At 61.9% G+C, this 44,928-nt stretch carries 43 protein-coding genes (1 of these 43 cut by a window edge); 18 read left to right on the top strand and 25 right to left on the bottom strand.

Annotated elements, in window-relative coordinates; translation table 11 throughout:
* Positions 1–249 precede the first annotated feature (249 nt).
* On the bottom strand, positions 250–375 hold the full coding sequence (locus ACT3UA_RS12550) for a hypothetical protein (protein WP_444616745.1): 126 nt from the start codon (positions 373–375) through the stop codon (positions 250–252).
* A 767-nt stretch (positions 376–1,142) separates the two neighbouring features.
* Here ACT3UA_RS12550 and ACT3UA_RS12545 point away from each other — a divergent pair.
* Positions 1,143–2,897: an NlpC/P60 family protein gene (locus ACT3UA_RS12545; protein WP_444616743.1), complete on the top strand. Its 1,755-nt coding sequence runs from the start codon at positions 1,143–1,145 to the stop codon at positions 2,895–2,897.
* Positions 2,898–3,052: 155 nt separating this feature from the next.
* Here ACT3UA_RS12545 and ACT3UA_RS12540 read toward each other — a convergent pair whose 3' ends face one another.
* Positions 3,053–4,021, bottom strand: a complete 969-nt coding sequence (locus ACT3UA_RS12540) for a universal stress protein (protein ID WP_444616741.1) — start codon at positions 4,019–4,021, stop codon at positions 3,053–3,055.
* 170 nt (positions 4,022–4,191) lie between these two features.
* Here ACT3UA_RS12540 and ACT3UA_RS12535 point away from each other — a divergent pair, with 170 nt between their 5' ends.
* Positions 4,192–5,640 carry an NCS2 family permease gene (locus tag ACT3UA_RS12535; RefSeq protein WP_096285825.1) on the top strand — a complete coding sequence of 483 codons (1,449 nt, stop codon included), beginning with the start codon at positions 4,192–4,194 and terminating at the stop codon, positions 5,638–5,640.
* 178 nt (positions 5,641–5,818) lie between these two features.
* On the opposite strand, the gene ACT3UA_RS12530 is transcribed toward ACT3UA_RS12535, so the two are convergent.
* On the bottom strand, positions 5,819–6,025 hold the full coding sequence (locus ACT3UA_RS12530) for a hypothetical protein (protein WP_255248415.1): 207 nt from the start codon (positions 6,023–6,025) through the stop codon (positions 5,819–5,821).
* A gap of 467 nt (positions 6,026–6,492) precedes the next feature.
* Here ACT3UA_RS12530 and ACT3UA_RS12525 point away from each other — a divergent pair, with 467 nt between their 5' ends.
* Positions 6,493–6,933: a DUF2087 domain-containing protein gene (locus tag ACT3UA_RS12525; protein WP_444616738.1), complete on the top strand. Its 441-nt coding sequence runs from the start codon at positions 6,493–6,495 to the stop codon at positions 6,931–6,933.
* On the opposite strand, the gene ACT3UA_RS12520 is transcribed toward ACT3UA_RS12525, so the two are convergent.
* Both ACT3UA_RS12520 and ACT3UA_RS12515 read right to left on the bottom strand, forming a co-directional pair.
* A complete protein-coding gene (locus ACT3UA_RS12520; protein WP_255248417.1) occupies positions 6,926–7,750 on the bottom strand; it encodes a spermidine synthase in 825 nt (274 codons plus the stop codon). The genes ACT3UA_RS12525 and ACT3UA_RS12520 overlap by 8 nt on opposite strands.
* Positions 7,743–8,192, bottom strand: a complete 450-nt coding sequence (locus tag ACT3UA_RS12515) for a GNAT family N-acetyltransferase (RefSeq protein WP_444616736.1) — start codon at positions 8,190–8,192, stop codon at positions 7,743–7,745. Before ACT3UA_RS12515 ends, ACT3UA_RS12520 begins: the two co-directional genes overlap by 8 nt.
* 207 nt (positions 8,193–8,399) lie before the next feature.
* Here ACT3UA_RS12515 and ACT3UA_RS12510 point away from each other — a divergent pair, with 207 nt between their 5' ends.
* Complete coding sequence (locus ACT3UA_RS12510; protein WP_444616734.1) at positions 8,400–8,777, top strand: hypothetical protein; 378 nt, start codon at positions 8,400–8,402, stop codon at positions 8,775–8,777.
* Here the strand turns inward: ACT3UA_RS12510 and ACT3UA_RS12505 are convergent.
* Together ACT3UA_RS12505 and ACT3UA_RS12500 are read right to left on the bottom strand one after the other, a co-directional pair.
* The gene (locus ACT3UA_RS12505) at positions 8,774–9,463 is read right to left on the bottom strand and encodes an O-methyltransferase (protein WP_444616732.1); all 690 of its coding nucleotides are present in this window, start codon (positions 9,461–9,463) and stop codon (positions 8,774–8,776) included. The genes ACT3UA_RS12510 and ACT3UA_RS12505 overlap by 4 nt on opposite strands.
* Positions 9,464–9,467: 4 nt before the next feature.
* Positions 9,468–9,776, bottom strand: coding sequence for a thiamine-binding protein (locus ACT3UA_RS12500; protein WP_096285835.1), 309 nt, complete (start codon positions 9,774–9,776; stop codon positions 9,468–9,470).
* A gap of 90 nt (positions 9,777–9,866) precedes the next feature.
* Between ACT3UA_RS12500 and ACT3UA_RS12495 the strand changes: the two genes are divergently transcribed.
* Positions 9,867–10,316, top strand: coding sequence for a MepB family protein (locus ACT3UA_RS12495; protein WP_096285837.1), 450 nt, complete (start codon positions 9,867–9,869; stop codon positions 10,314–10,316).
* Between the two features lie 48 nt (positions 10,317–10,364).
* Here the strand turns inward: ACT3UA_RS12495 and ACT3UA_RS12490 are convergent, their stop codons facing one another.
* From ACT3UA_RS12490 to ACT3UA_RS12475, 4 genes are read right to left on the bottom strand one after another with little or no spacing between them, the layout of a single operon-like run.
* Positions 10,365–10,682, bottom strand: a complete 318-nt coding sequence (locus ACT3UA_RS12490) for an AzlD domain-containing protein (protein WP_096285839.1) — start codon at positions 10,680–10,682, stop codon at positions 10,365–10,367.
* Positions 10,679–11,410: an AzlC family ABC transporter permease gene (locus ACT3UA_RS12485; protein WP_255248418.1), complete on the bottom strand. Its 732-nt coding sequence runs from the start codon at positions 11,408–11,410 to the stop codon at positions 10,679–10,681. Before ACT3UA_RS12485 ends, ACT3UA_RS12490 begins: the two co-directional genes overlap by 4 nt.
* Entirely contained in the window at positions 11,391–12,080 is a 690-nt protein-coding gene (locus ACT3UA_RS12480; RefSeq protein WP_444616729.1) for a hypothetical protein, read from the bottom strand. Before ACT3UA_RS12480 ends, ACT3UA_RS12485 begins: the two co-directional genes overlap by 20 nt.
* Positions 12,077–12,946 carry a glycerophosphodiester phosphodiesterase gene (locus ACT3UA_RS12475; protein WP_444616727.1) on the bottom strand — a complete coding sequence of 290 codons (870 nt, stop codon included), beginning with the start codon at positions 12,944–12,946 and terminating at the stop codon, positions 12,077–12,079. The genes ACT3UA_RS12480 and ACT3UA_RS12475 overlap by 4 nt, the downstream gene beginning before the upstream one ends.
* 75 nt (positions 12,947–13,021) lie before the next feature.
* On the opposite strand from ACT3UA_RS12475, the gene ACT3UA_RS12470 reads away from it, so the two are divergent.
* The 6 genes from ACT3UA_RS12470 (at position 13,022) to ACT3UA_RS12445 (ending at position 18,127) form a co-directional block, all read left to right on the top strand.
* On the top strand, positions 13,022–14,278 hold the full coding sequence (locus tag ACT3UA_RS12470; RefSeq protein WP_176484159.1) for a DUF445 domain-containing protein: 1,257 nt from the start codon (positions 13,022–13,024) through the stop codon (positions 14,276–14,278).
* Between the two features lie 181 nt (positions 14,279–14,459).
* Entirely contained in the window at positions 14,460–15,353 is an 894-nt protein-coding gene (locus ACT3UA_RS12465; RefSeq protein ID WP_096285850.1) for a LysR substrate-binding domain-containing protein, read from the top strand.
* Positions 15,350–16,450, top strand: coding sequence for an enolase C-terminal domain-like protein (locus ACT3UA_RS12460; RefSeq protein ID WP_096285852.1), 1,101 nt, complete (start codon positions 15,350–15,352; stop codon positions 16,448–16,450). The genes ACT3UA_RS12465 and ACT3UA_RS12460 overlap by 4 nt, the downstream gene beginning before the upstream one ends.
* A 30-nt stretch (positions 16,451–16,480) precedes the next feature.
* Complete coding sequence (locus ACT3UA_RS12455) at positions 16,481–16,759, top strand: muconolactone Delta-isomerase family protein (protein WP_096285854.1); 279 nt, start codon at positions 16,481–16,483, stop codon at positions 16,757–16,759.
* 194 nt (positions 16,760–16,953) lie between these two features.
* The gene (catA, locus tag ACT3UA_RS12450) at positions 16,954–17,811 is read left to right on the top strand and encodes a catechol 1,2-dioxygenase (protein ID WP_096285856.1); all 858 of its coding nucleotides are present in this window, start codon (positions 16,954–16,956) and stop codon (positions 17,809–17,811) included.
* A gap of 163 nt (positions 17,812–17,974) precedes the next feature.
* Positions 17,975–18,127: a hypothetical protein gene (locus ACT3UA_RS12445; RefSeq protein ID WP_176484160.1), complete on the top strand. Its 153-nt coding sequence runs from the start codon at positions 17,975–17,977 to the stop codon at positions 18,125–18,127.
* 115 nt (positions 18,128–18,242) lie between these two features.
* Here the strand turns inward: ACT3UA_RS12445 and ACT3UA_RS12440 are convergent, their stop codons facing one another.
* From ACT3UA_RS12440 to benA, 7 genes are all read right to left on the bottom strand, one after another.
* Positions 18,243–18,854 (bottom strand): GrpB family protein, encoded by a 612-nt coding sequence (locus tag ACT3UA_RS12440; protein ID WP_096286043.1) that lies wholly within the window; start codon positions 18,852–18,854, stop codon positions 18,243–18,245.
* Positions 18,855–18,898: 44 nt separating this feature from the next.
* Positions 18,899–21,580, bottom strand: a complete 2,682-nt coding sequence (locus tag ACT3UA_RS12435; protein ID WP_444616723.1) for a LuxR C-terminal-related transcriptional regulator — start codon at positions 21,578–21,580, stop codon at positions 18,899–18,901.
* 51 nt (positions 21,581–21,631) lie between these two features.
* On the bottom strand, positions 21,632–22,999 hold the full coding sequence (locus ACT3UA_RS12430; protein WP_255248419.1) for an MFS transporter: 1,368 nt from the start codon (positions 22,997–22,999) through the stop codon (positions 21,632–21,634).
* A 190-nt stretch (positions 23,000–23,189) separates the two neighbouring features.
* Complete coding sequence (locus ACT3UA_RS12425) at positions 23,190–24,029, bottom strand: 1,6-dihydroxycyclohexa-2,4-diene-1-carboxylate dehydrogenase (protein WP_255248420.1); 840 nt, start codon at positions 24,027–24,029, stop codon at positions 23,190–23,192.
* On the bottom strand, positions 24,029–25,576 hold the full coding sequence (benC, locus tag ACT3UA_RS12420) for a benzoate 1,2-dioxygenase electron transfer component BenC (protein WP_255248421.1): 1,548 nt from the start codon (positions 25,574–25,576) through the stop codon (positions 24,029–24,031). The genes ACT3UA_RS12425 and benC overlap by 1 nt, the downstream gene beginning before the upstream one ends.
* A gap of 98 nt (positions 25,577–25,674) precedes the next feature.
* Entirely contained in the window at positions 25,675–26,205 is a 531-nt protein-coding gene (gene benB, locus ACT3UA_RS12415; RefSeq protein WP_096285865.1) for a benzoate 1,2-dioxygenase small subunit, read from the bottom strand.
* An 18-nt stretch (positions 26,206–26,223) separates the two neighbouring features.
* Positions 26,224–27,582, bottom strand: a complete 1,359-nt coding sequence (gene benA / locus ACT3UA_RS12410) for a benzoate 1,2-dioxygenase large subunit (RefSeq protein WP_444616720.1) — start codon at positions 27,580–27,582, stop codon at positions 26,224–26,226.
* 241 nt (positions 27,583–27,823) lie between these two features.
* On the opposite strand from benA, the gene ACT3UA_RS12405 reads away from it, so the two are divergent.
* Positions 27,824–29,074, top strand: a complete 1,251-nt coding sequence (locus tag ACT3UA_RS12405; protein WP_096285869.1) for a benzoate/H(+) symporter BenE family transporter — start codon at positions 27,824–27,826, stop codon at positions 29,072–29,074.
* Here the strand turns inward: ACT3UA_RS12405 and xylB are convergent.
* The gene (gene xylB, locus ACT3UA_RS12400) at positions 29,071–30,459 is read right to left on the bottom strand and encodes a xylulokinase (RefSeq protein ID WP_096285871.1); all 1,389 of its coding nucleotides are present in this window, start codon (positions 30,457–30,459) and stop codon (positions 29,071–29,073) included. The genes ACT3UA_RS12405 and xylB overlap by 4 nt on opposite strands.
* 2 nt (positions 30,460–30,461) lie before the next feature.
* Positions 30,462–31,253, bottom strand: a complete 792-nt coding sequence (locus ACT3UA_RS12395; RefSeq protein ID WP_096285873.1) for a DeoR/GlpR family DNA-binding transcription regulator — start codon at positions 31,251–31,253, stop codon at positions 30,462–30,464.
* A gap of 182 nt (positions 31,254–31,435) precedes the next feature.
* Between ACT3UA_RS12395 and ACT3UA_RS12390 the strand changes: the two genes are divergently transcribed.
* The 4 genes from ACT3UA_RS12390 to ACT3UA_RS12375 all read left to right on the top strand — a co-directional run bounded on the left by ACT3UA_RS12390 (position 31,436) and on the right by ACT3UA_RS12375 (position 36,327).
* Positions 31,436–32,773, top strand: coding sequence for an MFS transporter (locus ACT3UA_RS12390; protein WP_096285875.1), 1,338 nt, complete (start codon positions 31,436–31,438; stop codon positions 32,771–32,773).
* Positions 32,774–32,823: 50 nt separating this feature from the next.
* Positions 32,824–34,308: a mannitol dehydrogenase family protein gene (locus ACT3UA_RS12385; protein ID WP_096285877.1), complete on the top strand. Its 1,485-nt coding sequence runs from the start codon at positions 32,824–32,826 to the stop codon at positions 34,306–34,308.
* Positions 34,309–34,439: 131 nt separating this feature from the next.
* Entirely contained in the window at positions 34,440–35,036 is a 597-nt protein-coding gene (locus tag ACT3UA_RS12380; RefSeq protein ID WP_096285879.1) for a TetR/AcrR family transcriptional regulator, read from the top strand.
* Positions 35,037–35,082: 46 nt separating this feature from the next.
* Positions 35,083–36,327, top strand: a complete 1,245-nt coding sequence (locus ACT3UA_RS12375) for an MFS transporter (protein WP_444616716.1) — start codon at positions 35,083–35,085, stop codon at positions 36,325–36,327.
* Between the two features lie 30 nt (positions 36,328–36,357).
* Here ACT3UA_RS12375 and ACT3UA_RS12370 read toward each other — a convergent pair whose 3' ends face one another.
* Entirely contained in the window at positions 36,358–37,137 is a 780-nt protein-coding gene (locus tag ACT3UA_RS12370) for a hypothetical protein (RefSeq protein WP_096285883.1), read from the bottom strand.
* Positions 37,138–37,374: 237 nt separating this feature from the next.
* On the opposite strand from ACT3UA_RS12370, the gene ACT3UA_RS12365 reads away from it, so the two are divergent.
* Positions 37,375–37,620, top strand: a complete 246-nt coding sequence (locus ACT3UA_RS12365) for a D-arabinono-1,4-lactone oxidase (RefSeq protein WP_096285885.1) — start codon at positions 37,375–37,377, stop codon at positions 37,618–37,620.
* Here ACT3UA_RS12365 and ACT3UA_RS12360 read toward each other — a convergent pair.
* From ACT3UA_RS12360 to ACT3UA_RS12350, 3 genes are all read right to left on the bottom strand, one after another.
* A complete protein-coding gene (locus ACT3UA_RS12360) occupies positions 37,617–38,651 on the bottom strand; it encodes a hypothetical protein (protein ID WP_141393525.1) in 1,035 nt (344 codons plus the stop codon). The genes ACT3UA_RS12365 and ACT3UA_RS12360 overlap by 4 nt on opposite strands.
* 92 nt (positions 38,652–38,743) lie before the next feature.
* A complete protein-coding gene (locus tag ACT3UA_RS12355) occupies positions 38,744–40,396 on the bottom strand; it encodes a thiamine pyrophosphate-binding protein (protein ID WP_096285889.1) in 1,653 nt (550 codons plus the stop codon).
* Positions 40,397–40,558: 162 nt separating this feature from the next.
* On the bottom strand, positions 40,559–41,572 hold the full coding sequence (locus ACT3UA_RS12350) for an ECF transporter S component (RefSeq protein WP_096285891.1): 1,014 nt from the start codon (positions 41,570–41,572) through the stop codon (positions 40,559–40,561).
* A 705-nt stretch (positions 41,573–42,277) separates the two neighbouring features.
* On the opposite strand from ACT3UA_RS12350, the gene ACT3UA_RS12345 reads away from it, so the two are divergent.
* Positions 42,278–43,474 carry an MFS transporter gene (locus ACT3UA_RS12345; RefSeq protein WP_096285893.1) on the top strand — a complete coding sequence of 399 codons (1,197 nt, stop codon included), beginning with the start codon at positions 42,278–42,280 and terminating at the stop codon, positions 43,472–43,474.
* Here the strand turns inward: ACT3UA_RS12345 and ACT3UA_RS12340 are convergent.
* Positions 43,471–44,928 carry the 3' portion of an FAD-binding and (Fe-S)-binding domain-containing protein gene (locus ACT3UA_RS12340; protein WP_444616713.1) on the bottom strand. The gene runs 1,377 nt beyond the window's last position, so only the last 1,458 of its 2,835 coding nucleotides appear in the window; its start codon lies beyond the right edge, outside the window; it ends in the stop codon at positions 43,471–43,473. The two genes, ACT3UA_RS12345 and ACT3UA_RS12340, sit on opposite strands and share 4 nt — an antisense overlap.

Raw genomic sequence — 44,928 nt, 5'->3', positions numbered from 1 at the left:
CCTAGCTGGGACTCGGCGTCAGACTTGCTTCGGCAGCTACCTGTGCGGTGACCTCAACATCAATTGCCGCGCCGGGTAAGAGCGCCGGGACGCCGGTTCGGGCGAAGTTCTTCATGGTGACGCTCTCTCGCGTCGGTCGCCGGCCTGTTGGTCGACACACCGTTGGCTACCGCCGAGCACCTATCAGTCGCATTCCATTAGTTTTGCTATTCACGGCGCATGTTGAGCTTTCGGTCCCTGAAATGTCATTCACAGTTCCCCGCCTGAGGGGATCCCCCAGCAGTTCGAGTACTGTTCCGGGGTTGGCGGGAAATTCGAGGTCGCACGCGAGCCGTTCTGCTCGCCGATCGCCGCGGCCTTGGTGAGACGGCTCAAACGGTCCCGGACGGGAACTGTTTCTGAGAACTGGATGGCCGCATGTTCCCGGATGCCCCCTGCTACCGTTCGACAGGACCGCCTGCTAGGAAATGCTGGCAACAGCTGGTGGCCAGGGGCTTCGGATTCTTCGTCGGTGATGCCGTCGGTCCGGGATTCACATGAGGGCGTTCCTTGCACGGATTGCGCACGGTCGAGGCACCGAGGCCAGCGGCTGCAAGATGCCCGGGGACGTTAGCGCAGAGCTTTTTGGTGCATCGCGTGCTGCTTCATCCACAGCTTTTCGGACGGTGCCCAGACCTCAGAAGGGCCGAACTGACGATCACCGACAACGGTGTGCCGAATTCCTTCGCTCTTGGAGCGCTCTCGGCAGTTGCCAAACTTCTGGAGGAAACGTAACCGCTCACCGTTTCTTGCCGCGCGCATTGTGTAACGCATCGTCGCAATTAAATGCTCGTGTCGCCATCCAGTGCCCACAAGGTCACGATTCAAACGTCATTCGAACATTTAGCCCTGAGTCATTTATTTCCCAAGAATATTTTCAAAACACGTCAAATTGGATGCATTTCCCCCAAATCATCCCTGAATTGGGGGAACAAATGCCATTCATGTAATTCCTGTGACTGGTGTGACCAGTGTTGCCAACTACCTAATTTTTAGCCTAGTGTGCTATTTGGGATCTTAATCAAAACGCGACCTTCCGTTCTCGGATAATCACAATTCGATCTTTTCCCTCCTGTCATCACCTGAATCTAGTGAGGAACGATATGGCTAACCGCCACTCGCTCGGAGTTGCCGCGTGCACCCTGGCCCTAGCAGTCTCTTGCCTTGCTGGCGCCGTCCCGGCAGCCGCCGCCCCGTCGGCCGCGTTTCCCACCTCCGTCTCTGTTGCAGCAGCACCGTCGAACTCCCCATTGCCATCGGCAACAGAGGTTGAGTCGGCAAAGTCAGACAAGGCAGCAACCAATGAGATGATCTCTCGCCTTGAAGCATCGCTCGATTCCAGTCGCGTAGAACTCCAGCGTGTGGAAACGGCGGCCCTGGAAGCCCAGGAGTCCCTGTTGACCGCCGCAGAAGAACGCGATCTGCGTTCGGCGGAGGCCGACAAGGCAGTCGAACAGGTCGAGTACGCGCAGCAGTATCTCGCACAGAGCCGCAATGACCTGGGTGCGGTTGCTTCGGACATGTACCGCAATGGCGCAAGCAACTCCAGCCTGGGTATCTTGCTTCAGGACGACGAGTCAAACGATCTCTTCTACAAGGCAGCCACCATGAGCGCCTTGAGTGAGAACCGGTCCCAAACGGTCAGCACGGCTACCGAGGCCGAAGCCCTGGTATCAGCTTGGGAAGAGTACGCAGACACCGCGCAGAAGGCCGCTAAGGCCGCAGCTGAGAACTACGATGCGGCCGCGACCAAGGCCAGCTCCACGCTCACCACCTACGAGTCAGCGATTGCTCCGCAGAAAGAATTGCGTGACGAGCTCGTTGGACACCTCGCATTCCTGAAGGAACAGGAAGAGGAAGTAGTTCGCAAGCAGATCGCTGAAGCAGAAGAACAAGCTCAGGAGAAGGCGCTCCAGGAAGTCGTTGAGGCTCCAGCGGCTGAGAAGCCAGTCACGAAAGATGACTTGGCAACCATGCAGCCACTGGCTATCGAAGCTCCTCAGGAACTCGAATTTATCGATTCTGAGGAAGCCACGCCAAAGCCCCTGACTCCGAAGGTCATCGAAGTCGAGAAGGACGAGCCGAAGGCGCCGGAAAAGCCAAAGCAGACCGAGGCTCCGAAGGCACCAGAAAAGCCAAAGGAAACCCAGGCGCCAAAGGCCCCGGAAAAGCCAAAGGAAACCCAGGCGCCAAAGGCCCCGGAAAAGCCGAAGCAGACTGAGACCCCGAAGGCTCCCGAAAAGCCCAAGGCAACTCCGAAGGCTCCCGAGAAGCCGAAGACCACCCCCAAGGAAACCGAGAAGCCGAAGGTTCTCCCCCAGGCACCGGAAAAGCCGAAGGTTATCGAGGAACCAAAGCCGAAGCCTAAGCCAGAACCTAAAAAGGTCCAGCCGAAGGCACCAGAAAAGCCAAAGGCAACCCCTAAGCCTTCGCCAAAGCCAGAGGTGAAGAAGGAAGAGCCGAAGCAGGAGCAGAGTAACAACAGCAATTATTCTGCGGCGATCTCATGGGCCCTGCAGACGGCGAAAGACCCGAGCAAGCGCTACGTGTTCGGCGGCAACGGGCCAAACGTTTTCGACTGCTCTAGCTTCTCGCAAACTGCATTCGCCAAGTCCGGGATCAGCTTGCCACGTACTTCCAGCCAGCAGTTCGCCAGCGCTCCGCAATATGTCTCGCTGAGCCAGCTTCGCCCAGGTGACCTCGTGTTCTCCAGCTCGAATGGCGGAGCTTCGTTCTACCACGTGGCCATCTACATTGGTAACGGCCAGGTAGTCCACGCTCGCAACCCGAACGCCGGCATCACGGTGACTCCGCTGAGCTGGGTCAACAACATGTATCCGAAGGCAGCCCGCTACTAGGCAGGCGCGACCTCGAGAGAAAAAATGCTCCACAGCCAGTTGGCTGCGGAGCATTTTTCTTCTGCGTCCTGCAGTGCGCTTAGGACTAGCGTTCTCGGCGCTACTCAAAAATATGGCCCGGAAGGAACATCTCCTCCCGGGCCATATTGAGCTGCCTACTCGGCTCCGGTATCGAAATCCTTTCGACTAGCGAGCCGTGGATCATCCCCGTCCGGAACTACCATCACCGGGCCCTTCGAGTGGTGCAAGACCCCTTGGCTGGTGGAGCCAAGCAGCATGCCGGCAAATCCACCGCGTCCGCGTGAACCGGTTACCGTGAGGACGGCATGTTCGGACTCGCGAATCAGCACCTCCACAGGCGGACCGGAGATCACGTCGGTCTCGACCTCAAGATTTGGGAAGTGCGAGTTGATCCAGCGGCGCCCGACATCCATTTGATAGCGAACGTCCTCCAGCACCGCTTCCTGGTCGACCGTGGCGGGCATCCATGCGAGTGCCGCCGAAACCGGCGAGACCGCGCATACCACGCGGAGCTTCAGATCCCGGGCCAACGCCGCTTCCGCCGCCGCGAGCACCGCCGAGCGCGCGCGCTCCGAACCATCCACACCAACAACAATCGTCTGGCGCTCGGGCGCCTCCTCTAAGGCCTGCTCCTGCTCCTTGGCCATGGACAATGGCACCACCACAGTGGGGCACTTGGCGTGCGCCGGCAAAGCCGAGGAAACCGATCCCAGAAGCCTGCCTACGAAGCCGCCACGGCCACGAGTGCCGACGACGACGAGCTCGGCATCCGCGCTCAGATCTAGCAGAACCCCAGAAGGATCTCCTGACTCGATGTAGGTGCGAATTGTTGCCTGGCTGCCCTCTAGGTCCGCGCGTGCTTGGCGCACGATGTCCTCGGCTCCGCCACGGATCAAATCGTCATCCAGCGTGGAGTATCCGGCGTCCATGGACGATGCGGCAAAAACGGGAATTGTGTAGGCGGACACGATATTCAGAACACTGCCACGGCGCACCGCTTCTCGTTCCGCCCAGCGCAAGGCGCACTTGCTCTGCTGGGAACCGTCAGCGCCGACGACAATACCCTCGATTTTTTCAGTTTCGACTGGTGCTTCGTCACTCATCAGACTCGCTCCTCATTGACCTGTGATGGCATTGGGTGTGACCCCTCTTACAACCAATGTACTTCCAATCTTCGCCCACAGTGTGAGTTGGGTCTAATGATTTCACGCTAAGCCTACTCAGCTATGAGATCGGTATGTATCTATACCCAAAACGTCATAGAATTTTTACCATGCCCTCCACCACCAAAACTGTGTCTGAGACATCCTTCCCGGCGCGTGTTGACCGATATTTCAAAATCTCGGAACGCCGCTCAACTTTTGCAACCGAAGTTCGTGGCGGCATCGCCACCTTCTTCGCGATGAGCTACATCGTTGTGCTCAATCCGCTTGTACTTTCCGGCGCCGACGCGTCCGGCGGGGAACTCGGAATCCAGCGCGTAGCTGCCGTCACCGCATTCGTTGCAGGTATCCTGACCATTCTGATGGGCATCTGGGCTCGCCACCCATTCGCGATGGCCACCGGGCTGGGCGTAAACGCCTTTGTTGCGATTACGGTGGCGACGAATCCGGAGCTTACCTGGCCAGATGTCATGGGGCTGGTGGTCGTTGCAGGTATCGTCATGTTCCTGTTGGTCCTCACCGGCTTTAGAACCGCCGTGTTCCGCGCCGTTCCGGCGGGTCTGAAGACAGCAATCGTGGTCGGCATCGGCATGTTCATCGCGCTGATCGGTCTGGTCAACGCGGGCTTCGTTCAGCGTATCCCCGATGCTGCGAATACCACCGTGCCGGTAGGCCTGGGTTTCGACGGCAAGCTAATGGGCTGGCCAATCGTGGTCTTTGTGGTCGGATTGCTGCTGACCATGGCCCTTGTAGTGCGCAAGGTCAAGGGCGCTATCCTGATCGGTATCGTCGCAGCCGCGGCTTTGGCAAATATCTTCGAAGCCGTGTTCAACATTGGCGAGAAGGAAACGAGCACCTGGTCTTTGGTGGTTCCTTCGCTGCCAAGCTGGACACTGCCGGATTTGAGCCTCATCGGTCAGGTCAATCTCTTCGGATCATTTGAAAAGCTTGGCGTCACGGCGGCTGCATTGCTCGCCTTCGTGATTCTGCTGTCGATTTTCTTCGACGCCATGGGCACCATGGTTGGCCTGGCCTCCGAAGCGGGCGTCTTGGATAAAGACGGAAATATCCCAAATGTCGACAAGGTCCTTCTGGTCGATGCGGCCGGCGCCATTGTCGGCGGCGGCACCTCCAGCTCATCGGCCCAGATCTTCGTAGAGTCCGGCGCCGGCATCGGCGAAGGTGCACGCACCGGTCTAGCTTCGGTGGTCACTGGTCTGATGCTCATCGTGGCAATGTTCCTGACCCCGCTGATCCACCTTGTCCCTTTCGAAGCGGTCGCACCGGCTCTGGTCGTTGTGGGCTTCATGATGGTTTCGCAGGTCTCTAAAATTGACTGGAATGATTGGGGCATTGCCCTGCCCGCGTTCCTGACCTTCACCTTGATGCCTTTCACTTTTTCCATCGCCAACGGCATCGGAGCTGGCTTCATCTCCTACGTGTTCATCCGAGCCGCGCAGGGCCGCGCGAAGGAGATCCACCCGTTGATGTGGGTTGTCGCGGCCGCCTTTGTGCTGTTCTTCGGTATCGGCCTGATTGAGAATCTCATCGGAATGTAACCGAGGCAGAAGCAACGCCGGCTCGGCACCGTAGAAATACGATGCCGAGCCGACGCTATTTAAAGCCACCGAGCGCGGGCTCGAGTGTGGTGCGTAGATCAGTTCCTGCGTACGCCCATCGTGCAGCGTCGCGGAAATCAGTTAACGATCAAAATCGCCAAACCGCTCAAAGATGCGCTCACGTCCGGTAATTCCGGTAATCACCGGGTAGAGGGTGAGCTGCAGAAAATCCACCAGTCCCGCATCCATCAGCCCGGTTCATCGACAGGCTGCCATGCGAGCGCAGCGGCATGGAGGATTCATTCTTCAACCTGCGCGCCACGTCTACGGCATCCGCGGACTCAAGCGTGCTGTTTTTCCAGCTCAGGTCGGTTTCGGCGTTCATCGTGGGGAGATGACGATTTTGGGTTGGGCTGGCATTTTGGCAACCCACGCGTCCGGGTCTGCCCAATCCGCCAGCTTAGAGGACATCATCGCGTAGGTGATGGCGCCGAAAACCATGCGCGTCGGCTGATCGCACAGACCACTGCGGTGTTCGATGCAGTTCGGGACCTTGCTTGCCCCAGCACCCTGCCCAGGGTTCGGTCGCGGCGGCAAACCCGTCGAGTGAACTGAAAACGTCAAACGCAGAGGTCATCATGACCGCCCCTTAGCTGAGTCGACCATGCATGGCACCTGTTCCCGCACCGATGGGCCGAGGGTACTGGCCTTACTCCTCTGCAGTCCAAAGAACAAAGCCTCTGCACCCGTTGGGTAGCATGTGGGCTGAGGCAATTAGGCGCAGACGAAAGGATGAGGATGTCTCAAGGTAAAAAATGGATTGAGATTGCCGCAGGGTTGAAGAATCAGAGCATGCGAACCGCTTTGGGTCTGGTCCTTGCCGGTGCGCAGGAGCAGCTCAACGACTCGGCCCGGACCAGCAAGGACTTGCAGCGCTGGGCCAAGATTGGATTGCTCACCGCTCATGATGGCCGCTGGCAGCTGAACGATGAACTGCTCGATGATACCCTCGCCGCGGCGGCAGACTCCAACACCCAGCGGGCCGGGGTCATGCGCTACTTCACCGGCCCACGGCTAAATGCCTTACCCGCACGTCCGGCGGATCGCCTTGAAGTCATGCTCCATATCCGCGACCACGTGCTCTTCACCGGAGAATCCCTGCGCGAGGACCAGCTCAACGAGCGGTTGCGGGTGATCCATGAGGACGTGGCGCTGCTACGCCGCTACCTGGTGGACCATGAGCTGGTCCACCGCGATCTCGACGGAAGCCGCTACCGCCTGCCGGCTAGATAATCGGCGCGGCTCCGGCGGCGAAGCGCGCCACCGCGGAGCCTGAAACCAGTTGCGCCGGCAACGGAGCGGTACGCAGATTCTTTTCGAAACTTGCCCCGAGACTCAACGGTTCATCGCTGGCCAGGAAAACGATATTGCCGTACCGCCGCCCCTTGAGCATCGGCGGGTCGGCAATCATTGCCACGTGTGCAAAGACCGAAAGCAAGGTGGCTGCCTCGGCTCGGGCGCCTGCCAGATCGGCCGAGTCGCCACAGTTCAGCAGGTAGACGCCTCCTTGGTCCAGCACGCGTTGGGCCTGCTTGGCGTAGCCGATGGTGGTCAGCTCGCGCGGGGTTGTACTACCGGCGAACACATCGCGAATGATGATGTCGCGGCTGTCATCGCTGAGCGTGGGAAGTACCTGCCCGGCATCACCCACACGCAATCGCACCAGCGGGGCGCGAGGCACTTCGAAACGGGTACGCACCAGCTCGGCGAGCTTCGCATCGAGTTCCACCACGACTTGACGGGCATTCTCATAGGCAGCCGCCACCCAGCGGGCCATCGAGCAACCGCCCCCGCCAAGGTGCAGCACGCGCAGCTTGCGAGCACGACCGTCGAATTGTTCGGCGGGGAATCCGAAGGTAAATACCGGTTCCATCCAGCGCATGTATTCGAAGTCCAGATAACTTGGGTCATCGAGGTCTACGTGGGAAGAGGGAACACCATTGACTTTGAGGATAAAGCGATTCGCCCCATAGGGGTCCGGCTCGATCTCGGCCAACCCGGTATCGATCTCGTAGCTTCCGAGCATGACGTTGCTGTCGGTCTTAGCCATGTCGGCGCACCATCCGAACCTCGCGCAGTCCGGCCCAAGAGCCAACGAGCTCTTCGGAAGTTCCATCCGGGGCGAATCCATGCTTGCTGTAGAAAGCGACGGCTCGCTGATTTCCCGCCAGCACCCAGACCAGAGCCTCACGCTTGCCCAGCACGGTGTCCATCAGATGGGCGCCGAGTCCGCAGCCGTAGTACTCTTCCAGCACGTAGAGCACGCCTAGTTCGATATCGACCCCGGTGTCCTGATCTTCTTCAATGGTTGGCGTGCCACCGGCCAAGCCAATGATCTTTCCGTCGCCGGATTCAGCGATCCAGAATTGGGCTCCCCCGGCCAACCCACGTTCCCACCAGGCCAGCTGCTGCTCAAGCTGCGCTTCGTGGTAGGCGAAGAACTCTTCGTCGCGGAAGCCCGAATAGGCTTGGCGCCAGGCCAGCAACTTCATTTCAAGAGCCGCCCGCAAATCATGTTCTTGGGCTAGTCGGATTCGATATTCGTTCAAAAGTGACACATACATACAGTACGTCAGCGAGGCCCCCTGCGTCGCTAAGCACCACTGCCCTCCTACTTAAGGACTATTGCTTGTGGCCGTGGAGTTTGAAAAACTGCCTAGATAGTTACTTAAAAGACTGAAGCGAAAGGGTGGTCACTGGTGGATCGGAACGAAAAGTTCGCGAACTTTACCGGCGGCGTCGTGACAGGCCTAACGCTGGTCGTCTGCCTGTCCCCGACGTTCTGGATCATCTGCTTCGGATCTCGTCTTTTGATTGTCAGTTTCAGCCTGCTGGCCAAATTTGAAGGCATCTGGGGGCCAACCACCGCCAAGCACTGGTACTACATTCTTCCCATGATCCTTGCTCCAACGATCGGGGGCCTGCTGCGCGAAACAGGTTACGCATTATGGCTCGGAGCCATCGTCGCGGTGCTCGGTGGTTTTGCGACAAACTTGCTCGTCCGGCGTTTCCCGCCGTTCAAGATTCCGGCTTCCTCGGTGGCGAGCCAGTACTCCACCAGCTCGCTCTCCGGCTAGATCACCCGAGCAATGGCGAATCCGTCCCAGCCCTTGGCCCCAATGGTCTGCAGCGCGGTTGCCGAGACCCGTGGTGAATCGCGCAGCCAGCTGAGCCCTTCTTGCACGCCCCGCACATCCGCCTCGTTTGCCCCGTGCTCGGCCGCGTCGTCGAGCACCGCTCCACCGCGAATGACGTTATCGAGGATCAGCACCGTCCCGGGACGCGAGAGTTGTAGGGCAAGTTCCAAGTAGCTCACGTTATTGCGCTTGTCTGCGTCGATGAAGATCAGTTCAAAGGGTTCGGTGCCCGCGGCGATCAGATTCTCAAGCGATCCCTTGGCTGCACCGAGTTTGATCTCAACCCGCTCCGAAAGACCGGCACGTTGCAAATTCTCACGGGCGATAGAAGCATGCAGGGGCTCAAATTCACAGGAGATCACCTGCCCGCGCTCACCCACCCCACGGGCAAGCCAGCTCGTTGAATACCCGCCAAGCGTGCCGACCTCAAGCACGCGCCGAGCACCGACTATCTCGGCCATCAGCTGCAGGAATTTGCCCTGAGCGGTGCTGACTTCGATTCGAGGCAAACCTGCGTCATGCGCGTGTTCTCTACCGGCCTCAAGTTCTGGGATTTCGAGCCCCAGCACCTCATTGAGATAGGTGTCGACCTCCGCGCTCTCGCGTTCTGCAGAATGGCGGATCATCTCATTACTCCTCGCTGGACTCGATCGCCTGCTCCAGGCGCCGGACCTTTCCGTCCAATTCACCCGTATATCCCGGGCGAATATCTGCCTTGAGCACCAGCGAAACTCGGGAACCATACTTGCTTACGGCCATGGTGGCATCCTTGACGACAGCCATGACTTCGTCCCATTCGCCCTCGATTTCGGTGAACATCGAGCTGGTGCGGTTCGGAAGCCCGGAAGCGCGCACAATGCGCACCGCTTCGGCTACGGCGCCATGAACCGAGGCATCGGCGTTGTCGGTACTTGGGGCAACTGAAAAAGCTACGATCATATCTCTACTCTCCCACCGACGCTAGAGCTTGTCACGACGTTGCTGCGGCTATCCGCGTCGGGATGCCGGCACACGCCTAAAATGAGCATTATGGATTTCAGCGCCTTCTCTCGATACACCGCACTTGGCCTAGCACCGGACGCGGATCCACTCCTGGTTCGGGCAGAAGAGCAAAACAGCGATTACGAGTCCGGGCTGGTCTCTTTCGGCGGCCAGCGGTGGCGGATCCGAACGGCCCGCATCACCGATGCCAAACCCGGAGCGTTCCTCGCTTGCTGGACTCGAAACGCCGACGGGCGTACCGAACCTTTTAGCGCGGACGAGCAGATTTCAGGACTTCTGGTTTTTGTGCAAGACGCCGAGCATTTCGGAGTCTTCCGGTTCACCGCCGAACAGTTGCGCAATCTTGGTATCACCAGCTCGGAAGCGAAGCCCGGCAAACGCGGATTTCGGGTTTACCCCAGCTGGTGCGCCGAGTTGAATCCGCAGGCGCGACGCACGCAGCGAGCCCAAGCTGCGGCCTTTAGCGTACTTAGCTAGGCATCCCGGCCGCGGGCCGCCGCTGCCGGCGAGCGCCTGCCGACCCGCTTAGGCAGCCAGTCCGGTGGCACGCAGCGCGACCGCAGCCAAGGCGCCAACGAGCACCACCACGAGGTATGGGGCTTTGAAGACCAGCGCGATCGTTGCCGCTGCCAGCGCACCGATACGCGCGTCAATGACAAGTTCCTGCCCGCTGGTCACCGCGTTCATGGTGACCAGCGAGGCCAGCAGGGCAACGGTGAGGGTTGCTGCCACATGGCTCATCAACGGAGAATCAAGTACTTTTCGCGGCACAAAATAGCCGCAGATCTTCAGCGCGAAGGCCGCCGCGCAGGCGCCGAGCAGCCACCAACTCAATTCGCTCATGGCTTCTCCCGATCTACTTGCTGCAGGTCTCCGTGTTCGGTCGCCGGTTCGGCGCGGCGCCCGGTGAGCACCGCAAACGCCACCGCGCAGCCGGCGGTGATCAAAATTGGCACGCCGGGAACCGTCAGCGGCACGGCAAACGCGGTGACCACGGCCGCGGCGAAGGCGACGATAATCGGCTGGGCGGATTTCAGCCGCGGCCACAATAGTCCGAGGAACGCCGCGACCGCGGCTCCGTCGAGTCCCCACGCGGCCGGGTCCCCCATCCGTTCGCCGAGTAGGGCGCCAACGAGCGTAAACAGGTTCCAGAGCGCATACACGCCGAGCCCGGCGGTCCAGAAACCACGGTGCCGCTCGCTTTGGCTCGCCTGTCCAAGGCTTGTTGCGGTGGACTCGTCGATGGTGACCTGAGCCATCAGCGGAACCATGCGCGCCCCGGGGCGCAGGGTCTGCTTGAGCTGCATCCCGTACACCGCATTGCGCACTCCGAGCAGTGTCGCCGCAGAGAAAGCCGCCGAGGCGGCCCCGCCGCCGGAGATCACCCCGATGAAGGCGAACTGCGACCCGCCGGTGAACATCAGGGCGCTCAACGCCACCGTCTGCCAAAGGTTCAGCCCCGCGGCGATGGCCAGAGCGCCAAAGGAAATCCCGTAGAGGCCTGTCGCAAGCGCGATGGACAGGCCCATCTTCGTGGCCGGGGTCAGCCAGCTAGACGGTGTGGCGGGCATCGTAGCGAATCTTGTAGACACCGCGTTTGACCCGGGCTTGGCCAATTTTTACCTCGTCCAGCTGCTCCACGTGTTGCACATGGGTTCCACCGCACGGTTCGCTGTTCACTCCGGCGATGCTAACCGTACGGTGGCCCTGCTCATCGATCAGGGTGCTGATTTCGCCACCCTGGGAAATCAGCTCATCCACCCGCTGCTGCAGCCAGGCTTCCGCCGCTGCCCGCTCGGCTTCGTCGCCCAGCGGCAAGTCCACGCTGGAGGGGTCAAAATCCAGGCGTGACTGTCCCTGGAAATGCGAGTGGCCGCGGTGTTCCCAACCGCGCTCTTCCCCCGCAAAACCAAGAATATGCCCCGCGGTGTGCAAGGCCGCATTGCTGCGTCGGGTTTCGGCGTCAATGCTCGAAGTGACTGTTTCCCCGACGGCATGGTCTCCTGCGCCGTAGAGAATCACCGTTCCGCTTGCCGAGCGGCCCACATCGACCGCAACGCCGTTGACCGTGCCCCGGTCCTCCTGCTGCCCGCCGCCGCGCGGGTGGAAGATGTTCGGGCTCAGCGCAATCCAGTTCCCCGTCTCGTCGCTGCCCGAGCCGATGACCGTGGCTTGGGCGGTGAAGACGTAGGAATCGTGAAGATACAGCTGATATTGCGTAGTGGTTGTTTCGGTGCTCATGATTGCTCTAGTTCCTGCCGGAGTTCTGCCGGGCGGTTGCTGGTAATTTGGGTGACGCCTAAGTTGATCAGGTACTGCGCGTCGGCGGGGCGGTCAACCGTCCAGATCCGGGCGGTCAATCCACGCTCCAGCCACCTGCGCACCAGCGGCTCGTTGGCTCGGACCCAGGCGTTGCCAGGGCCAATGATACCGGCGCCACCGGCATCGATGAGTTCGATGCCCTCGGCCACCGAACGGCGCATGACCTCATAGAGCGCCGCGCGTCCGGTCTGCCCGCCGGCCATCAGCTCGGTGACGTATTGCGGATCGATCTCGGTCATCAGCTGGCAAAGCTGTGCACGATTGACCGTACGCGAGAGGAAGCGGAGGCAGTCCGGCTCGAAGCTCATCAGCGTCACCTGGATCTGCCCCCTCCGACCGGCTTTGCCAGTTTGCGGGTCGAACCCGAAGCCGGCAAGCACCTTCAGCGTTTCCTCCTCCAGCAGGTGGCCAAAGGGGCTCGGATGCTTGAGCTCTACGGCCAGCCCGATGCCGAGGCCGCGTTCGTCGATGAGCTCAAGGAGTTCGCCAAGGCTCAGCAGCTGTTCATTTTCCGCCCCATACTCCGCGGGAACCGCTACCGGCATGTAGGAGGAAAAGTCCATGGATCGCAGTTCGTCAAGCGTGTATCCGGCCACCTCTCCGGTGCTATCCGAGGTGCGGTCCACGGTCGGATCGTGGTGGCAGACCACAACACCATCCCGGCTCAGATGCACATCGCATTCGATGCCGTCCGCCCCCTCATCCATCGCCTGCAGATAAGCGGCACGGGTATTTTCGGCATATCTGTGCGAACTGCCGCGATGAGCGTAGAAGAGCGTGTCCATAACCCCTACGCTACTGGTTTGCCCCTGTGGCGCACGTGATTAATGCCGTGCCGCGCACTGGGTAAAGTGGGGCGCATGCCAGAACTTCTCGATCAGCGCGCCCAGGACCTCCGAGGGATGAAGCGTGTAGCTACCCTGCTCTTCCTGCTGATGTGTGCCCTGTTCATCATCAGCGTGCTGTTCCAGGAGCTTGTCCCCGGGCTTAGCTACCTGAAGGCGGCCGCTGAGGGCGGCATGGTGGGCGCCGTCGCCGACTGGTTTGCGGTGACCGCGCTCTTCCGGCACCCCTTCGGACTGAAGATCCCGCATACCAATCTGATTCAACGGAAGAAGACCGAGCTGGGCGCCTCGCTAGGCGACTTCGTTCAGCAGAATTTCCTCACTCCGGATGTCATCTCAGCCAAATTGCGCCAAGCGGATCTGGGCCTGCGCGCGGGCCGCTACCTCTCCAGCGACCCGGGGGCGCAGGCCACGGCGGCACAGGTTTCCGCCATGGCTACCGGTGCTTTGAATTCCCTGGACGATGAGCAGGTGCTGACGGTGCTGCAGGTGCTGGCCACCGATTACATGGTCGCTCCCGAATGGTCCACGACCTTAGGCACGCTCGGCCAGAAACTCATAGATGATGGGCACCATGAGGCCGCGGTCGAATTGCTTGCGGAGCGGGCAGGTTCCTGGGTGGCGGACCATCCGGAGGTTTTCCTCGAGGTAGTTTCCGGGCGCTCCCCCTCATGGGTTCCGCGTTTGGTCGACGAGATGCTGGCGCAAAAGGTCCACCAGGAACTGCGTGGATTGCTTTTTGCGGTGGCCGGAACTAAGCGCCATCCGCTGCGGCTGGCGCTCACCGGCTGGTTGGCGGAATTCACCGTGGCAATGCAGCACGATCCCGAAACCATCAACAAGGTTGAAGGGTTCAAGCACTCGCTGCTCGGCGATCAACAGCTGCGTGAGCTGGCAATGCGCGGCTGGGCTTCGCTGAAGACCGGGCTGATCGATTCCCTGCAGGACCCGGCGTCCCCCTTGCGCAGCGCACTCCGTGCGGCAATCGCCACCTTCGGCGAGCGCCTGCAAAGCGACACGCAATTGCGTGGAAATTTGGAGGACCGCGCCATCGATGGCGTTGCCTCGCTCGTCGCACGGCACGGTGCGACGCTGGCCGGATTGGTCAGCGACACGGTCCAGGCCTGGGATCCGGCCGAGGCCAGCGAGAAACTCGAGCTGCAGGTGGGCCGGGATCTGCAGTTCATCCGAATCAATGGAACCGTGATTGGCGCGCTGGCCGGCGTGGTCATTTTCTCTGCCGGGGAGCTGATTTTGGCTTTTTCGAGCTGACCTGCCAATTCTTCCGTTCGTCACACCCGTTGATGCATCTTTCCATCGAGGCCGACAAGAGATTAGTATTCAAGCAGTCTCAATAACTGTCGAATAAGTATTTCTCACTATCGAACCGGCTGGCTAGAGTTGCCATGAACGTCGCTACAGCCTTCAGCGCGGATCGACGATCGGAGCATCCATGGAAACCAGACTTTTACGCTACTTCGTCGCAGTTGCCGAAGAACGCCACTTCGGCCGCGCTGCCGAACGGCTGCATATGGCCCAGCCCCCGCTCTCGCAGCAGATCAAGCAGCTCGAAGAGCAACTGGGGACCCAGCTTTTCATCCGCACCACCCGCAAGGTGGACCTCACCCCCGCCGGAGAGCTGCTGCTCACCCGCGCCCGGGCGCTGCTCGAAGAGCACCAGCAGCTGGCTCGTGACGTGCGCACCGTGGGCGCCGGGGCCAGCGGCGTTTTGCGCTTGGGCTCCACCGGCAGCGCCACCTACCGCATCATGCCGCAGGTCATTGCAGCGACCAGCGAGCATATGCCAGGGCTGCAGCTGAACGTCCAGGGGGAAATGCTCACCCCGGAAATGGAAGAAGCCCTCGCCGAAGGCCGGCTCGATATCGCGATCCTGCGCCCACCGGTGCACAACGAGGAGGTTGAATACTCCCTGTTGGAGAAGGACTTGCTCGCCGTCGCTCTGCCGGCCGGGCACCGGCTGGCTTCGCACGGGGAAATCGATATCGCCGAACTGCGCACCGAGGACTTCATCTGCTACCCCACCGCGTCGGCGGTCAACACCATTTTCGTTGAGACCTGCCGCAATGCCGGGTTCATCCCGCGCACCGCGCAGGTGGCCCGCGAAACCTCAACCTTGCTCACCTTCATCGCGGCGGGCCTGGGCATTGGCATGGTCCCGACCTCCAATTACCTGCCGCACAGCGAGCGGATCGTCTTCCGGCCGCTGCGCAACGCACCGGCAGTGGATCTTGCGGTGGCGTGGAAGGCCGGCAACCAGGCTCCCCTGGTCCAGAACTTCTTGAAACTCTGCACCACCTTGACCTCCGTGGAAGGAAATTCCGAATGAAAATTGCGCGCATCGAAGCGATTCCCTACGCAATCCCCTATACCCACCCCTTGCGTTTCGCCAGCGGCGAGGTGCATACCGCGGACCACGTGCTGGTTCGCGTGCACACCGACGAGGGGATCATCGGCACCGCCGACGCACCGCCCCGCCCGTATACCTACGGCGAAACCCAGACCTCGATCCGCACCATCGTGCAAGACATCTTTGGCCCCCAGGTGATCGGCCTGGACATCTTCGACCGGGAAAAGATCCGCCAGATCATGGAGCGCACCATCCACAATCAGGTGGCCAAGGGTGCGCTGGACATCGCCATCTGGGACGCTATCGGCCAGGCTGCCAATACCCCGGTGCACAAGCTCCTGGGCGGCTTCACCGATTCGATGCGGGTCTCGCACATGCTTGGTTTCCGCCCGGCCCAGGATTTGCTCGACGAAGCGCTGCGCTTCGGCGAAGAGTACGGAATCACCACCTTCAAGCTCAAGGTGGGACGGCGCCCCTTGGCGCTGGATATCGAGGCTTGCCGGGTTTTGCGCGAGGGCTTGGGCGAAAACGTCGAAATCTACCTCGATGCCAACCGCGGCTGGACCGCCAACGAGGCCATGGAAGTCCTGCGTCAGACCGAAGGCCTCGGGCTGACGATGCTCGAAGAACCTTGCGACGCCAAGGAAGCCATGAGCCGGCGCCGCCTCGTCGAGCACTCCCCGATCCCGATTGTCGCCGATGAATCCGTGCCAACCGCCGGTGATGTCTCGCGCGAACTGCTTTCCGGCGGTGCCAACGCGATCTGCATCAAGACCGCCCGCTCGGGTTTCACCGAAGCCACCGAAATCCTGGGCCTGTGCACCGGGTTGGGCGTGGATGTCACCATGGGCAACCAGATCGATACCCAGGTCGGTTCGCTGGCCACCGTCACCTTCGGCGCCGCCCACCAAGCAACCACCCGCAAGGCCGGCGAGCTGTCAAACTTCTTGGACATGACCGATGACCTGCTTGCCGATCCACTGGTTATCACCGATGGCCGCATTTCGGTGCGCAACGTTCCAGGAGTCGGTGCCGCCATCGACGAAACCAAGCTGGCGCACTACCGCCAGGACTAGCAGTAGCCCACCCCAACTTTAGGAGAACCCATGTTGTTCCTTGCACGTATGGACGTAACTTTCCCCGCATACCTCACGGCCGAAGAGGTCACCGACTTCCAGGTCCGCGAGAAGGCCTATTCGGCACAGCTGCAGCAAAGCGGCAAGATGCAGGGCCTGTGGCGCATCGTCGGAGAGTACGCGAACCACTCGCTATTCAACGTCGAGTCAAATGACGAGCTTCACCAGATCCTCAGCGGCTTCCCGATGTACGCGCACATGAAAATCAAGGTAACTCCCCTGGCGAAGCACCCGAATTCACTGAGCTAGCGGCTTTTTAAGAGCCAACCACCGGCTCGTACGCCAGCCCACAAGTATTGATAGGCAAACAGTCTCAGTGTGCGGGAAATAAGTATTTTACACGATATAGACCCTGCACTACATTGAATATCAATCGCACAGGATGATGGGGGTCACAATATGAATCTCCAGCAGCCACACCACACAAAGACAAGGGAGTCATCATGACCGCCGAAACTCCAGCAGAGGCAACAGCAGCCAAGTCGGGAAATGCCGCTACCGACAGCTTCCGCAGCTCCGGCAAGCTTGCCGCGATAGAGACGTCCGTTGAGCGCGTGAACCTCTTGGCGAGCAAGCTAGTCAAGGCCGCAAACGACATCATCCTCGAAGAGCGCGTGAGCTACGACGAGTTCAACGCCCTCAAGGCTTGGCTGATCAAGGTCGGCGACGATGGCGAATGGCCGCTGTTCATGGACGTATGGCTGGAGCACTCGGTGGAAGAGGTCGCTACCGACCACCGCGAAGGCAACAAGGGTTCCATCGAGGGCCCTTACTACGTGCCAAATGCTCCGGAGCAGGATTCCCCCGCCACCATCGCGATGCGCGAAGACGAAAAGGGCACCAACCTGCTCTTCCAGGGCCAGGTCCGTTCCACCGACGGCAGCGCGCTGAAGAACGCGAAGATCGAGCTGTGGCACGCAGATGAAGAAGGCTTCTACTCGCAGTTCGCTCCCGGCATCCCGGAGTGGAACCTGCGCGGCACCTTCATCGCCGATGCGGAAGGCAACTTCCAGATCAACACGATGCAGCCAGCTCCGTACCAGATCCCTACCGACGGTGCCTGCGGCCAGCTGATCGCCGCCGCCGGCTGGCACGCATGGCGCCCGGCCCACCTGCACCTGAAGGTCTCGGCCGAGGGCCACGAGCTGCTCACCGCGCAGCTGTACTTCCCGGGCGACGCGCACAACGATGATGACATCGCCACCGCGGTGAAGCCAGAATTGATGCTCGACTTGCAGCCAGCGCAGTCCGGCGACGGCAAGCAGGTCACCTACGATTTCGTGCTTGACCCAGTCAAGTAGGTCCTAGCGCACCTCCTCACGGCGGGGCTCCCGGCAACACTGCTGGGCACCCCGCCGTTGTCGTACAACGAACGTTGCGCTTGCCGCCCTGGCCAATGCCCAGGCAGAAGACCGCACGCCTTCGAATCCACCCCAGCAGCAACCGATCTCAAGGGAGAACATCATGATTGCCTCAACACTGATCAACCCTGCCGTAGCATTCCAGTCCGGAACCGTTGCGTGGCCCGCTACCGGCACTCGGGAACCTCAGAACCACTGGGCTTGGACCGGCTGGATGCCCGAGGCCGAACACGGCGGCTCAACACTAGCCGCCTAGACTTCCGTCCGCTGCAGCGCGGACGCATGCGCAAGGCCCCCGACAGCAAAGACGCTGTCCGGGGCCTTCCGCACATCCGCACCCGGTGCCCGGCAGCAGCGATGTATTGCCCGGGCTAAGCCTCGAGGAGTCCCATGGCGGTAAAAGCCCGTTGGTAGATCTCTCTGATAACCGCTTCCTTGCGTGCGTTGTACTGCATGGAGTGCTCGCCGGCATCGCGTGACAGCTCTGAGGCTTTTCGCTTGGCATTGGCGTAGAGTTCCCGATCGCCTGGATTCGCACGGAGCCACTCACGGAAGAGCCGATGCTTGATCGTCTCGGGACTGTCAAAACCGAAAACGTGGAGATTGCAGGCCGGGTCGAGATGGCGCAGGAACCGATGCCCAAACCACCAAGGTTCGCGCACCCTCAGCTCGAAACCCGCCCGTTCAAGCGCGGGAACATACGCACGCTCATCGTCTGGGTCGGCGACAATCAGGTCGATGTCGATAATGGGCTTGGCCGGGAGCCCGCGGACCGAGGTCGAACCAACATGTTCGATAGCCAAGGCCCGCCAGCCAAGGGCCTCCCGGACCCGTTCGGCAAGCAGCTGGAACTGTTGCGGCCAGGCATCGTTCCAATCGGCTAGCTCAACCTCTGGCGATGGGCCGGCCCCCGGAAGGTACGGCGATTGCCCTTCAGGAACAGGCGGTTCGTGGAAAGTGACGATGTCGATGAGCTTTGGCATGAAACCATTCTCGCCGATGGCCACCGGGCCTTGCGACGCGCAACCTAGTGCTCAAAACCCTCGCGAGTCAGCGCGGCAAGTTCGGTCCGGGTGGATACCGCAAGCTTCGCGTAGATTTTTGTCAGGTGATACTGCACCGTCTTGGTGCTGACAAACAGCTCCTCGGCCACTCGGCGGTTGCTTGCGCCCTCGCAGACGAGCTTGGCGACCGCCTGTTCCTGAGCGGTCAGCGTTGACCAGTCCATCGCTTCGCGGCGCGCCATGCCAATGCCGCTCGCCTGCAGTTCGCGGGTGCAGCGTTCAACGTAGACGGTGGCGTCCAGGTGCGTGAAGATCGACAGCGCACGGGTTAGCGGGGCAACGCAGTCCGCCCGCTTTCCCGCGCGCCGCAGGCACTGCCCGTAGGCAAAATCGATCCGCGCCCGGTGATAGGCGGTGCCAACGCCCTGGAAGCAAAGCAACGCCCGCTCGAAGGCCTCTCGCGCCGCATCGATGTCCCCCAAGGCCGCCAGCAGCATGCCGCGCACCCCGAGGAAGGCTCCGATGCCGTTGTTGTGCCCGGCCTTCTCCGCGGCCTCCAGCAAGGGGGCGATGAATTCTTCGGCTTCCTCCAGCCGCTCGCTGCGAATCAGCGCTTCGGCATACATGTCTTGCCAGGTCCAGAAGCCTGGTTCGTCGATGCCCTGGCTGCGGTCAAGGCGGAGGATGGGTTCCAGGGCCAGCAGCACTTCCTCGTGATTGGCCTGGGCGCGCGCGGCTTCGGCCCGCGCCATGCGATACGGCACCTCCATCACCTGGTAGCTGCCCACTCGCACCCACGATTTGGCCAAGTGGACCTCGACAAGTTCCGTGTTTCCCCGCAGCGCATGAATCTGCACCGCCGTGTACTGGATCAGCGGCCGCTGCACCTGAATCCCGAAGCGCTCCTGGATTGCTTGCGCCCCACGGACCGTCTCCAGCGCCTGATCCCAGTCGCCCACGAGGAATTCGGCCCGTGCCAGCCAGGCCTTGGCCCACAACGAGATTCGCAGCGAACCCTCGCTGAAGTCGGTGGAACTGGCTGCCGCCAATTCGTGGCGGGCCAGCTCGATCCGCCCGCTTGCCAAATACACCCAGCCGAGGGACATCTCTGCGCGTTGCCGCTGGGCGCCGGTGGGAAGCTTGCCCAGCAACTGAAGCAATACCCTTTCGCCTTCCTCCCTGCGGCCCATCATGGCCAGGCCAAGGCCCTGGATGGCAGCGCTTTCGATGGCCTGCGGACTGCCTGCCTGCGCGAGGCGCAGCGACTGTTCGGCCCAATCGAGAATTTTCTGGCCTTCGAGCTGGCAGAGGGAATGCAACACGCGGCGTTGCGAAATGACCGCCATCGTGTCGCTGAGCTGCAGGCGTACCGCGCTCTGCCAGGCGCTGGTCAACCAGCGGTTAGCGGTCTGCGCCCGGCCCTGGAGAATGGCGATGTACCCCGAAAGCACGTCGCGTTCGGCGCTGCTTCCCAAGCTTGCCAGCTGGTGGGAAAAGGTCAGCGCCCGTGGAATCTCTCCGGCGGCAACCACCGCGTCTACCGCCTTGAGCAGCAATGCCTCGCGTTGCGCAGGTTCAGGTGTCAGATGCATGGCACGGAAGAACGCGGTTGCCGCCGAGGACCATTCACCGCGCTGCCCTTGGGCCACCGCGTACCCCTCCAGTTCGCGCGAAAGCCCGATATCTGGCAAGAGGCTCGCGTCGGCTCGATGGCCCAGTACGACCCCGCGGTCTTCGGCAATCTCGGCAGCTGCCGCATGCAGGCGAATGCGGGTGCTCAACGGAATCTGATGATAGACGGCCATCTGGGTCAGCTCGCTGTCAAAACCCAGCCGCACCTTTCCGCTATGCCCCTGGGTGCGCGCCAGCGATGCATCAACAATCTGCTGGATGCAGGCCAGCGGGGAATCTTCCTTGGCAAGCCTGGAAATGAGGTCAATCCGAGCTTGGCGGCCAAGCACCGCGGCCGCCTCGACGAGCGCGCGGGCGCGCGGCTCCAACTCGTCGAGCAGCTGCTTGATATGCAGCGACAACGCGCGCGGCGCCGGCGGCCAGCGATCCCATTGTTCCCAGCTATGTTCCGGATTTTCCTGCGCCAGTTCGAGCACCGCATGCAGATTGCCTTGCGTGTAGCGCATCAGATGCTCGGCCGCCATGGACGGCAGCTCGATTCCCAGCCTGGTAGAGACGATTTCACGGGCCTGGGCAGCCGTCGGCACATCAACGTGCAGGACCTCTAGATCGGTGTCGCCTAGGAACTCACGTGTTTCGGCGGGAAGCATCGCGATGTCCTGGTCTCGCAGAACCAAGACGATAAGTACGCGTTCGGTGTGCAGCCGGCGCCAGGCGTAGCGTACCGCCTCGAAGCTTGCGGCATCTGCCCATTGGGCATTTTCGATGACCAGCACCCGGGTTTGCTCCGGATCCGCGCGCAGGTATTCCAGCAACGCCGGGCCGAGCTCTTCGCTTGGCCCGGGGTTTCCGCGTTCCAGCAGTGGCCCCAGAGCCGCGCCAGGGCGCCTGGATTCCCAGCGCGAGGCGGTAACCACGGTGACCGACGCCATGTTGGAACGGCGCAGCAATTGCTTTATCACGGTGCTTTTGCCGCTTCCTTGCGGTCCTTGCAGGACGGCCAGGGCGCTGCGCTGCTGCTGCACTTCGCGCAAAAGGTCGGCGAGCGCATCCTGGGCAACTTGTTGGCTCATTTATGCGTTCACCGACCTTTCAGCGTTGCCGCGTAGTTTCTCGCTGCGTCTCTACTTCTCTGCGTCCGCGGCTGCGAGCTCGACCCGCGCGGGCCGCAGCTTGGCGGTGATCTCGGAATTGCGCAACGGAACGCCGAGGGTGATCAATGCACCAACGATAGCAACCCCGGAGAAGACATAGAAAGCGACATGGTTTTGAACGCCGGCCGCCATCAGCAGCCCGCCGAACAGCGGCCCGAAGATGCCGCCCAGACGGCCGAACCCGGCGCACCAGGCCACCCCGGCGCCGCGGGCGGCGCTGTTGTAGTAATTGGACACGAAACCGTAGATCAGCACCTGGGTGCCGATGGTTCCCACGCCCGCCACGGCAACCAGCGCAAGCAGGATGCCCAGCGGCAGGTGCATGGTCAGCAGCACCATGGCCACCGCGGCAAGGAAGAAGGTGGTGCATACGGTGCGCTTCACGCCGAACCGGTCGGCGCCAACGGAGGCGATCAGCCCGCCGAAGATCGCGCCGGCGTTGAAGACCAGCAGGAAGGTGAGCGCGAAGTCCTTGCCGTAGCCGAACTGCGACATAATCTGCGGCAGCCAGGTGTTCAGCCCGTAGGTCAGCATCAGGCCGGTGAAGCTCATGAATCCGAGCAGCAGGGTCGGGAACGCGTACTTCTTGGAGGCCAGCGCACGGAACCCGATCTTGGTCTCTGCCGGTGCGGCTTCGGTGCTGCCGGCAACGGGTTCCAGTACGTGGATCGGGACACCGGTGCGGATCGAGACGCGTTCTGCTTCCGCGGTGCGGCCGCGGGCCATCAGCCATTCGGGGGATTCCGGGAGCTTGACCAGCGCCATTGGGAGCAGGAAGAGCAGCGGGGTCGCGCCGATCAGGAACAGGCCGCGCCAGCCGATGGCGTCGAGTAGGATGATGGCCAGCAGGGAGGCGAGCACGCCGCCGATGGGAACACCAGAGTAGACGATCGCGTTGTAGAAATTGCGCTTGCCCTTGGGGGCGAACTCGGCGACCACCGCACCGGCGGTGGCAACCAGTGCGCCCACCCCGATTCCGGTGGCGAAACGCAGGGCGCCGAAGGAAGTGACGTCATTGGTCAGGGCGGTCAGACCCATGGCCACGGAGAACCAGATAATTCCGGTGATCATGATCTTGCGCCGGCCCAGGTAGTCGCCGATGGCGCCGGCAACCAGCGCGCCGACCATCATGCCGGCCAGCGCCCAGCTGCCCAGCGCGCCGGCGGTGGTCGGGGTGACTTCTCCGAGCTGCGTCGGATCGCCCAGCAGCAGCGGAACGATGGTTCCGTAGACGACCAGGTCGTATCCGTCGAAGATCAGCGCCAGGGTGGCGATGGCCACGACCCAGCGGACCGTGCTTTGCTGTTTTCTGTTGCTGCTTGCTTCGGAAGTTTTCACGAGTTGCTCCATTTTCATTGGCCCGGGCGCACGTCATCGTGCGGGTATCAAGGCACTGGGAAATACCGCGGCGCGAGGGCGCGGCGTGGGAACCGTGGCCCGAAAGATCGTCGGGCGGCGGGTTTTGGAGGGCACACAGGCGGCGGGGATCCCGCCGCCTGCAAGCGCTCACTGGGTTCTGGGGCGTTGGCTAGCCGAGATCTCCGCCGGCCACCGCGAGGGTGGCGCCGGTGATGTAGGAGGCTTCCGCAGAGGCCAGGAACACGATCGGCGCGGACTGTTCGTCCAGGGTGCCGTAGCGCTTGAACAGCGTCGAGTCGACGGTCTGCTCCACGATGGCCTGATACCAGGCTTTTTCCTGTTCGCCGGTGGGCGCCGGGCCGCGCTTGACTACCCGCTCAGGGGCTTCGGTGCCGCCCGGGGCGGTAGCCACCACACGGATTCCGTGGGCGACCCCTTCCATGGCCAGCGCCGAGGTGATCGCCTTGACTCCGCCCTTCGCCGCCGCATAAGGCACCCGGTTCACCCCGCGGGTGGCCACCGAGGACACGTTCACGATGGTGCCGGAGCCGGCCTTGGCCATCTCCTCGAAGGCCGCGCGGCACATCCACAGGGTCGGGAAGAGCGAACGCTGGATTTCCTTGCTGATTTCTTCCGGCGCGTAGTGCTCGTAGGGCTTGGCCCAGATGGTCCCGCCGACGTTGTTGATGAGCACATCGATCCGGCCGAATTCATCCATTGCCGCGGTCACTGCCGCCAGCGCCCCCTCGTAGGTTTCGAGGTCTGCGGTCACGCTCAGCGCGTGCGCGCCGTGGGCGCGCAAGCCCTCGGCGACGTCGTGGATCAACCCGGCGCGGTCAACCAGAACCAGTTCCCCGCCCTCGGCGGCGATGCGCCGGGCCACGGACCAGCCGATGCCCTGGGCTGCGCCGGTGACCATGACGACCTGGCCGGCGAAGCGTCCGGGGTGGAAGGACTCGGGGTATCCGGCGGCTGCGGTCTCGTTGGCCGGGGCGTTGTCCGCGCTCACTAGCTTTGTTCCTGCGAGGCCGCGGCCATGGTGGCCTTGGCGTGCTCGTTGTGCGAGATGATCGCCGCACGGGCCGCCGCGATGTCCTGCTGCTCGAAGGCCGCGACGATGGCGAAGTGGTCGGCGTCCACCGCGCCGTCGATCCAGTGCTCCTGGCGCAGCACCTTTGCCATGAGCGCCGGAACCTCCAGGCGGGTGTAGGCCTGGAGCAGGTGTTCGTTGCCGACGCAGGTGAACAGGAACTCGTGGAAGGCGTCGTTGGTGACGGTGAATTCGGCGGCGTTGACAAACTTTTCGCCGTCCAAGGTCTTGCCCGCAAGCTCTGCGAGGACCTTGAATTCGCCCAGCTGGCCGTCGGTCAACTTGCCCATGGTCAGTTCCACAATGGCCAGTTCAAGGGCCATGCGGGCATCGAACTGGGCGCCGAAGGTTGCGTGCTCCTCGCCGATTTCGTAGCCGGCTGCCGGTGCCTGGGTGGGTTCGGCCACCGGCGCCGCGGCTTCCGCTGCCGGTGCGGCCTCCGGCACGACGGCCAGGGCGAACTTCTCGAAGTAGAAGTTCTGCGGCTTGATGCCTTCGCCTTCCAGGTGGCGGCGCACGCCCTCAACCATCGGTGGCGGACCGCAGAGGTAGATGTCCACGTCGCCCTCGGCCAGGTGCTGCGGCTCGAAGTGGTTGGTGACGTAGCCCTTCTTTTCCGCGGCGCTGGCCGGGTCGCCGACCACGGCATCGAAGCTGAAGCCCGCGATGCGCTGGGTGTAGGATTCGAGCACGTCCAGCTCGACCAGATCGGTATCGGTGTTCACGCCGTAGATCAGGTGGACCGGGTGCGGGTTTTCCATGCCGACCAGCTTCTCCAGGATGGACAGCAGCGGGGCCAGGCCGGTGCCGCCGGCCAGCAGCAGGGACTGGCGCTTGGGTTCGCGCAGGAAGAAGCTGCCCATCGGGCCGGTGAAGGTGATCCGGTCCCCGACCTGCGCGGTATCGCGCATGTAGGTGGACATCAATCCGCCGTCGGTGATGCGGATCAGGAAGGAGATGGTCTGGACCTCGGGGCCCGAGCTGAAGGAGTACGAGCGGGTCTGGCCGCCGGAGCCGGGAACCTCAATGTTCACGTACTGGCCGGGCAGGAAGGACAGCTCTTCGCGGTTATCAACCTCCAGGCTGAAGGCGTAGGTGGTCTCGGAGATGCGGCGGATCTCGGTCAGCGTCGACTCGAAGACGGTCGCGGCGGTCTTGGCCACATCCGAGGTGGTGGGGATCTGCAGCACGAGGTCGGATTCGGGGACCATCTGGCAGGGCAGGCAGAATCCCTTTTCGGCCTCGTCGTCGGTCAGCGCTTCCTCGATGTAGTCGCCGCCGTCGAATTTGCCCGATTCGCAGAAGGACTTGCAGGTGCCGCAGGCGCCGTCGCGGCAGTCAAGTGGGATGTTGATCCGGGCCTTGTAGGAGGCGTCGGCGACGGTTTCGCGGGGGCCTACTTTGATGAAGCGGGTGATCCCGTCCTCAAAAGCTAAGGCGACCTGGTAAGTCATAAGGGTGCTCATTTCAAAATTGTGCTGGTGGGGCAGCAGTAAGTTCTTTGCCGCGCTGTGCCGGGCTGGCTCCCGGCGCAGCGCAGGTCGGCCTGGATGATGCGGCCGAATTAGATGTGGTAGATATCCACGACGTGGTGGATGAAGTCGTTCTTCAGCACTACCTTCTTCGCGGTGATCACCGGCTGGGTGCCGGAGTAGTCGATCGTGTAGAAGGAGTTGCCGAAGTAGGTGTCGACGTTCTGGTAGCGGTAGTACAGCGTGAACCAGTTGAAGCGGACCTCAACCTTGTCGCCGTCCACGGCGACGATCTCCACATTGGTGATGTTGTGCCCGGTGCGCGGCTCCGGCAGGCTGGTAGCCGAGGAGCGGTCGGTCTTGATGCGGAAGACGCGGTCTTCCAGGCCACCGCGGTTTGCGTAGTAGATCAGCGAGATCTCGCGCTGCGGGTCCTCGGTGAGCTTGTCGTCGTCGGCCCATGCCGGCATCCAGAAGGTCGCCTCCGGGTGGTAGCAGTCGATCCAGCGGTCGAAGTCGCGGTCATCCAGGAAGCGGGCTTCCTGGTAGAGGAACTGCTCGACGTCCCCGGTGGTGACGGTGCCGTTGCTGGTTTGGGCCTCGGTCAATGCAATGGTGCTCATGTGGCTTTCCCTTCGGCCTTAGTTCTTGGTTTCGAGTTCGGCGGCCAGCGCCTTGCGCATGGTGTTCAGCCAGTAGCCATGCTGGATCGGGTACAGGCCCTCGTCCTCGGTGCGCGCACCGGAGGCGATGGGCTCCAGGCCGATCTTCTTGGCGTTCTCGTCGGCACCGGTGATCTGGTGCGCCGAGCCGCGGCTCATGTCGTTCCACTTGGCCGCGGTGGCCATGTAGGTCTTCTGGCAGGAGCGGAATTCTTCCAGGTCATCCGGGGTAGCCATGCCCGAGGCGTTGAAGAAGTCCTCGTACTGGCGGATGCGGTTGGCGCGTGCGGTGTCGGACTCGCCCTTGGGTGCGATGCAGTAGATGGTGACCTCGGTCTTGTCCACGGCGACCGGGCGGAACACGCGGATCTGCGAAGAGAACTGGTCCATCAGGTACACGTTCGGGTACAGGCAGAGGTTGCGTGAGACACCGATCATCCAGTCGGCCTTGGCCTCGCCGTACTTGGCGACCAGCTCATCGCGCTTCTCGGCCAGCGGGCGGTTTGCGGCGTCCAGCCATTCGGTCCACAGCAGCAGGTGGCCGTTGTCGAATGAGTAGAAGCCGCCTTCCTGCTTGTCCCAGCCGCCGGCATCCATGGTCTTGGTGTCGTTGGTCGATTCGCCGGCGCTGCGGCGAGCCTGGGTGGCGGCGTAGTTCCAGTGGGTAGCCGAGACGTGGTAGCCGTCGGCGCCGTTTTCCGCCTGCAGCTTCCAGTTGCCGTCGTATGTGTAGGTCGAGGAGCCGCGCAGCACCTCCAGGCCTTCCTCGGACTGGTCGACGATCATGTCGATGATCTTCGCCGCTTCGCCCAGGTGCTCTTCCAGGGGAAGGACGTCGGGGTTCAGCGAGCCGAAGAGGAAGCCGCGGTAGTTCTCGAAACGGGCGACCTTGGTCAGGTCGTGCGAGCCGTCCTTGTTGAACTGCTCCGGGTAGCCGGCGCCGCGGGAATCCTTGACCTTGAGCAGCTTGCCCGAGTTGTTGAAGGTCCAGCCGTGGAACGGGCAGGTGAAGGTGGTGCGGTTATCGGTCTTGCGGCGGCAGAGCATCGCGCCGCGGTGGCTGCACGCGTTGATGATGGCGTTCAGCTCATCCTGCTTATTGCGCGAAATGATGATCGGCTGGCGGCCGATGTTGGTGGTGAAGTAGTCACCGATGTTGGGGATCTGGGATTCGTGGGCCAGGTAAACCCAGTTGCCCTCCCAGATGTGCTTCATTTCCAGCTCGAAAACTTCTTCGTCGGTGAAAATGTTTCGGTTGGTACGGTATACGCCGGTCTCTGGGCTGTCGACAAGCGCGTTGTCGAGCACCTCTGATACGGCGTTCAAAGTCTCGGTCATGATGTGCTTTGCTCCATCCTTCATCTGGGCCCGGGAGGGCGCAACCGCTCGAGGCGGCCATTCAAGATCTCTATCCTGTCAGGCTGTGCGCACCGTCACACTAGGCATCTGCCTAGGCTTAGCCCAGGCATCTCAACTATGAGTTTTTGCATATCAATGACGGGGCTTTAAGTATTTGTCGTTCGCCTGTGACCTGCGTAACGTGGGCAGACGTTGCGGTCAGCGAAACGGGAGCCAGGTCATGCCAGAAGAAAAAGCGGTCCAACCGCGTGGGTTGCGCAGGCTCGGAAATGACATTTCCTTTTCCGCAATTTGCGCCGGATTCATCGCCATGGCCGTGTCCTACGCCGGCCCGATGCTGGTGATACTGCAAGCAGCCCAGCGCGCCGGGCTCAGCGAGGCGCAGAGCAGTTCCTGGGTATGGGCGGTCTCGGTCGGCAGCGGAATCACCGGCTTGCTGCTCAGCCTGTTCACTCGCCAACCAATTATCGTCGCATGGTCCGTGCCGGGAGCCGCCCTCTTGCTGACGGTCCTCGGCGACTACAGCTATTCCGAAGCCATCGGCGCGTACCTCGTGGCCGGGCTGCTTGGGTTGCTCTTGAGCCTCAGCGGATTGCTGGGTTGGCTGCTGGCCCGCGTGCCGAAACCCGTTTTGGCCGCGGTGCTCGCCGGGGTGCTGCTGCCCTTTGTGATGGAGGTGGTCCAGGCGGTTCTTGATGCGCCGCTGATCGCCGGCGGCCTGGTGGCCGCCTACTTCCTGGCCCGCCGCTGGTCTCCGGGCTACGCGGTCCCGCTAGCGCTCTGCGCCGGAATCGCGCTTGCGGCGGGTTCTGGCCAGATTTCGAACGCACCGCTCTCGTTCATGCTCACCACTCCGGTATTCACGGTTCCGGAATTTTCGCTCTCCGCCATCATGGGCATTTCCCTTCCGCTGCTGATCGTCACCATGGCAGGCCAAAACGGTCCGGGCCTGGCCATGCTGCGCAGCAGCAATTACCGGCCAAATGATCGGCTCCTGCTCAGCGGGGGCTCGCTTGCGAGCATTCTTTTCGCACCCTTCGGTTCGCATGCGATCAACCTTGCAGCAATTACCGCAGGGATCTGCACCACTGCCCAGGCCCACCGGGATCCGGCGCGACGCTATGTGGCGGGCATTTCATGCGGCGCGCTTTTCATCTTCTTCGGGCTGTTCAGCCAGACATTTTTGCAGCTTTTTGCGGCGGTGCCGGCCGAGCTGGTCATCGCTGTCGCGGGCGTGGCCCTGCTTCCTGCCATGCAGGGATCGATGCAGGATATGTTTGACGGCCCGGCCCCCGGGGCGGCAGAGGCCGCGATCTGCACCCTCATCATCACCGCGTCCGGGGTGGCGCCGCTGGGAATCGTCTCGCCCTTCTGGGGCATCGCAGGAGGCACCCTGTGCTACCTGGCGCTGCACAAGCGACGCCCAGCCTACTCCATAAGGAATCCAAATACGGCCGTGACCTCCGGTTAGTTCCACCCCGCAGTTGCATCCCGGGTTTCCACATAGCGCGCATAGATCTCGGGGCGCGGCTCACCCTGGTAGCGGGTGGACTCCGCGACGTTCCAGACCGGTGGTTCTTCTTCTCCGCTCAGCGCCCAGGCGGCCTGCCGCGCGGCACCCAACGCCACATATTCGGCAGTCTGCGGAACATCGACCGCTACGCCAAAGATCTGCGGTGCGATGCGGCGCACCGCTTCGGACTGCGCGCCGCCGCCGATCAGCAGAATGCGCCGGGTTTCCACGCCGGTGGCGCCTTCGAGGGCAGCGACCGCGTCCTTCATGGAACACAGCAACCCTTCGACATATGCACGGGCGATCTGTTCACGTGTGGTCGTGGTGCGCAGCCCATGCATCAGCCCCGTCGCGTCGGGCCGGTTCGGGGTGCGTTCCCCGCCGAAGTATGGCAGCAGCACCGCTCCCCCGGAGCCGGGCTCCGCGGCCAGCGCAAGGTCAGAGAATTCTTTTTGGCCTACACCGAGCAGCCGGGCGCCAAAATCGAGTACCGGAGCGCCGTTGAGGGTGCAGGCCAGCGGCAGGTACCTATTCGTGGCATCCACAAATCCGCTCACCATCCCGGTGCCATCGTGGATGCTGTGATCCACCACCGCGGAGGCCACCCCCGAGGTTCCCATGGAGACGCACACGTCCCCGGGCTGCAGATCCAGTCCCAGCGAGGCGGCCATATTGTCTCCGGTGCCGGCCGCAATCTTCAGGCCCGCAGATGTTTCACCGACTATTTCATTTGCGGCCGCGAGCCGCGGCAGTGCCACCGGCTTGCCGAGCGCCCGGCGCGCCACCTCGGGCAGAAAACGACGCTGCGCGGTCGAGTAGTATCCGGTGCCCGAGGCGTCTCCGTGGTCGGTGGTCGCTTCCTTGCGTCCACCCAGATGCCAGGTCAGATAGTCGTGCGGGAGCAGTACCCGGGTGGTGCGGTTCGCGTTTTCCGGCTCGTTCTCGCGCAGCCAGCGCAGTTTCGAGGCGGTCAGCGAGGCGACCATCACGCTGCCGACAAGTTGCGCGCATCCCCGTGCTCCGCCAAGCTCGCCGATCAGCTCCTGCGCCTGCCCGGCGGAGGAGGTGTCATTCCACAGCATGGCCTTACGCACCGGAGCACCGTGCTCATCCAAGGCAACCATGCCGTGCTGCTGGCCGGCGACCGAGAGCACGGATGCCCGCTCGAGCAGCCCCTCGGTGCTGGCTTCAAGGGCCCTGATCCACTCAGCCGGATCCACCTGGGTCCCGCCGGGGTGAGGCGCGCGCCCCGAGGCTTTCACCTCGCCGCTCTGCGCATCAACGAGCAGCGCTTTGCACGATTGAGTCGACGAGTCGATTCCCAAGACATAAGTCGATGGCATGGCTAGTCCTTCGGTGAGCTTTCGGCGAGATGGATAGTGAGGTTCAGCGACTTCAACAGGGCCAAGAGCTCGGGAGCCAGCTGGTCGTCGATGACGATGTCGTCAAATTCAGCCAACCCCATCACGTGGTAGAGCCCTGCGCCCTCGAATTTGCTTGAGTCAACGATCAAAATTTTTCGGCCACCGGTTTTCAGCAGAGCGCGCTTGGTCAGCGCCGCCTCGGCATCCGGGTGCAGCAGCGCCTGATTTCTCACCGCGGTGGTCGAGACGAACACCGCATCTGCGGTGAGCCGTTGAGCCTGTTCGACCACCACCGAGCCGAGGAAGGAATCGGTTTCTGCATAGTATTGGCCGCCCAGCCCCACCAACGCGATGGATGACTGGGCAGATACGGTGTTCATCAGCGCCAGCGAATGGGTAATGACCGTCGAGGGCCGGCGGCGTTCCAGATGCTGCCCCAACTCGCCGACGGTGGTGGAGTCATCCAGGGCAATGACCGCGCCCGGCTCAATGAGTTCGGCTGCGGTGCGCGCGAGCCGCTGCTTGGTGCGCGCGTTGAGGTGGCGGCGCAGCCGCACGTCGCGTTCGGCCAGCCGTGCGGTGATCGCTCGTGCGCCGCCGCGGATGCGCTCTAGGCGCCCCTCGCCAGCAAGGACATCCAGGTCGCGGTGGATGGTCATGGCACTGACCCCGAAGGCGTCAGCCATTTCTTCCACGCGCGCGGTGTGAACCTGATTGACGTAGCTGGTCAGCTCGTCGCGTCGACTCTCCGGAGGCAGCCCGCTGGATCGCATCACTGCTGATCTCCCTTCGGCAAGTTCATCATTTCTCACATCTTCGATGATAGATGCTGTGCTTGCACTCTCAAAACATCATGACCAAAACAATATTTAACAGAAAATCTGTTGAATTTGTTTATTTGGTGTTAGATTAGTGGCATCACGAGCGGCAGCAATGCCCCACGCAAAGGAGCGCCATGATCTCGGAACCCTCGAACCCAAGTCCACCCCCAACGACCAGGGGCGGCACCGGGTTGCTAGACCGCATGGGACTCCCGCGCCCGCTCTTCTGGGGCTTCATCGGCTTAACCCTGTTCATGATCGGCGACGGCGTGGAAACCAATATCCTCACGCCCTACCTGACCGGCGAACACGGCTTTTCCATCCCGCTGGCAGGAACCCTGATCACCATCTACGGGGTCGCGGTGGCCATTGCCGCATTCCTTTCCGCCTCGCTGTCCGATTTGTGGGGCCCGCGCAAGGTGATGTTCATTGGCGCCGGAATCTGGGTGGCCTTCGAGCTGCTCTTCCTGCTCGTCGCGCTGAACTCCTCCAACGTGGTGCTGATCTTCATCGCCTACGGACTGCGCGGCTTCGGCTACCCCTTCTTCGCCTACGGCTTCCTCGTCTGGATCTCCGCAACCGCCAACGCCAAACGCCTCGCGGTTGCCATCGGCTGGTTCTACGTGGCCTTCAGCGCCGGGCTGCCCACGCTCGGCGCGCTGACCGCGACCGCCTCGCTGGAAATCTTCGGGCTCAACTACTACCAGACCCTTTGGATCTCGCTGGCCCTGGTGATCCTCGGTGCCGCGGTGGCGTTGCTCGGCGTCAAGGAGAAAACCGGACGTGCCCCGCTGGTGGATAACCCGGAGCAGGTGTGGAAGACCATGAGCTTCGGGCTTCGCCTTTTGGTGAGCGACCGCAAGGCGTTGATGGTGATGCTCACCCGCACCATCAATTCGGTACCCACCTACGGCATGGCGGTCTTCTTCCCTGCCTTGTTCGTGGATCGCTTCGGCTGGAGCGTGGGCCAGTTCTTGATCCTGACCACGGTGATCTACGCGGTGAACATTCCCTTCAACCTCTTCTTCGGGGCCCTGGGCGACAAGCTGGGCTGGTCAAAGACCGTGGTCTGGTTCGGCGCGGTGCTCTGTGCGCTGTCCATGGCGGGGCTCTATCTGGTGCCCGCCTGGGCGGTAGACAACGGGATCGAACACGCTTATCTGCTGACCCTGCTGATCGGTGCGGTCTTCGGCATCGGCCTGGCCGGGTTCGTGCCGCTTTCGGCCATCGCCGTCTCGCTGGCGCCGGAGCATCCAGGAGCCGCGATGGCTTCCTACAACCTTGGCATCGGTGCCGCGGTCTTCGCCGGACCGTTGCTGGTCGCCTTGCTCTACACCACCCTGGGCGCCGCAGGAATGGTGTATCTGTTCGCCACGCTGTACTTGGTCGCGGCGCTGATGTCGCACTTGCTGCGCGGAACCCAACCCGGATTCAACGGCGTTCCCACCCCCGCCCCGCAGCGCGTCGCCTAAGGCGAGCGCTTGAGCAACTGACATTTCCCCCATAAGGAGACTGCGAATTCATGAAACTCTCTAATCAGACGCTGGCAGAAATCCCGCCAGAGGTACAGGTACCGGCCTATGACCGCAGCAAGGTTTCCGCTGGAATCGTCCACTTCGGCGTCGGCGGATTCCACCGCGCCCATCAGGCCATGTATCTCGATCGGCTCATGAACGAGGGCCGAGCCCTCGACTGGGGTATCTGCGGCATGGGAATCATGCCCTCGGACACGCGCATGCGCGATACGCTCAGCGACAGCGACGGACTATATACCCTGGTAGTCAAGAATCCGGACGGCAGCCGTGAGGTGCGGGTCATCGGTTCAATTATCGATTACCTGTACGCTCCGGATGACACCCGTGCGGCTATCGAGAAGCTGGCTGATCCCGCGATCCGCATCGTGTCGCTGACCGTCACCGAGGGCGGATACAACGTCAACCCGGTCACCGGGGAATTCGACCTGCAGAACCGCGCCATCGCCGCGGATCTGGCCGATCCGGAAAACCCGAAAACCGCCTTCGGCCTGATCAGTGCCGGGCTGAAGCTTCGCCGCGAGCGTGGCCTCGCGCCTTTTACCGTCATGAGCTGCGACAACATCCAAGGCAACGGCGAGGTGGCGCATAAGATGTTTGGCGCCTTCGCCACCGCGCTGGATGCAGAATTCGGTGCCTGGGTGCAGGCAAATGTTCCGTTTCCCAACTCGATGGTCGACCGCATCACCCCGGTCACCACGGACGCTGATCGGCGCGACGTGACCGAGCGCTATGGCATCGAAGATGCCTGGCCGGTAGTGTGCGAAGACTTCGTGCAGTGGGCGCTAGAGGACAAGTTCGTATCCGGCCGCCCGGAATTCGAGCAGGTCGGAGTCCAGGTAGTTGCAGATGTGGTGCCTTTTGAACTGATGAAGTTGCGTCTGCTCAATGCCACCCATCAGGGCCTGTGCTATTTCGGCCATCTGGCCGGATACCGCGCGGTGCATGATGCGGCACGCAATGAGCTCTTCGCCCAATTCTTGCTGCGCTACATGCGCACCGAGGCGCAGCCTACGCTGGCGGCCTTGCCCGGAGTGGACCTGGCCGCCTATCAGGACAAGCTGATCGAGCGGTACCGCAACGAGCACGTGGCCGACACGATTGCGCGGCTTTGCGCTGACTCCTCGGATCGCATCCCCAAGTGGCTCATGCCGGTGGTCCGCGAAAACCTCGCCGCCGATCGCGACGTGCGCCTTTCGGCCGCCATCGTGGCCAGCTGGGCACGCTATGCCGAGGGCACCGACGAAATGGGCGAGCCGATCCAGATCGTTGACCGTCTGGCTCAGGAAGTCTCCGCCGCCGCTGCGAAGCACAGCGAAGATCCCTTGGCATTCCTGCGCCAGCGAGACCTGTTTGGCGACGTCATCAACGATGAACGGTTCACCAAACCATATTTGGAGACCCTCGCATCCCTGCATTCACAGGGAGCGATTGCCACTCTGGAACGGATTATGGCGCAGAGCGCCGCCCGTTAGTTCGCCGGAAAAGAATCTCACCTTGCCGAGCGGCTCCCCATTAAGGAGCCGCTCGGTCATTTTGTACCCGAAATCCTTGGAACCGGATGAATGTTGCTAAACTAAAGTGACACTTTAGTTTAGGAATCGCTATGAATGATGGAATCTTGCCGGTTAGTACGCGCCCACGCAGCGTGGCAACCCATCACAAGGTCTTGGACTCCACCAATGAACTACTCCGCGACACGGGTTTCCGCGGGATTTCGATTGAGCGCATCGCCGAGCATTCAGGCGTCAGCACCGCGACGCTGTACAAGCACTGGCCCTCCAAGAATGCAATCGTTGCCGAAGCTTTCGGACGTGTCGCAACAAAAGCGCTGAAGATCCCCACCGACGGAGACCCCTTGGCGAATCTCATCGACTGTACTGTCGAATCGTTAACCTTCCACAGCATCCAAAGCGGGCGCGTATTCTTTCAGCTGCTGGCCGCCTGCTCCTTGGAGCCGCACGGCGCCGCGTATTTCGAGCAGTTTTATCTAGCTCCGCGGCGTAAAACTCTCAAACCCCTCTTTGCGCGCGCACTCGCTTCGGGCCAGTTGGCCGAAGGCCTGGATGTCGACGTTGCCATGGACGTGGCCTTTGGTGCAGCGGTGTTCCGGCTGATGCGCGAGGCCGAAAGCGTTGACCTGGCCTCCATTGAAGAAACCGTCCGCTGGTCCGTGCGAGGATTATTGGCTGAGCAGCCCTAGGAGCATCACGCACACGACCCATTCGCTACAACACAGAAGAGATCTCGTGGCACACGCCAACAACTACGTCGCCGACAAACTCGGCTTCACCACCGCACTCATTGGCCTTTGCCTCATCGCAGCACACTCCGGCACGCCGTCACCGATCTTCCCGCTGTACTCCGAGCAATGGGGACTGTCTTCCCTTGAAGTCAGCAGCGTCTTCGCCGTATATATCTTCGGTTTGTTGGTTACCCTGCTGACCTGCGGGGCACTGTCCGATCATATTGGACGCCGTCCCGTCGCCTTTAGCGCGTTGCTGATTGCCGCGGCTTCGATGCTCGTCATGGCATTCGCCGATTCATTGAATGCGCTGCTGATCGCCCGGATCCTGCAGGGTATTGCCTCGGGCCTCGGATTCGGCACCCTGGGCGCAGCCTTGCTCGATTACTCCCCCGCCTCGCGCCACCGGACCGTCGCCATGCTCAACGGCGCCGTGCCACCTGCGGCAATCGGCCTCGGCGCCCTGCTCAGTGGCATTCTCGTGCAGTTCGCACCGCACCCCTTCCAGATCCCTTATCTGGTGGTCGCCGCATTGTTGATTCTGGCGCTGATTCCGGCGAGCTTGCTCAAGGAGCGCCACCCACGCCGTCACGGTGTATGGCGTTCGCTCATCCCCTCGGTAATGATCCCCAAGGAGGTGCGCCGCGAGTTCCTCGTCGCAGTCGGCGCATTGCTCGCCAGCTGGGCGCTGGTTGGAATGTATCTGGGATTGGGCGCGAGCATCACCAAAACGTTGATGAATATTCAAGCACCGACGTTGAGCGGCCTAGCCATCTTTGCGCTGACCGGCGCGAGTGCGGTGCTCGGCGCCGTCACCTTCCGGTTCGACGCCTTGAAGGTCATGACCCTTGGATGCATCTCGCTGATCGTTGGATCGGGCGGGCTCGTACTAGCTGTTTACACGGAAAACACGGCGATCTATTTCATCTCCAGCATCATCGGCGGCATCGGCTTGGGCGGCGCCTTCCAAGGTGGGCTTCGGACCCTCGTGGAGAACGTCCCCACGCTGCAACGCGGCGGCACGCTCTCCTCGGTATATCTGGTGAGCTACTTAGCCTTCGGCCTGCCCACACTGATCGGCGGACTGCTGATCCCAACCCACGGACTAAAAAACGTCACCTACGGCTACGCCGGACTAGTTGTCCTGCTCTCTGTCATTGCCCTGGCATTGATCGCCGGAACTTCCAGGAAGAGCAGACCGGCAGCTTCCGATTCAGAACGAAAAACAACCGCAGGATGTTTCATGTGAAACATCCTGCGGTTGTTTTTCAGTTTCGGACTATTTGCGCTTCCGCGGTTTCTCCACAACATCGGTGTCGATAATATCCGGGTCATCCAGCTCAAGCTGGCTTGGAGCCACGGTATCGATTCCCTCGAACGCTACCGCCGCGTTTTCAATAACCCGCTTGGCCAGATAGCGGTTGCCGGCCCCGCCGATAACGGCCCCGATGCCGAAAGGCACCAGCCGGCCAAGCATGCTGGCACCTTGGGTGCCAACGATCTTGCGAATGAACTTCTTCTGCAAGCTCTTCTGCGCCGTGGCCATCAGGCTCGTTGACTTGTTCGAGCCAAATGATCTTGCCCAGCCCTTGACCGGTCCGGAGCCGCGACCTGCCGCCTGACTGGTCAGTGCCGAAATCATCGAACTGCCTTCCTCGCCCATCAGCACGCCCATGACCAGCAAGCGCGATCGGTCCGGGTCGTCAATGGCAATGCCATGAAGTTCGGCCAAGGACTGCGCATAAAGCGCAGAGGCTTCCAGGAACCCGATCGTGGCGGCCAGCGAGAGCCCCAGCGCTACAGCGGTACCTACCGCCGGCACCGCCGCGGTACCACCCACGGCAGCTCCAGAGCCGGTGACCACGACCAAATAATCGCGTTCAACGATCTTGGCCAGCTCGGCCGCAGATGCCTGGGGATGTTTCGCGCGCAATCGCTTGAGATATGCAAGGACCAACGGCCGCTGCACACCGACGCCCCGCATGATGGCGTCTTGGACGGCCGAACGAGGTTTGCCGCTCGAGTCTATGAATGTCATCGAAATGGGATCTTTGCTCATGATAATCCCAGACTAGTAGCTCCAGCCTGATAGTTCCCGGGAAAATGCCGGATTCTCGCCGCGAATTATCAATACCAAGCCAGAACCGAGCTTTTCCTTGATACGCTCGCGTCGCGGCGCAAGAGGTGGCCTATGAAGAATGCGCAGGCCACACGTTATAACCTGGCACTGGAAAAGGCCGGAATGCGTGAACGCCAGGTCTGTTTACTCGATTAAAAAGCCTTCGACCAGAATGCGATCGCTCTGCGCGAACGAGCGGGGAACATCTCCATACGAGCTATCTCGTGGTGCATCGCTAAGTCCGCGACGAAGTTCCAGAATACTTCCCTGCCAGAGCGACCGCACTGGGGCAAAGCGCATTTCTTGGGAGCTTCGCAGCTGTACCCGCGATTCGCCGATTTCCAGGCGATGCGCTCTAAGGCAGACCCGCAGGGGTTGTTCCTCAACGGGCACCTGCGGCAGCTGTTGGTGGAAGAAGTTTAGAACTGAATATCGGTCCAGATCAGGGCGGGAGCCGAATCGTTGATTTGGGCCGGGCCGTCGATAGTTTGCGCTTGGAGCGGTGCACGGTCCCCGATATGCCCCTGGCCAAGGACCTGCCAGGCGCTACTTGGAAGGAGATAATTTCCCGAATCGCTGAGCGCCTCGGGACGGTCGGCTTCATGCAGCAGCGCATCCCGCGCGGCCAGCGAGGATGGCTGCTGGCCTAGGGATCCGGCTAAGACATACGGGCTTTTTCCGACTCCACGGGTTTTTATCCCCTGGTCATCGCGCAGGTATTCTTCGCCGCCGAGGTAATCGGAGATGACTCGCAGCTGGTCGAGTTGGCGCGCTTCGGCAAAGGAATAGCCGCCGGAAGCGTCGTCAGTTTGCACGGCGAGCACATGAACGTGCTTGCCGCGGTACTCGATCGGGATATCCCAAAGCCCACTGCTCATCACGGGAATTGAAGCCGCCAGTGCGCCACTCAATCCAGAATCATCGAGCCTGCTCTCCGGGACGGCGGACCATTTCAGCTCCGATATTCCGGTGACTGAGTCTTGGTCAATCTGATATTTGGAAAGGACAACGACGGCGCCTTGGCCTTCGAAGTTGCCCTGCCCCCAAGCATCTTCTGGGCCGCCGACAATCCGGTCCCCGTTGAGATCAGCACCGCTTGGTTTGCCCTTGTTGCCCGGGCCTAGGTAAACGTAGTCGTATTCAACGTCCCGCCGGGAGTCCTCTGGATTGTTCAGGTAATGATCCTGGAACGCCTGCACGGCTTGTTCGTCTGCGTCCATCCCGGTAAGCACCACGAAGTCGGCATTGGCTGCGGTGATGCTGTCCGCTGCCTGCGCGGCTTCGCGGTCATCTCCCTGCATGAGGTCTGCGGAGAGCTGCCCCGGAACATCCCGAGTCATCTCGGTGGCTAGCGTGGCTACACGCAACGATGTTTCAGACAGCCCCTGGCTCGGCGCGGGGTTGGGGTCTTGCGCGTCCCAAGGGGCGGCAATAGCGCCCGTGGCGGGAAGCATTAATAGCGCTCCCAAACCTAGACTTGCCGTTCCTACTAAGACTTTGCGCACTCTGCAACCCTACGCCGAATCAGCACTCATAATCCAGCACCTTAATCGGATTGTGATGCCTGCGCCGCGGTGGCCCGCGCGTTCGCGGCCAGTATTTCCTCCATATATGGTGCCCGAACGTTCGGTGAGATCCGCGCATCCACCAGACATATTCCCTTCGCCCCCTGATCTACCCACTGCCGAACCTTGGAAAAATCGGCCACCGAGTCGATGCGAAGCCCCGTTGCGCCCACTGCGGTGGCGAGTGCCGCGAAGTCGACAGTTGGGATGAGCATAGGATCCTCGTGCAGGCCAATGGAACCGTATTGGTGGACCTCCGCCCCGTAGGCTGAGTCGTTGTAGATCACGATGACTCCGCTGCTGATGGTGCGCACGATCGATTCGAGATCGGCTAGGCCCATCAGGAATCCGCCGTCTCCGGCGGCCAGCACTACGGTGCGGCCCTCGGCCGCTGCCCCCGCGCCGACCATGGATGCAATACCTAGGCCAATGGACTGGTAGGCGGTGCCTACGCAGGTCAGCGCTCGCGCCCCGGAAGTTGACCAATACATGGGCCCCCAACCGATGAAGTGCCCACCGTCCTGAACCAGAACCCGGTTCTCGGGCAAGATCTCCTCCAGTTCGCTGGCCACTCGACGCGGATCGAGCAGACCGTCCGCGGCGCGCTCCTCCCCCAGCGGGCGGTCGCGGACCGCGTCCAGGTTTATCGAGCCGGCCCAGCCCGAATCCTGGGCGCCCACGGCGCCCAAGAGACGATCAACCGCTGCGGAGACGTCTCCGGTGGCGAAGTAATCCACTCGCGGGCTCGTGGCGTTAGCCGCAAGATCGATCTGCATTACCTGTGCCTCGACGTTGACCAGATCCCCAAAGCGCATGGTGAACTGATTAAGTCCGGCCCCGAGCACCAGCACGGTATCGGCCTGCTCGATGATTTCGGCGTTTCGTTCGGTGGCGAAGCCACCGGTGATTCCCAGATCGTACGGGTAGTCCAACAGGTCGCGGGCCAGCAGTGTTCCCGAGGTGGTGGCTCCGAGCCGTTCGGCAAGTTCGGCAATACCCACTGCCGCGTCGATGGCTCCACGACCATAGAGGATATGCGGGCGTTTGGCGGCCAAAAGCCGGTCGGTGATGGCCCGTAGTTGAGTTGCATTGAGTTCAGGCGCCGGCGGAACACTGCGGAAGCTGTTGAACTGCGGCAGCTCGACTTCGAGGTTTGGTGCCGCGGCGAGGTCATAGGGGATGGACAGAACCACCGGGATCTGTTCGCGCAGCGCGTGGGCGGCCGCGGCGAGCGCCGTTGCGCCCGGGGTGTGCCGGTCCACCTCGTAGCGCACGGCCCGCACACCGGTGTCCATGGCGGCCTGGTCGACGTCCCAACCGCGCAAGCCGGTCGTCGGCGCGTCGCCGGTGACTAGCAGCAACGGAGTGCGCGCCGCCGCAGCTTCGGCCAAGGCGGTGACGGCGTTGGTATAACCTGCGCCGTACGTGGTCGAGGCGATAGCGAGGCGGTTTGAAATCCTGAAGTAGGCGTCGGCGGCGGACACCGTTGCGGACTCGTGGCGCACGGCGGTGTAGCTAAAGCCTGCGCGGACGGCGGCATCGAGGAAGTGTGCGTTGCCGTTGCCCATCAGGCCAAAGATCTGTGGAGCAATCGGCTTAAGGGCATGGGCAATGGCAGCTGAAACGCTGGACATAATGGACTCTTTTCCTGAAGAAAACTAAAGAAAATTCCATATATGTCTGCCGTTACCAGTTGCATTCGGCAACGGGTATCGCCCCTTTTGAGAGCGCCGGAGCCTTATGAGGTGGCTCCTGACAAGATCAAGAATAGGGCACAAATCACTCAACGCGCTAGATCAAGCTCGTTGTTCCTGTCCTGCATCGATATCGAGCCGTCGCGTGATGTCTGATTCCAGATCCTCGAAAATGGATCCACGAAGCCAGCCATTGAGCTGGGCCATGACTGCCAAAGCGATAAAGCCGACCAGCATTTTATCCGCCAAGGAATACAAGAGATTCGATTGGAATACTGCGACAAACATTGGCAAGCCAAAGGACTCTAGGTTCATCCGGGTTCCCTCAGAGGCATGCCCGGTACCGCCGCCGAAGAGGAGCACCAATAAACTCGTCGCAACCACAGTGCATGCAAAGCCAACCAGCAGGTTCAGCGCAAAATAGCGCCTGAGAGCTCCCTTTCGACGCACCCACAGCGCCCCATATCCCCAGAGCAAGGCACCGGTGACGTTGACCAGCCCGAAAGGTATCGACGAGGAATCGGTGATCCCAGATCCTAGGAGATTCGTTGCCACAGCGACACCAACGCCTGCCCAAGGGCCCAGCATCATTGCCGCAACCGCGGTGCCGAGCATGTCCAGGTACAGTGGCACTCCAAGATTCGCCACCAGCCAGAACCCCAGCAGGTTGGCTAAGGCGCAGCCGAGGGCCAATATCACCTTTCTGACATGCACTGCGATCTTCTGCTTCGTCTCCTTGGCGGCCTCGGGCTCGGCCAACGGGGCATTTGGTCGTTCGGGTACGACGGGTTCTTCAGATCCAGGGCATTCGGTGTCTTCTGTTGCGGCCTGTTCACGTCGAGCCTGCAAGCATCGCAGCCGCCAACTCTCAATGTCTTTCTCCGTTCCATCCAGTGCACGGACGATTTCAGAGACCAGTTCCAGATTGAGCCGAGTTCGTCCGCGCCGAAAGGCATCGTAGACAGTTGATCTGGCAGGGCGGGACGCATCTGGTGCGACGCCTTGGGCTATTCGATTTCGGGAGATCCTGCGAACAATTTCTGCATACGGAACGTCACCGCCATCAAGGCGCAGCTGCTGCAGGTCGTCGACGATGCGGTCGAACGGCGATAGCATCCTCTGGGATTGATCTTTGAAATCCGACACTTTCACTGCCTTCGCTCTTCGCGCCTTCTTTTATTCCGCGTTGTGAATTAACTCTAGGGTGCATGCAGAGAATTCAAGACATTCATGGGAAACATTTCACGCAATGCGCGTCGCGGACAAAGGGCGCGGTCATATATTCCATTACAAGAATATAAGCTCTGAGCTGATAATACACATTCCCCTAAAGGGCAAATCTTGTCCGGATTTGTCCGAACCCCGCCCTTTCCGTTGCCGACGCAGGATGCGGACGGCTAAATTATTGTAGCTAGAAGTTTCAGTTTAATGCGTCGTAGTTAGCTCCGGAAGTTCGATAAACGCCACTGTCAATCGAATCTCGCATAGGTGGACGCTGCACCAGCATCTGCATTTTGGGGGCAAATGCTGGGTAGCCACGGAAACTTTCTGGACCTCCCGCAAGGGTCGGACAGTCGAGCGCCTTCGTAATCTTCGAAGGCGCTCGACGTATTTCACCCCCGGCACCGAACACTTGCGTTGCAGCGGATGGCAGAGTGCTATTCCAGCGATCCCTGCGGGCAATCGGGGTCTCGTGTTGTTGCGTCATATTTAGGAACAACCAGAGCACTAGCGTTTCTGCTCTAGGGTTTGAGGTGAGCCCCGACTCGTGCACCTAAGGAGATCGCCACGCATCGCAACCCAGCCAAGAAGAAATGGGCCTTGCTCTGGGTCATCGCCGGAATCGCCATTTTGGCGCTGAGCCTGCGCGCGCCGATCATCTCGCCCACCGCGGCAATCACCGATATTCAATCCGACACCGGGCTCAGCGCCGCCGGCGCTGGGTTGCTCACTGGTCTTCCAGTTTTGCTCTTCGCCATCGCGACGCCTCTGGCAACCGGCACCATACGCCGTTTCGGCGCCGAGGCCACCGTCATCCTGTGCTTGGTCGGCGTGCTGATCGGAACGATAATCCGCTCGCTGGGTTCCGCCCCGCTCCTGCTGACTGGCACGGTGCTGATCGGCGCCGCGATAACCCTGGGAAACATCGTAGTTCCGGTCATCATTCGCCGCGATGTGCCGTGGCGACGGGCCCCGGCGGCAACGGGGGTGTACTCCGCGGCCATGAATGTCGGTTCCATGGTGACCTTGCTTGGTACCGCCCCGCTCGCGGCCGCTTTCGGCTGGCGCCTCGCGATCGCCGCATGGACGGTTGTCACCGCCCTGGGGCTGGTTTTCTGGCTGGTGCTTCTCCGGATGCGCCGCGCGGGCGCGAAACCCGCCGAGCTGCCAGCCGAGCCGGCTCCCAAACGGCCTACGAGCCAGGCCGACGCCGCGATGCTGGTTGCCGCGAGATCCCGGAACCGCAAGGTGACCGCCCTGCTGGTCTTCGGTTTCTGCGGCCAATCGGCCGCCTACTACGCGACCACCACCTGGCTTCCGTTGCTGCTGGCCGAAACCGTGGGGCTTTCCCTTGCTTCTTCAGCCGCTAGCGCTTCGCTGTTCCAGATCGCCGCGGTGGTGGGCGCCTTGGGTGTTCCGCTGCTGGCCGCCCGGACCGGGCCCTGGGTTCCGGCGCTCGTCGTAGCCATCTGCTGGATTGCCCTGCCGTTGGGATTGCTGGCCGCACCAGAGGCCTACATCGCCTTTTCCGTGATCGGCGGCGTCGCCCAGGGTGGAGGGTTCACCGCGATCTTCTCGCTCATCCCGCGAATAACAAGCACAAATGCGCAGGCGGCCTCCGCCTCGGCTCGAATCCAGGGCGGAGGCTATGTCGCGGCTACCATCGCTCCGCCGCTGGCCGGATGGCTCAATACCACCACCGGGGGCTGGAACGCGCCGCTGGCTCTGGTGCTGGCCGCAACCTTGGCCTTCACCATCGGCACCTTGTCCGCGGTCCGTCTCGTCGCGCGCGGCTAAGCGATCCCGGTGCCTTGCGCCAACAGTTCGATCACATGGCGGTAGTCCTTGCCGGTAGCCCGGCTCATGCCCAGCTCGCAGGTGCGGTTGCACGAGGCATGGGCGCTGGCGGCCAGCTCGCGCACCTCGGCGGCTTCGCGCGCGGTGGCCGAGGCGGTGAGCTCCGGATGCAGCATGCCACGGTCTCCGGCAAAGGCGCAGCAACCCCAATTCACCGGAACGTGCACGGTGTCCGCGACCGCTTCGGCGACCTTCTGCAGATCACCGTTCAGGCCCATCTGCGTTGACGAGCAGGTGGGGTGCAGGGTCAGCGAATCGATCCGCTTGGCTTCCGGGAGCTTGTCCAGCAGGTGCCGTGAGGTGAAGGCCAGCAGGTCGACTACCTCGAAGCCCTGCTCTTCCAAGGTATGCGCGAAGCCCTCGGTGCAGCTGGTTGCATCGGAAATTACCGGTAGCCTGAACGCCGGCTGGGCAGCATGGACTTGTTCGAGCACGCGTTTGGCCATCACCGCATGCCCATCCTCGTAGCCCTTCGAGCTCCATGGGGTACCGCAGCACATCGATTCAATGCCTTCCGGGACCAGCACCGAAATGCCTGCCTGCCGCAGCAGCTGTTCGAAGGCCGGAGCCACCCCCTGCCCTTCACCGCCTGGGCCGAACATCGAGTTCACGCAGGCAGGCAGGTAGATGGCGCTTGGCTCGGTACCTGCGGCACCGAGATTTCCCGTCAGCGGCTTGCGCGCCTTGCCGCCAGCCGGCAGATCTGCGTCATAGCGCGGCATGGTGTCGTTACCCACGAGCTTGCGGGCCACGTCGGTGGCGCCACGGACCAGCGGCACCGGGAACTTGCCGGCGACGCTCAACGCCACCGAGCCGACGCGAGTTGCCGCGCCCCAGCCCTTGGCCGCGGCCTTGAATCCGCCCGCCATCGCCGGGTTCGCATCCTCGCGGCGCAGTCGCTTGACCAGCAAGCCGGTATTGATCTGCACCGGGCAGGCGGTGACGCACATGCCATCCACCGCACAGGTCTCTACCGCAGAGTACTCGAAGTCGCGCTCGAGTTCTGCGGCGAGCTCCCGGTTGCCCTCGGCCTCGGCCTTGGCGATCGCGCGGCGCACGGCGATGCGCTGGCGTGGGGTCAGCGTCAGGTCTTTGGACGGGCAAACGGGCTCGCAGTAGCCGCACTCAACGCATCGGTCGGCTTCAACCTCGATGGTCTCGTTCAGCTTGATGTTGCGGATGTGGGCTGCGTGATCTTCATCGATGATGACCCCCGGGTTGAGCATCAGCCGCGGATCGCAGGCAGCCTTGAGCTGCACCATGACTTCGTAGAGCTCATCGCCATACTGGCGCCGGACGAAGGGCGCCATGGCGCGCCCGGTGCCGTGCTCGGCTTTCAGATTGCCGCCCTTGGAGAGCACCAGGTCGACCATCTTGTCATTAAACGCGTTGTA

Origin of the sequence: Glutamicibacter sp. 363, from assembly GCF_052379505.1 — a bacterium.
Classification (GTDB): Bacteria; Actinomycetota; Actinomycetes; order Actinomycetales; family Micrococcaceae; genus Glutamicibacter.
This window is presented reverse-complemented; position numbering and strand designations above follow the sequence as displayed.

What these genes read in the sequence shown, in the direction of transcription:
- ACT3UA_RS12545 (WP_444616743.1), top strand. Translation starts at nt 1,143, where the DNA reads ATGGCTAACCGCCACTCGCTCGGAGTTGCCGCGTGCACCCTGGCCCTA.
- ACT3UA_RS12540 (WP_444616741.1), bottom strand. Translation starts at nt 4,021, where the DNA reads ATGAGTGACGAAGCACCAGTCGAAACTGAAAAAATCGAGGGTATTGTC.
- ACT3UA_RS12535 (WP_096285825.1), top strand. Translation starts at nt 4,192, where the DNA reads ATGCCCTCCACCACCAAAACTGTGTCTGAGACATCCTTCCCGGCGCGT.
- ACT3UA_RS12530 (WP_255248415.1), bottom strand. Translation starts at nt 6,025, where the DNA reads ATGAACGCCGAAACCGACCTGAGCTGGAAAAACAGCACGCTTGAGTCC.
- ACT3UA_RS12525 (WP_444616738.1), top strand. Translation starts at nt 6,493, where the DNA reads ATGCGAACCGCTTTGGGTCTGGTCCTTGCCGGTGCGCAGGAGCAGCTC.
- ACT3UA_RS12520 (WP_255248417.1), bottom strand. Translation starts at nt 7,750, where the DNA reads ATGGCTAAGACCGACAGCAACGTCATGCTCGGAAGCTACGAGATCGAT.
- ACT3UA_RS12515 (WP_444616736.1), bottom strand. Translation starts at nt 8,192, where the DNA reads ATGAAGTTGCTGGCCTGGCGCCAAGCCTATTCGGGCTTCCGCGACGAA.
- ACT3UA_RS12505 (WP_444616732.1), bottom strand. Translation starts at nt 9,463, where the DNA reads ATGATCCGCCATTCTGCAGAACGCGAGAGCGCGGAGGTCGACACCTAT.
- ACT3UA_RS12500 (WP_096285835.1), bottom strand. Translation starts at nt 9,776, where the DNA reads ATGATCGTAGCTTTTTCAGTTGCCCCAAGTACCGACAACGCCGATGCC.
- ACT3UA_RS12495 (WP_096285837.1), top strand. Translation starts at nt 9,867, where the DNA reads ATGGATTTCAGCGCCTTCTCTCGATACACCGCACTTGGCCTAGCACCG.
- ACT3UA_RS12490 (WP_096285839.1), bottom strand. Translation starts at nt 10,682, where the DNA reads ATGAGCGAATTGAGTTGGTGGCTGCTCGGCGCCTGCGCGGCGGCCTTC.
- ACT3UA_RS12485 (WP_255248418.1), bottom strand. Translation starts at nt 11,410, where the DNA reads ATGCCCGCCACACCGTCTAGCTGGCTGACCCCGGCCACGAAGATGGGC.
- ACT3UA_RS12480 (WP_444616729.1), bottom strand. Translation starts at nt 12,080, where the DNA reads ATGAGCACCGAAACAACCACTACGCAATATCAGCTGTATCTTCACGAT.
- ACT3UA_RS12475 (WP_444616727.1), bottom strand. Translation starts at nt 12,946, where the DNA reads ATGGACACGCTCTTCTACGCTCATCGCGGCAGTTCGCACAGATATGCC.
- ACT3UA_RS12470 (WP_176484159.1), top strand. Translation starts at nt 13,022, where the DNA reads ATGCCAGAACTTCTCGATCAGCGCGCCCAGGACCTCCGAGGGATGAAG.
- ACT3UA_RS12465 (WP_096285850.1), top strand. Translation starts at nt 14,460, where the DNA reads ATGGAAACCAGACTTTTACGCTACTTCGTCGCAGTTGCCGAAGAACGC.
- ACT3UA_RS12460 (WP_096285852.1), top strand. Translation starts at nt 15,350, where the DNA reads ATGAAAATTGCGCGCATCGAAGCGATTCCCTACGCAATCCCCTATACC.
- ACT3UA_RS12455 (WP_096285854.1), top strand. Translation starts at nt 16,481, where the DNA reads ATGTTGTTCCTTGCACGTATGGACGTAACTTTCCCCGCATACCTCACG.
- catA (WP_096285856.1), top strand. Translation starts at nt 16,954, where the DNA reads ATGACCGCCGAAACTCCAGCAGAGGCAACAGCAGCCAAGTCGGGAAAT.
- ACT3UA_RS12445 (WP_176484160.1), top strand. Translation starts at nt 17,975, where the DNA reads ATGATTGCCTCAACACTGATCAACCCTGCCGTAGCATTCCAGTCCGGA.
- ACT3UA_RS12440 (WP_096286043.1), bottom strand. Translation starts at nt 18,854, where the DNA reads ATGCCAAAGCTCATCGACATCGTCACTTTCCACGAACCGCCTGTTCCT.
- ACT3UA_RS12435 (WP_444616723.1), bottom strand. Translation starts at nt 21,580, where the DNA reads ATGAGCCAACAAGTTGCCCAGGATGCGCTCGCCGACCTTTTGCGCGAA.
- benC (WP_255248421.1), bottom strand. Translation starts at nt 25,576, where the DNA reads ATGAGCACCCTTATGACTTACCAGGTCGCCTTAGCTTTTGAGGACGGG.
- benB (WP_096285865.1), bottom strand. Translation starts at nt 26,205, where the DNA reads ATGAGCACCATTGCATTGACCGAGGCCCAAACCAGCAACGGCACCGTC.
- benA (WP_444616720.1), bottom strand. Translation starts at nt 27,582, where the DNA reads ATGACCGAGACTTTGAACGCCGTATCAGAGGTGCTCGACAACGCGCTT.
- ACT3UA_RS12405 (WP_096285869.1), top strand. Translation starts at nt 27,824, where the DNA reads ATGCCAGAAGAAAAAGCGGTCCAACCGCGTGGGTTGCGCAGGCTCGGA.
- xylB (WP_096285871.1), bottom strand. Translation starts at nt 30,459, where the DNA reads ATGCCATCGACTTATGTCTTGGGAATCGACTCGTCGACTCAATCGTGC.
- ACT3UA_RS12395 (WP_096285873.1), bottom strand. Translation starts at nt 31,253, where the DNA reads ATGCGATCCAGCGGGCTGCCTCCGGAGAGTCGACGCGACGAGCTGACC.
- ACT3UA_RS12390 (WP_096285875.1), top strand. Translation starts at nt 31,436, where the DNA reads ATGATCTCGGAACCCTCGAACCCAAGTCCACCCCCAACGACCAGGGGC.
- ACT3UA_RS12385 (WP_096285877.1), top strand. Translation starts at nt 32,824, where the DNA reads ATGAAACTCTCTAATCAGACGCTGGCAGAAATCCCGCCAGAGGTACAG.
- ACT3UA_RS12380 (WP_096285879.1), top strand. Translation starts at nt 34,440, where the DNA reads ATGAATGATGGAATCTTGCCGGTTAGTACGCGCCCACGCAGCGTGGCA.
- ACT3UA_RS12370 (WP_096285883.1), bottom strand. Translation starts at nt 37,137, where the DNA reads ATGAGCAAAGATCCCATTTCGATGACATTCATAGACTCGAGCGGCAAA.
- ACT3UA_RS12360 (WP_141393525.1), bottom strand. Translation starts at nt 38,651, where the DNA reads ATGCTTCCCGCCACGGGCGCTATTGCCGCCCCTTGGGACGCGCAAGAC.
- ACT3UA_RS12355 (WP_096285889.1), bottom strand. Translation starts at nt 40,396, where the DNA reads ATGTCCAGCGTTTCAGCTGCCATTGCCCATGCCCTTAAGCCGATTGCT.
- ACT3UA_RS12350 (WP_096285891.1), bottom strand. Translation starts at nt 41,572, where the DNA reads ATGCTATCGCCGTTCGACCGCATCGTCGACGACCTGCAGCAGCTGCGC.